Raw genomic sequence first — 57,550 nt, 5'->3', positions numbered from 1 at the left:
CCCGCCTCACCCCTCGTACCCGCAGCGGCTTCCCCGCGGCCCTCCCCTCGCGGCCGCGGCCGCTCCCGAGCGCCCCCGGCCTCCGTCGCCCCGTGCGCCCGCGTGCGGCTCCCCGGTGGCCTCCCCCCGTACCCGTCCCGTGGCCGCGCCCGCCTCACCCGCCCTCGGGGGCCTCCTGCCCGCGCTGCACGTCCACGTGCACGTGGTCCAGGTGGCGCAGGATCTCGTTGTCCGGGTCGGCCTCGTAGTCGCGCCACCCCAGCGACGGGAAGCTCGTGCTCCAGATCCGGTCGTCGAAGATGATCACGTCGATCTCGTAGTCCGGGGCGTGCGCGATCAGCCAGTGCGCCATCACCCAGCCCGCGCGGCGGTTGTCCTCGTTGACCGGCCGGTAGAAGACGTCGATCGCGCGGCCGTCGTAGTGCGCCGAGTCGTCGCCGTGGCCGGTGTCGAAGCCGCCCGGCTCGTAGCCGCCCAGGCTCAGACCGGAGAAGTGCTCCTCCATGCCCTCCAACAGGCGCTGGGCGCGCGGCTTCAGGCCCGAGGGCTCCAGCCCCTCCTGCACCTCCAGGTCGGGGTTCTTGGTGGAGCGGCAGGTCAGCGAGGGCCCGGCGTCCCCCTCGGGCCCCTCCTCCAGGAGCGTCATCACCGGCTCGGGGATGTCGCTGGTGTCGGGCGCCCCGATCGGGGCGCTGTCGCCCTGCACGGCGACGGCGGCCGCGGTGGTCGCCCGCCGGGCCTGGTCCCGGTCCAGGCGGACGTGCACCTCACCCGTCCACACCGAGCACTCCGGCCCCCAGGGCGTCGAGGCGGGGAACAGGTCGGTGTTGCGCGCCACCCAGCGCGCGCTCACGACGGCGGCGACGGCCAGCACCAACAGGACGGCCACGGCCATGAGCACGCCGGTCCACCGGCGTTCGGGCCGCGATCTGCTGTGTGTCATGCCCTGCTCCTCCGTGTTCGTGCCGGGCGGCGCTGTCGCCGCCGGCGCGTTTCCCAGAGAGTCAACTCCCGGGGGGACCCCCGGGTTTCCCGCACCGCGGACATTTTTCCCGTCGGGGCGGTTCTACCGCTCCCGGAGGCCGTCGCCGCGGGTCACCGGATCGACCACAGGACGAACAGGCCGCCCAGGACCAGGGTCAGCGCCCAGATCCGGTCCATGGTCACGCCGCGCCAGCGCAGCGCGTGCACCCCCAGGAAGTCGTGCGCGAGCAGCGCCGCGACCCCCGCCGCGACCAGCATCGCCAGCGTGTGCACGCCGGTCGCGGCCAGGCCGACCAGCGTCGCGTCCCAGAGGGTCCAGGCCCCCTCGGCCGCCGCCGCGCCCTCCGCCGCCGCGCCACCGCTTCCGGCCGTCTCCGCCACCGCGGCCGAGTCCGCCGCGGAGGCGCCGTGTCCGCCGTGCCCGACCCCGCCCGGGTGCGTGTGCGCGAGCTGGCCGGCCAGCACCGGCATCAGCATCAGCCCCGCGCCGTGCGCCGACGACATCAGGAACGACCACGCCGACAGCTGCCACAGCGGTAGCCGCACCTCGCGCCAGTGGAAGTGCCGACGCGTCAGCAGCATCACCAGCCCCACCAAGACGATCAGCGTGCCGCCCGCCACCGGAAAGAGCACCGACGCGCTGACCGAGCCGGTGGCGGTGATGGCCACGGCCGCCACCGCCACGCTCGCGGCGTGCCCGGCGGCGATGGCGGGCAGTGACCGCAGCACCTCGGCGCGACCGCCCTCCTGGAGGCCGCGGGTCACGGCCAGCAGCCAGCCCATGCCCGGGTGCAGGCCGTGGAAGGCGCCCAACGCGACGAGGGTCCAGATCTGCGCGGGGGTCACCGCGTCAGAGTCACACGGCGGTGAGCGACCCGCAACGGTCCGCGTCCGTCTGACCGACACCGGTCACGGGGGATTGCGCGCGGACCCCGCGGGGGAGCGGGGGCCGCGCACCGGGTTCAGCGCCCGGTCAGGGGCACAGGGCCTCCAGGTTGCTGGGCTCCTCGCCCACCTGGCGGCCCGGCTCGTCGGGCTCCTCCTCGTCGAGGCCGGTGTACTCCTGCCACTCGGTCAGCCCGTCCTCCTCCGGGGACCCGGTCGGCTCGGAGGGCTCGGCGGACTCCTCCTCGGCGGGGGCGTCGGAGGCCTGCGCGGTCACGTCGTCGCCCTCGGGGTCCCCTCCGGCGACGGCCTCGGCCACCAGGGCCTTGACCTGCTCCCAGTCCGGGTTGGCCGTGTTGACCTGGGGCGGCGAGAGCTGGAACGTGCTCATGCTCCCGCTGTCGGTGACCGTGTCGGCCAGGTCGACGAACGCGGGCACCTTGGCCTGGGGGATGTCCGTGCTCAGGGTGCGCTCCGTGGCGCCCGCGAGCCTGCGGTAGCTCGTCAGGACGGTCATCGGGTCGACCTGCTCGGCCACGTACTTGATCAGACAGCCCTGGCGGCCCATCCGGCCGTAGTCGTCGCTGTTGGTCCGCGAGCGGCCGTACCAGAGCGCGTCGTGGCCGTCGAGGCGGCGCAGGCCCGGCTCCAGCACCCCGCCGTGCACGCCGTAGGGGATCGGCTCCTCGATGAGCACCTCCACGCCGCCGATGGCGTCGATCAGGTCGCGGAAGCCCAACATGTCGACCATCGCGTAGTAGCCGATCTCCAGGTCGAGGTTGTACCCGATGACCTTCTTGAGGGTGTCGGCGGAGGGGTCGGCCGCGTCCGGGTTGAGCGCCAGCTCCTCGGGCTCCTCGGCCACCGTCTGGTACACGTCGTTGAGCAGCAGGTCGAAGCCGTAGGGCTCGGGGTAGCGCTCGGCCAGGGCGCTGTCCTCGGGGAAGTGCACGTTCTCCAGGTTGCGCGGCAGCCCCACCAGCACGGTGTCGCCGGTCCCGGTGTCCATGCTGGCCACCATCATGCTGTCGGTGCGCACCCCGTAGCGGTTGTCCGCCGAGTCCGAGCCGATCAGCAGCACGTTGACCCGCTCCTGGCCGTTCCAGGGGTCGGCCTCGTCGTGCGGGGGCATGAGGGGGTCCTCGTCGGCGTGGAAGACGCTGTTCAGCGTCTGGTACGCCGTGTAGCCGCCGTGCAGGGCCAGCGCCGAGGGCGCCGCGACGGTCAGGCACAGCAGCAGGACCACGGCCGCGCCGAGCACCCGCGAGCCCCGGGGCGCCCCCGCGGGCCGGGTGATCACCCAGGAGTGGACGATCACCGTCAGCCACAGCACCGCCACGACGAACACCACGCCCATGGCGCCCAGCAACCACCGGTCCTGCAGCGCCATGGTGGCCAGCCGCGTCATGGTGTTCGCCTCGTCGGCGCCCAGCCGCCACACCCACACGACCAGACCCAGGATCCCGGCCAGGTAGGCCCCCAGGATCACCGCGCCCGCGACCCTGCGGCGCATCCGCAGGTGGGCCAGCCCGGGAAGGGGAACCGACGCCGCGGTCCACAGCAGCGCCCGGCCCGTACCCGGGCGCGCGGGCGCCTCGTCCCGCTGATCGTCCTCCGCTGTCACCGGTGGTTCCTCTCCAGCCGCGGGGCGGACCGCCCCGTTGTCTTCGCCGTTCCCGCCGCGGTCGCCGTGCGGCGCCACGCCGCGGGCCCGGTCCCGTGTCCGAAACCCCTGTTGTGTACACGCCGGAGAAGGGTCACTTGTTCCCCTGAGAGTGGGGCCCGTGCTCTCCGGACGTACCGCGCGGGCCGTCCTCACTCCGGGCGTGGGGCCCGCGGGGTGCGTGTGCGGGCCCGACAGTTCAGTGTGGCGCTTTGCGCGAGTTTGTGCGCACCGCTACTCAGTCATGAGGGATGTTCTATACAAGTCTGTTATGTGCCTCGCATGCGGCTGATGGGGTATTGGCCGCCCCCTCCGGCGCGGCCAAAGGGGGAGATCAACCGATTTCTTTGGCGATCAGTAGTGCGCGCACGCCGCAGCTGCGATGATCTGGCCGCAGGAGGGGGCGTCGTCCGGGGGAAGGGCGGCGTCATGGGAATGAAAGGCAAGCCATCGTGCTCGATGCGGTTGACACCGCGCTCATGCGTGCGCTGCAAGGGGACGGCAGAGCGACGTTCCAGGCACTGGCCGACGGGGTCGGTCTGTCGAGGACCGCGGTACGCGCCAGAGTGCGCCAGCTCGTGCAGTCCGGGGCGATCAGGATCGTCGGGGTGCTGCACGCCGGAGTCGTGGGAATGGAGGTCCTCAGCCACGTGTCGTTCCGCGTCAGCGGGCCCGTGGGGCCGATGCTGGACGCGTTGGGGGAGAGGGAGGCGGTGACCTTCGCCGCGCACTCGGCCGGGCGGTTCCCGGCCGTGGCGCAGGTGCGGGTGGCCGACGACGCCGCCCTGACCAAGGAGCTCTCCGAGCTGCGCGCGCTGCCGGGGGTGGACGGTGCGGAGGTCTTCCGCGCCAACTCCGTGTTCAAGGACGCCCACAGCAGCGTCCGGGAGCTGCGCGACATCGAACTGGACGCCCTGGACTGGCGTCTGGTCCGGCAGCTGCTCCGGGACGGCAGGTCCTCCTACGCGGACCTCGCCCGCCAGGTGGGCCTGTCCCAGGCCGCGGCCCGCTCGCGGGTGGTGCGGCTGCTCGACTCCGGCGTGGTGCACGTGACCGCGCTGGTGGAGCCCACGGCGGTGGGGGCCAACGAGCGGCTGGGCTTCGGCCTGCGCTGCCGGGGCGACGCCGAGCTGCTGGGGGCCGCGCTGGCGAACATGCCCAGGATCTCCTTCCTGGCCAGCGGTTTCGGACGCTACGACGTCATCGGCACCCTCACCGCGCCCGACCGCTGCCAGCTGGTGGAGGCCCTGGAGGGGGTGCGCGCCACTCCGGGGGTCGGCTACGTGGAGTCCTGGGACCACCTGTCGGTGCGCAAGGAGCGCAAGGGGGGCGAGCGCCCCCTGGAGTGGGTCGCGCCCTAGGGGTCACCGGTCCGCGGCGCGGCGGAGGGAGAGGGGCGCGCCGCGGATGGCCGTCCGGGGCGGCGGGCACACTGGGTAGGCGCTGGCGGCTTCTCCGTCCGTATCTGTAACCAGCGGTAGCATTTTTACGTGTTTCCCGCGCGCATGGCTTGCGTCACGCTTAAGTTACCCATGAGTATGGGAAGGGGTCGGTCCGTACCGGCCGCACCGGGCGCGGGTGTAGTGGGAGGCTGACGTGGCACTGGCGGATACGTTGACGGCTGTGGGCACGGTGGCGCTCGCGCGGTGCGGCGGCAGGCCGTTCGGGACGCACCTGTTCTCCGTCTGGCCGGGGGCCGCCTTCGCGGCGACCGCCTTCCCGGTCCGCTGCACGCCGGGGGACAACCTCGCCATCCACGTCGCGGTGGCCCAGGCTCCTCCCGGCTCCGCCCTCGTGGTGGACGTCGCGGGGGAGGCCGAGTACGGCTACGTCGACGAGATCCTCGCCGTGGCGGCCAGCACCCGCGGGGTCACGGGCATCGTCCTGGACGGCTGCGTCCGCGACATCGCGGCCATCGCCCGGTGCGCGCTGCCGGTGTTCGGGGCCGGGGTCGCGGTGCGCGAGGCCGCGCACGAGGCCGGCGGCTCGGTGGGCCGCCAGATCAGCATGACGCCGGGCGGCCCCGCACCCCTGCCGGTGCGCCGGGGCGACTGGATCGTCGCCGACGACGACGGCGTGGTGTGCCTGCCCCGGGGGCAGGTCGGCTCCATCATCGCCGCGACCCTGGACAGCGTCTCGCGCGAACGCGAGATCATCGACGCCGTCTACGCGGGGGAGAGCACCCTGGACCTGCTCGGCCTGGACCCCTCACGGGTCGCGGGCTGGGAGGACCGCTCCGAGCACCGCTCCCGGCGCCCGGGGCGTTCGCGGGCCCTGGGCGCCCTCCGCGACACCGCCGCGCGCGGGGCCGAGGGGCACTCCCCGGCCCGTTCGCGGACCTCGCCGCGCTCCGCCGTGGGCGACCCCCGGGAGTGACCCCGAGGAGCCGTCCAGGGGCGGCCGGACCGGTGTCGGAGGGTGTTTCACCGTCTCCGGGGCCGCACGGCCGCGCGGCGTACCCGCCGGAGCCGCGCGGGCCCCTCCACGGCGGCTGGGGCCCGGCGTGTACCGGGTGCGGCTTGCGGCCCCCGAAACCCGTCCAGGCCCCTCCGCGGCCGTTGGAACCCGGTGTGCGCGCACCGGCCCGGGAACGCGTGGGAACGCTCCCAGACCGCTCGCGCGCCGCCTGGTCGGACCGGATCCGACGCGGGCCGCTCAGTCCTCGGTGAGCGAGAGCAGCTCGTCAATGTAGCAGGTGGCCTCCCGCGCGGCCCCGGTCGCGTCGGCGCCGCGGATCGCCTCGGTCAGCTTGGAGTGGTCCACGCCGTCGGTGGCCGAGGAGGGCCGGGCGGTGGCCTCGTCGCCCTGCTCGTAGGCCGTGTGCGCGATGCTCGCGTACACCACCTGCGCGATGTCGTCGTACAGGTCGATCAGCAGGGTGTTGTGCGTGGCGTTGACCACCGCGCGGTGGAACGTGAAGTCCGCCTCCACGAACGCGCCCATGTCGCGCTCGCGCCAGGCGGCCTCCCGCAGCGCCATGGCGCGGTCGATGTCGGCCATGTCCTCGTCGCTGTGGCGCAGCGCGGCCAGCCGGGCCGCCTCCACCTCCAGCGCGCGGCGCACCTCCAGGTTCTCCCTCAGGCGGGAGCGCTCCAGACGGCGCCGCAGGGCGCCGCCGAGCTCGCTGGAGGCCCGCACGAAGGTGCCCGCCCCCTGGCGGATCTCCAGCAGTCCGGCGTGGGCCAGGGCGCGGACCGCCTCGCGGACGGTGTTGCGGCCCACCTCAAGCTGGTCGGAGAGCTCCGACTCGGTGGGGATGCGGTCGCCCACGCCCCATTCGCCCGAGTCGATCTGTGCTCGTAGCTGACTGATGACCTGGTCGACGAGACCGGTCCGGCGTGTCGAGGCGAGGGGCACGCGTATACCTCCTAGGGGCGGGTCGCCGGATGACTGGGCCAGCGCACAGGTAAGGAACGGTTAAGGCCGGAGCTTAGACCAGTTGCGGGCGGGAATTGTCCTTGAACGGTAATGCGTTATCCTCATGAAGTACATCGGGTCATCCTATGAATTTCTGCGAGTCGTCTCCATGAGCGCCGGACCAGCCCCCCGCACCTCCGTGAAGAGCGGCCCCGCCGCAGGCCGGACCGCCCCGAGCCGTCCCCCGCGCGCGGTACTGCTGCTGCTCGCCGCCGGGATCGCCCTGGCGGCGCTGAACCTGCGCACCGCCATCACCAGCGTCGGCCCCGTGCTCGACGAGGTCACCACCGGACTGGGCATGACCGGGGTCGGCGCGGGGATCCTCACGACCCTGCCGGTGCTGTGCTTCGCGCTCTTCGGCGGCCTGACCCCCGCCCTGGCCCGCCGCCTGGGCGAGCACCACCTGCTGGTCTACGCGCTCACCGCCCTCACCATCGGCCTCGCCGCCCGGGCCGCGGCCCCCGAGCCGTGGATGTTCCTGGTCCTGAGCGTGGTGGCCCTGTCCGGTGGCGCGGTCGGCAACGTCATCCTGCCCGCCCTGGTCAAGGAGCACTTCCCCGACCGCGTGGGCCTCATGACCACCGTGTACACCACCGCCCTGGCACTGGGCACCACCATCGCCGCCGCGGCCACCGTGCCCCTGGAGCAGTCCACCGGAGAGTGGCGCGCGGCCCTGGGCGCCTACGCCCTCTTCGGCGTCGCGGCCGCCGTCCCCTGGCTGCTGGTGCTGCGCCACGAGCCCTCACGCGGCGACGCCTCCCAGGCCCTGGGCTTCGGCCAGGTGCTGCGCACCGGCCTGGGCTGGCAGTCCGTCCTCTACTTCGGCACCCAGTCCTCGGTCGCCTACATCATGTTCGGCTGGTACGCGCAGATGCTGCGCGACCAGGGAATGGACGCCCAGACCGCCGGCCTGGCGCTGTCCTACCTCACCGTCCTGGGCATCCCCATGTCCCTGGTGCTGCCCACGCTGCTGACCCGGACCAGCGACCAGCGCCCCTTCGTGCTGGCCTTCTCCGCCGCCTACCTCGCGGGCCTGGCCGGGCTGTGGTTCGCCCCGATGTCGGGGGTGTGGGCCTGGACCACGCTCGTGGGGATCGGCATGGGCAGCTTCGTCTTCGCCCTGACCGCCTTCGCGCTGCGCACCCGCACCGGGGCGGGGACGGCGGCGCTCTCAGCCGTCAGCCAGAGCCTGGGCTACCTCATGGGCGGCGCGGGCCCCTTCCTGTTCGGGCTGCTGCGCGAGCTCAGCGGCGGCTGGCACGCGCCCCTGCTCCTGCTGGCGGTGCTGGTCGTGGTCAACCTGGCCATGGGCCTGCTGCTGGGCCGCCCCCGCTACCTGGAGGACGCCATCGCCGCCCGCGGCCTCACGAGGGCAGCCAGTCCAGACGGCCGATGAGGTAGACCGAGCCGACGAAGGCCACGACGTCGATGACCGTGTGCGCCACCACCAGGGGCATCACGCGGCCGTGGCGCAGGTAGAACCAGCCGAAGACCAGCCCCATCACCAGGTTGCCGAAGAACATCCCCACGCCCTGGTAGAGGTGGTAGAAGGCGCGCAGCACCGAACTGGCCAGCACCGCCTTCCACGGCGTCCACCCCAGCTGCCCCAGCCGGTGCAGCAGGTAGCCGACCACGATCACCTCCTCCAGGACCCCGTTCTTGGCCGCCTGGAGCACCAGGACGGGCACGTCCCACCAGTTCCCGGCCAGGGTGCTGGGCTGGATCGTGACCGTCAGCCCCAGCTGCCAGGAGACCACGTACAGCGCCAGGCCGCTCAGGCCGATCAGCGCGGCCAGCAGGGCGCCGGTGCCCAGGTCGAAGCCGGGACGGCGCACGTCGAAGCCGATCGTGGCCGAGGAGTCGCCCGAGCGGCGCAGGAGGTAGGCCACCAGCAGCACCGGAACCAGGGCGTTGGCCAACGCGAACAGCTGCCAGGACAGGTCCAGCCACGGGCGTTCCTCATCGGCGCGGGGGCGTACCAGGCTGGCGGTCTGCTCGGCCAGGGACTGGGGCTCGGTGAGCACGCCGAGGAAGGAGATGGTCGCCGAGACCGCCGCGGCGCCCAGGGACAGGGCGAGCACGCACAGGATCTCCCAGCGCAGCAGTCCGCGTTCGGCGGGGGCGGAGGGGGCGGGCGGCGCCCCCTCGGGCAGTTCGGCGTCCGGGGTGTGGGTCTTGTCGGTCACGGGTTGCAATGTACGCGCTGTCGGCGGGGGCCGGTGACCTCGGGGGAGCCGGGCGGGGGCGGGCTCTCGGGCCGCGCCCCCGCCCGGCGGTGCCGCGGCCGGGGGCGGTCAGTCGTTGTCGTTGTTCTCCATGTCGCCCTCGCCGCCGTTGTCCTCGTTCCCGCCGTCGTCGTCCTCGCCGCCGTCCTGGTTGTTCTCCTGGCCGCCGTCGTCCTCGTCGCCCTGGTCGTCGCCCGGGGTGTCCACGGTCGGGGCGTCGGCCCCCTCGGGGTCCTCGCAGGCCGCGACGCCGAACACGGCCACGGCGGCGATCGCCGAGCCCGCCAGCGCCCGGCGCAGGGCGGTCAGGGTCTGCCTGCTGATGTCCTCGAACCTCATCGCTGACTCCCTCGGGTCGAGGCTCGTGCCGGGGGGCCGCCCGGGTCCGGGCGGCGGGCGCGAGCCGGATGTTATCCGTCCGTGACCCAGCCTAGGGCGTGTTCCTTGTCCGTGGCCAGGGAGGCGCGGAGAGTGACGGCTCCCGATGTGGCGGGGCGCGTCGTCCGACCCCGGGAGGGGGACCGGGACATGCGGGAGAGAGGGCGGGGGGAAGGGGGAGAGGGCCCGCACCGCCGCTCGGGGCGTGCCCGGCGGCGGCAGCGGGTCAGCGGGGCACGGGCTCAGTCGTCGCCGTCCTCGCCGTCCTCGCCGTCCTCGTCTCCGCCGTCGCCGCCGTCGCCGCCGTCGTCCCCGTCATCACCGCCGTCTTCGTCGTCCCCGCCGTCGTCTCCACCATCGTCATCGTCCTCGCCCTGCTCGACGCTCACGTTCGGCATGAGGTCGTCGCAGGCCGCTGTGCCCAGGACCACGACGGTGGCCAGGGCGCCCACGGCGAGCACCCGGCGCAGTGCGGCCAGGGCGGCGAGGAACGGTTCGAACATCTTCAAGCCGGGCCTCCGGTTCTCCGGGCGGGCCGCGGGGGCGCGGCCCGGTGCGGCTGTCAGCCTAGGTCCCGGCCGCGCGGGGGGCCAGTGCGTCCCCTTTCCTCCGGGGACCGAACCCGTGCCCGGGACGACCGAAAACGGACGCGGCGGGCACTTCCGGCACGGCACAGGACAAGCCGCCGGCCATGCGCGTGTGACACGGAGCGCGCATGGCCGACGGCTAGGGGGCGGAGGCCGCCCGCCCCGCCCCAGCCACGAAAGCGGGGAGGGACGGCCTCCTGGGAAGGAGAAGACCAGTGTCAGTGAGCCGCTGAGAACTGGTCTTCCTCGGTGGAGCCGGTGAGAGCCGTGGTGCTGGCCTCGGGGGAGATGGTCGTGCTGATGGAGTCGAAGTAGCCGGTGCCGACCTCGCGCTGGTGGCGGGTGGCGGTGTAGCCCTGGGACTCGGCCGCGAACTCGGCCTCCTGGAGCTCGACGTACGAGGTCATCCCGTTCTGGGCGTAGCCCTTGGCCAGGTTGAACATCGAGTGGTTGAGCGAGTGGAAGCCCGCCAGGGTGATGAACTGGAACTTGTAGCCCATGTGTCCCAGCTCACGCTGGAACTTGGCGATGGTCGCGTCGTCCAGGTGGCGCTTCCAGTTGAAGGACGGCGAGCAGTTGTAGGCCAGCATCTGGTCCGGGTACTCGGCCTTGATCCGCTCGGCGAAGTCGCGGGCGACCTCCAGGTCCGGGGTCGCGGTCTCCATCCACAGCAGGTCGGAGTGCGGGGCGTAGGCCAGGCCGCGCGCCACGCAGGCCTCGACGCCGTTGCGGAAGCGGTAGAAGCCCTCCGCGGTGCGCTCGCCCGTGATGAAGGGCTGGTCGCGCTCGTCGACGTCGCTGGTGATCAGGGTCGCGGCCTGGGCGTCGGTCCGCGCGATGACCAGGGACGGGACGCCGGCGACGTCCGCGGCCAGGCGGGCGGCGTTGAGCGTCTTGACGTGCTGCCCGGTGGGGATGAGGACCTTGCCGCCCAGGTGGCCGCACTTCTTCTCGGAGGCCAGCTGGTCCTCCCAGTGCACGCCCGCCGCGCCGGAGGCGATCATGCCCCGCATCAGCTCGTAGGCGTTGAGGACGCCGCCGAACCCGGCCTCGGCGTCGGCCACGATCGGGGCGAGCCACTCGGGCGCGCTGTCGTCGCCCTCGGCCCAGGTGATCTGGTCGGCGCGCATCAGCGCGTTGTTGATGCGGCGGACCACGGCCGGGACCGAGTTGGCCGGGTACAGGCTCTGGTCCGGGTAGGTGTTGCCCGAGAGGTTGGCGTCGGCCGCGACCTGCCAGCCGGAGAGGTAGATGGCCTTCAGCCCGGCGCGGACCTGCTGGACCGCCTGGTTGCCGGTGAGGGCGCCGAGGCTGTTGACGTAGTCCTCGGTGTGGAGCAGGTCCCACAGGCGCTCCGCGCCGCGGCGGGCCAGGGTGTGCTCCTCGGTGACCGAACCGCGGAGCTTGACCACGTCGTCGGCGGAGTAGGTGCGCTCGATACCGGCCCACCGGGGGTTGGTCTCCCAGTCGCGCTGGAGTTCGGCGCTGGCTTCCTGTCGTCGAGCGCTGGTGCCCATGTTCGATCCCGCCTTACGTGTAGTCCCCAAGTGTTCACACCGGTCGAGAAGGCCAGGTCAGAGCCAGGGGGCTGAGCCCTGAGCGGTAAGTTCCCCGCCGGTAACTAGATTCTTGGGGAAGTTCCGAGGCTTTTCCACTGGAAATCTCGCGAAGATCGTCGTTTCTTTCCGTACTATGAAGCCATGGCGTACTTTGGTGCTGAAGAAATACCGTCTTTGACAGGTGACCTGGATCTCGTCACCTTTGGCCAGCGGCTCCGCCATCTGCGGCGGGCGCGCGGCCTCACCCTCTCCGACCTGGGCGAACGCGTGGGCCGGGCCCCCTCCCAGCTCTCCCTGCTGGAGAACGGCAAGCGCGAGCCCAAGCTCTCCCTCCTCACCTCCCTGGCCTCCGCCCTGGGCGTCTCGGTGGAGGAACTCCTGTCCAAGCAGCCCCCGAGCCGCCGCGCGCAGCTGGAGATCGCGGTCGAGGAGGCCCAGCGCGACACGGTCTACCAGGACCTGAACCTGCCGCACCTGAGGATCGGCAAGCGGGTCCCCAACGACGTGCTCGAACACATCGTGGGCCTGTACGGGGAGCTCCGGCGGCGCAGCGCCAAGCCGACGGCCACCCCCGAGGAGGCGCGCCGGGCCAACGCCGACCTGCGCCGCCAGATGCGCGAGCGCGGCAACTACTTCGAGGGCATCGAGAAGGCGGCGGCCCAGACCCTCGACGCCGTCAACTACACCGCGGGGGCCCTGTCCCAGGGGCAGATCCTCGCCATCGCCACCCACCACGGGTTCTCCCTCAAGTACGTGCAGGACCTGCCCCGCTCGGTGCGCTCCCTCACCGACCACGTCAACCGGCGCATCTACCTCAAGCGCGAGACCACGCTGGGCATGCACAGCCCGCGCACGATCCTGCTCCAGACCCTGGGCCACGTCGTGCTGGGCCACGGCAGGCCGCGCGACTTCGGCGACTTCCTGCGCCAGCGGGTGGAGGCCAACTACTTCGCCGCCGCCGTCCTCATCCCCGAGTCCACCGCGGTGCGCTACCTCCAGGAGGCCAAGCAGGCCCGCGACCTGTCGGTGGAGGACCTGCGCGACGTGTACTCGGTCTCCTACGAGATGGCCGCGCACCGGTTCACCAACCTGGCCCACCGCCACCTGGACCTGGTCTGCCACTTCATCCGCAACGACGAGACCGGCATCATCTACAAGGCCTACGAGAACGACGGCCTCGTCTTCCCCACCGACGACACCGGGGCCATCGAGGGCCAGCGCATGTGCCGCCAGTGGTCGGGGCGCCAGGTCTTCGCCTCGCCGGACCGCTACTCGATCTACTACCAGTACACGGACAAGCCCAACGGCACCCACTGGTGCGTGGCGCACGTGGACCCCAGCCGCGAGCGCAACTTCGCCATCACCCTGGGCGTGCCCTACAAGGAGTCGCGCTGGTTCCGCGGGCGCGAGACCACCAACCGCACCAAGTCCAACTGCCCCAGCGGCGAGTGCTGCGTGCACCCGCCCGCGGACCTGGCCGCGCGCTGGGAGGGCAACGTGTGGCCGTCGGCCCGCGCGCACTCCCACGTGCTCTCGGCGCTGCCCTCGGGGACCTTCCCGGGCGTGGACGAGCACGACGTCTACACCTTCCTGGAGAAGCACAGCCTCGACTGAGCGGCGGGCCCGGAAGGAGCGTGCGATGGGGCCGGGGGCGGCGGGCGTCGACCCCGGCCCCCCGCACGTGCGGGTGCGGCGTTGTGGCGCGCGGAGCTGGCTGTTACCGTTGGTAACACGTACTGGCCCCCTCCCTCCCCGGAGGGCCCGACAAAGGATGTAAGCGCATGAGTGAGGCCACCGCGCCCGGCTTCAGCCTGGAACTGAGCGAGGACGTCCGCGAGGTCCGGGACTGGACCCACGGGTTCGCCGCCGACGTCATCCGCCCCGCCGCCGCCGAGTGGGACGAGCGGGAGGAGACCCCCTGGCCGATCATCCAGGAGGCCGCCAAGATCGGCCTGTACTCCCTCGACTTCTTCGCCAACCAGTGGCTGGAACCCAGCGGCGTCGGCATCCCCGTGGCCTTCGAGGAGCTGTACTGGGGCGACCCGGGCATCGCCCTGGCCATCACCGGCACCGGCCTGGCCGCGGTGTCCGTCGCCGCCAACGGGACCCAGGAACAGCTCTTCGAGTGGACGCCGCAGATGTTCGGCACCCCCGACGACATCAAGCTAGCCGCGTTCTGCTCCTCCGAGCCCGACGCGGGCAGCGACGTCTCGGCCATCCGGACCCGCGCCGTCTACGACCAGGCCAAGGACGAGTGGGTGCTCAACGGCACCAAGACCTGGGCCACCAACGGCGGTATCGCCGACATCCACGTCGTGGTCGCCTCGGTGGAGCCCGAGTTCGGCTCGCGCGGGCAGGCCACGTTCATCGTGCCGCCGAACACGCCCGGGCTCAGCCAGGGGCAGAAGTTCGCCAAGCACGGCATCCGCGCCTCGCACACCGCAGAGGTGGTCCTGGACGACGTGCGCGTGCCCGGCTCGTGCCTGCTGGGCGGCAAGGACAAGCTCGACGAGCGCCTGGCCCGCGCCCGCGAGGGCAGGCGGTCCAAGGGCCAGGCCGCCATGAAGACCTTCGAGGCCTCCCGGCCCACGGTCGGCGCGATGGCGGTGGGCTGCGCCCGCGCCGCCTACGAGTACGCCCGCGACTACTCCACCCAGCGCGAGCAGTTCGGCCGCCCGATCGGTGAGAACCAGGGCGTGGCCTTCACCCTGGCGGAGATGGCCACCCGCATCGACGCCGCCCGCCTGCTGGTGTGGCGCGCGGCGTGGATGGCGCGCAACGACAAGGACTTCGACAGCGCGCAGGGCTCGATGAGCAAGCTCTACGCCAGCGAGACCGCCACGTTCGTCACCCAGAACGCGGTGCGCATCCTCGGCGGGAACGGCTACACGCGGGACTACCCCGTGGAGCGCTGGCACCGCGACGCCACGATCTTCACGATCTTCGAGGGCGCCAGCGAGATCCAGAAGCTCATCATCGGCCGCGCCGTCACGGGCCTGCCGGTGCGCTGACGCCGGTGGGTTCGCGTGGTGAAGCGGTGACGGGGTGAGGTCGCCGCTTCTATGCTGACGCCATGAACCTCCCCCACCCGCGTCTTGCCGCGCTCGTACTGCCGCTCGCCGCCCTGACCGCCTGCTCCTCCCCGGACCAGCAGGAACAGGACGCCTCCCCCTCCGCCGAGACCCCGGCCGCCGCGTCGCCCTCCGCCCCGGCCTCCCCGAGCCCCTCGCCCTCCGCCTCCTCCGGCCCGCCCACCCTGGCGGACCTGCCGGAGGAAGGCCGGGACCTCGCCTCCTGTGAGGACGGACAGTGCCGGGTCACCGTCCAGCCCGGCGACCGGATCCCGGTTCCGGAGGAGGCGGGCGGCACGGAGATCGTGATCGGGTCGATCGCCGGGGGAGAGGTGACGTTCCAGCAGAACCGCTCCGATGGCGGCTCGACCACGGTCACGCTCAAAGAAGCCGGTCAGGGCAGCGGCATGCTCGCGGACGGGAACAGGTTCACCCTGGCCTTCCCCGAGATCGGCGACGGCGAGGCCGTCATGCAGGTCGACGTCTGACTCCGGCCCCGGCGGCGGGGGCTTCCCGGTCCACCCGTTCGCCACGCGGGCGCGACCTCTAACCTGGCTCGCATGGACACCACCGCGGGCAACGGCGCCCCCACCCTCACCATCCCCACCGGATACAACGGCCCCGACGGGTCGGGCAACGGCGGCTACACGGCGGGACTGCTCGCCGCGCGGCTCACCGCCGTCGGCGGGCCGGCCGTCCAGGTCACCCTGCGCACCCCGCCGCCCCTGGGCCGCCCGCTGACGGTGGAGGACGGCCCCGAGGGCGCCCTGCGCCTGACCGACCCCGGTGCGGAGGAGGGCGCCCGCCTGGTGGCCGAGGCGGTGACCGCCGGCCTCCCCGACGCCCCCGTCGTCCCCGGCGGCCCGGTCCCGGTGTCCGAGGCCCGAGAGGCCGAGCACCGCTACGCGGGGCTGGCCGCGCACCCCTTCCCGCGCTGCTACAGCTGCGGCCCCGAGCGCGCCGAGGGCGATGGCCTGCGCCTGTTCGCCGGTTCCGTGCGTCCGGGCACCGGCCCCGACGGGGTCGGCAACACCGTCGCCTGCACCTGGACACCGCACCCCTCCCTGGACGAGGGCTCCGGCACGGTCGGACCCGCCCAGGTGTGGGCCGCCCTGGACTGCCCCGGCGGCTGGTCCAGCGACGTCTCCGGCCGCCCCGCCGTCCTGGGCCGGATCACCGTCCGCGTCGACGAGGCTCCCCGGACCGGGGAGGTCCACGTGGTGATGGGACACCTGGAGGCGGTCGACGGCCGCAAGATCACCACCGGCAGCGCCCTCTACGACGGCACGGGCCGCGTCCTGGCCCTGGCCAGGGCCACATGGATCGCGCTCCGGACCTGATCCGAGGCCCCGCGAACCGCTACGGTGAACCCTTGTGGCCCTCCAACGTGCGCGGCAGACCGCGCTGACAGACAGCAGTGACGCCTCCGGCACGCCCGTGCCGGAGGCCCCCGCCCCGCGCGGGGGAAGGGGCGCGCGAGGACGCGACCCCGAGCGGCGCCGCGCCATCCTGGACGCGGCCGACCGGGTGATCCAGCGCGACGGCCCGGACGCGTCGATGGTGGCCATCGCGGCCGAGGCCGGGATCAGCAAGCCGATCCTGTACCGGCACTTCGGGGACAAGGGCGGCCTGTACCGGGCGCTCGCCCGGCGCCACGTGGACCCGCTTATCGAGCGCATCCGCGAGGAGCTGCACCAGCACACCGAGTTCGAGGTCCGCGCCCGTGCCACGGTCGGCGCCTACCTGTCGATGATCTCCCAGAACCTCAACCTCTACCGGTTCCTGATGGACCGGGCCACCTCCGAGGACTCCCGGACCCGCGGCGACCTGGGCATGATGGTCCGCCGCCTGGGGGAGGAGCTCGCCGACCAGCTCGTCGCCGAACAGCGCGTCGGCGACCGCCCGCGCTCCCAGATCGTCGCGCACGCCGTCGTGGGCATGGTGCAGGCGGCGGGGGAGTGGTGGCTGGAGCACCCCGAGGTCGGCGAGGAGGAGATCATCGACGACCTCACCGCGGCGGTGGTCGGCGCCATCCGCGCCAGCCGGACCTAGGGCTTTTCCGCCGACCCCCTTGACCTGGAGTGCGCTCCAGGTCCCATGCTTTCTCTTCATGAGGGACTACTACACGCCGGGCCAGGTCGCCGAGCGCTTCGACCTCACCCTGGACACCCTGCGCTACTACGAGAAGGCGGGGCTGCTCCGCCGGGTGGAGCGCGCTCCCAGCGGGCACCGCCGCTACCGGGCCGACGACGTCGAGCTGCTCAACATGATCCGGTGCCTGCGCGAGACCGACATGCCCATCGTCCGCCTGCGCGAGTTCGCCGAGCTCATCCGCGAGGGCGATCACACCGTTCCCGACCGGCTGGACCTGCTCCAGGGCCACCAGGAGCGGCTGGCCGAGCGCATGGAGGAGATGCGCCGGTGCCAGAAGGTGATCCAGCACAAGATCGACTACTACCGCGGCGTGCTCGCCGCGCACACCCCCGACCCCCTCAAGGAGACCTCCTGATGCGCTACACCACCATCGGCGACCGCCGCGTCAGCGCCCTGTGCCTGGGGGCGATGAAGTTCGGCAGCGAGACCGACGACGCCACCTCCGCCGCGCTGCTCGACCGCTTCGTGGCGGCCGGGGGCACCTTCGTGGACACCGCCGACTGCTACCAGTTCTGGGTGGAGGGCTTCGAGGGGCACGAGAGCGAGACCTTCCTGGGCCGGTGGCGGCGCGAGCGCGGCATCACCGACGAGGTGGTCATCGCCACCAAGCTCGGGGCGCAGCCCACCGTGCCCGGCACCGGTGCGGAGACCAAGGAGGGCCTGTCGGCGCGGGCCGTGGCGACGGCCGCCGAGCGCAGCCGCGAGCGTCTGGGCATGGACCGCCTGGACGTGCTCTACGCCCACAACGAGGACCCGAGGACCCCGCTCTCCGAGACCCTGGAGGCCTTCGCCGCGCTGGTCGGCGAGGGCTCCGTCTCCCACCTGGGGCTGAGCAACCACCGCACCTGGAAGCTGGAGAGGGCCCGCGCCGTCACCGAGGCCCGGGGCTGGCCGCGCCCCCGTGTGCTCCAGTACCGGTACAGCTACCTCCAGCCCCGCCTCGACCTGCCGCTGCGGTCCGCGGGCCACATGCACGCCACACCCGAACTCCTGGACTTCGTCCGTGCCGAGGCGGCCGAGGGCCGCGAGCACACGCTGGTCGCCTACACCTCCCTGCTGTGGGGCGCCTACACCCGTCCGGAGAAGGCCGCCGAGCTGGACCGGGCCTACGACCACCCGGGGACCCCCGCACGCCTGGCCGTCCTGGACGAGGTCGCCCGCGAGACCGGGGCCACCCGCAACCAGGTCGTGCTCGCCTGGCTGATGGGCGGCGACCCGAAGGTGGTGCCGCTGGTGGGGGTGAGCTCCCTGGAACAGCTGGACGAGGCGATCGAGGCGACCGACCTGGTACTCAGCGACGAGCAGTGGAGGCGCATGGCCGAGGCGGGGTAGTTCGGCGGCGGGCATGGCCGGGGCCGGTCACCAGTCCCGGACAAACCACGTGTAACACCTCATATGTATCCATGCGCGGTTTTCACCATCCTTTGACCGGATACCTTCCCTAGTGGCGGCGGAGCGGCCGCGCCGCCTCGGTCCGCGAACCCGTGGGAGGGGCGACTTGCCCGACAGCACGTACCACCAGATCCACTTCGCCTGGGCCGAACCCACCCTCCTCGGCCGGTTCGGCCCCGGACCGGCCGCCTCCTCCATCCCCGAGGCCGAGCAGCCCGTCCTGCGTTCCTGGCGCGACCGCCTCGTCCCCGCGCTCACCGCCGACTACCGCTCCGCGCTGCCCGACACCGACCCGGGGGAGTACCCCGAGACCCTCTGGGCGCGCGCCTACCCCGACGGGCAGGCCGCGCTGGTCTACCGCTGGCCCGGTGACGTCCGGTCCGCGCACGCCTGGGCGATCGTGGGGCCCGCGCACGGCCTGACCCTGCCGCGGCTGCTCTCCCTGCACGAGAACCCCCACACCCGCCCGGCCCCGCGCCGCCCTCCGGCGCCGGGCTGGGCGACCATGGACACCCTGCCCACGCCCGAACCCTGGGAGCGCACCGCCGCACCCGGGGCCGTGCGCACCCGCGACCGGCGCGCCGCCGAGACCACCGTCGAGGACGACCCCCTCCTGGTGGGCGCGGTGGCCGCCGCCCTGTACCGGCCCGACGTGCCGATCCACATCGCCCTGGCGCCCGAGCGGGCCGACCTGTGGCAGGCGGTGCAGCTGCGCTTCCTGTGGGGCTTGCACCGGGTGCTGCACGACGTGCTCACTCCGCCCCGCGCCATTCCCGCGGCCGGGTGGAGCTGGTCGTTCTCCACCTACGACCCGGTACTGGGCACCTCCGACGGCCAGCACCTGGCCTTCGGCCCGCCGGTCGCCGACGTGTCCGGGCCCTTCCTGGAACCCCCGGCCCCCGACTACCGCGCGGTCGCCGAGGGGCTCGTGTCCGTCCTGCGGGAGGAGGGCGGGGACGCGCTCGCCCGCCACCTGGCCGAGCGCGGCGTCCCCGAGGCCCCGACCTTCGCCGACCGGCGCGCGCTGCTGCGCGACTGGCTCGACCCGCGGCCCCGGAGGCTCGACGACGTCCCCGTCCCCGAACGGCTGCCGGACGAGGACGGCCCGGACGGCGGGGCGCCCCTGCCCGACCTGCCCGAGGTCGAGGCCCCGGGGGAGGAGGAGACCGGTCCGTTGCCGCTCTCCGGATCCCGCGTTCCGGTGGGCCGCCCGGGCCTGGAGGAGGACGGGGCCCCGGGCGGCGCCGTCCCGGGCGTGCCCGGCGGCCAGCGCTCCTTGAAGGGGATCACCGAGGAGGGCGTGGAGTCCTCCGCCGCCGGGACGGGGAGCGGCGGGCGGCGGCGCGGGGACGGGCGTGTGGATCCCGCCGCGCGTGGGACTGAGGGGACGCTCGGGGACGACGGGGAGCGCCGAGAGAGCCGGACGCACGGGGGAGGCGAGGCGGACGGGGACAACGAGGCGCTCTGGCCCGAGCCCGTGGCAGAACGCCTGCCGGAGGAACCGGGAACCGACGGCTCCGGTGACGCCCCGCGGCGCCCGGAACCGCGCATCGCACCCGCGCGGGGGCGGACGTCCGCAGCCCCGGAGAGCCCCTCCGCGCGGTCCGGCATCTTCGGGGCGCCCGAACCCCGCCGCAGGCCGCGTCTGGTCCCGGACACCGGCGACGAACGGGATTGCGCCCGCGCCTTCGAACACCGTGAGCACGCCTCCGGGACCGATGACGCGGAGCGGAGCGGTCTCCTGGCCGCTGACGCGCCGATGCCGTACGGGCCGGAGGCGCAACCGTCCGGAGAGGAGGGGCCGCGGACCTCCCGAGGCGGCCGGGAGACCTTCCGGTTCCTCGGCCGCGGCAGACGTGCCGCCCCGGAGGCGGACGAGTCCGAGGCCCAGGGCCAGGCGCCACGGGACGGAGCCGTGCCCGAGTTCGCGGACGAGGCGTCGGGGAACGGGGACGCGGAGGCGTCACCGGCCCCGGCCCAGGACACCTTCGGAACGGGCGGGACGGCAAGCCTCGCCCGCGGGTCCGCACCGCCACCCGAATCCCTCGAACACCAACAGCCGCACGCCCCCGCGGACGAGTGGACCATCGCCGCCTCCCCCGGAACGCAGGGCCCCCCGTCGGACCGAAGGACCGCGGACCCCGACCCGGCCCCGGGCCCCGGCCTCACGGACGGCCCCGAGGACCGGGCCCCCGCCGACGCGCCGCCCCTGCCGGTGGTCCCCGACGCGGAGGCCGACCTCCCGCGCCGGGCGCCGCTCGACTACGCGGCCGAGACCGAACCCGATCCGGAGCAGTTCCCCGACGAGGAGGCCTCCGAGGACAACTGGCCCACCCAGTACGTGGACCTCCCCCTGACCCGGCTGGAGCGCTGGCACCACCGGCACGGACCCGAGGGCGCCCGGATCGACGTGGTCGACGCCCGCGCCGCCGTCCGCGCCGAACGCGCCGAGCTCCAGCGGGTCCGCGAGGAGCGCGACCACTACCACGCGGAGGTCCAGGACCTGCGCCGCGAGGTCGCCCGCCTGGACCGGCCCTGGCTGGACCGGGCGGACGGGGAGGAGGACGTCCCCGAGGCGCCCCGTCCCCGCCGCTGGCCCTCCCGCGTCCTGGTCCTGGTCCTCCTGGCGGCCTTCCTGGCCACCGGGCTGGAGGCGGGCGCCCGCTTCGGCCTGGGCGCCGTGGACCTGTTCGGACTGCTGGGAGCCGCGATCACCGGCGGCTCCTGACGGCCCCTCTGAGCGGTGGTTCCTCTGAGCAGGCCCCTCTGGCAGCGGGACCGGGGCCCGGCCGCCGGCCGGGCCCCTTCCGTGCCCGCCACCGCGCGCGCTCCGCCCCGTCCCACGGCTCCGCGGACCGGGCACCCCCGTCCGCACCCACCCCGGCCGTCCGCCCCGAGCCCGTCGGCCTCACCCCTCGGCGGCCCCGGCCAGGCGCTCCAGCACCCGCGGCAGCTCCCCGGTGTGCGCCACCGCCAGCCGCCGCGTGGCCCGGGTGACCGCCACGTACAGGTCGTTGCCGCCGCGCGGCTGCGCCAGCACCGCCTCCGGTTCCACGACCACCACCGCGTCGAACTCCAACCCCTTGGACTCGGTCGCGGTCAGCACCACCACCGCCTCCTCCAGGGAGTCGCGGACCCGCCCCGAGGGCGTCGTCCCCGGCCGCGCGGCCTCCGGCAGCGCCGCAGCCACCGCGTCCGCGTGCCGGTCCGAGGTGATCACCGCGATCCGGCCCTCACCGATCGCGGCCGCCTCCTCCGCCACCAGCGCGGGCAGGTCCGCCGCCAGCGACGCCAGCCGCACCGCACGCGGCCGGTCGCCCTCCTCGCGCACCGACTCCGGGACCTCCTCGCCCGGAGCGGCCACCCGCAGCACGTCGGCGGCCACCGCCATGATCGGCTCCGGCGTCCGGTAGTTCACCCGCAGCCGCTCCACGTGCACCTTGCCGGGCGCGTAGGGTTCCAGCGCCTCCAGCCACGAACGCGTCCCCGACGCGCTGCCGGTCTGCGCCACGTCCCCCACCACGGTCAACGACCGGGTCGGCACGCGCCGCATCACCGTGCGCCAGGCCATCGGCGACAGCTCCTGGGCCTCGTCCACGATCACGTGCCCGTAGGTCCACTCCCGGTCCGCGCCCGCACGGTCCGCGGTGGTGCGCGCGGCCCCGGCGTCCCGATGACGCTCCGCCAGCGCGGCCGCGTCCATCATCCGGTCCTCGAACAGGCCCGTGAACTCCAGCACCCCCTGCGCGTAGCGCTCCTCCTCGGCCCGCTCGGCGTCCTCACGGCGTTCCCGCGCCCGAGCGGCACCGCCGTCCTCCCCGAGCAGTTCCGCGGCCTCGTCCAGCAGCGGCACGTCCTCCACGGTCCACGGCTCCCCGGCGGAGCGCGCCAGGAGCGCGCACGCGTCCCCGCCGAGCCCGGCCCGCGCCCCCACCCGCTCCAGCGCCTCGGAGTCGGCGAACAGCTCCCGCAGCAGCCGCTGCGGGGTCAGGTGCGGCCACAGGGCGTCCAGCGCCTCCCGCACCGGCTCCTCCGACCACAGCCGTGCGCCCGCGAACTCCAGGTCCTCCTCGTCCGCGGGCCGCCCGAGCAGCCGCGACTCGGCCCGGGCCAGCTCCGTGAGCAGGGACCTGACCACGTACACGCGCGCGGTGTTGTGGGGCAGGCGCAGCCCCCGCGCGGTCCGCAGCACGCGCTCGCACAGCGCGCCCTGCACGGTGAGCGCGCCCGCGTCGGTCTCCACGACCAGGTCCGCGCCGCCGAACGCCTCCAGCGGCGCGCGCTGGCGGTCGGCCACGGCCGCGTGCACCAGGTCGGCCATCGCCAGGCAGCCCTTCACCGCCGCCGTGCCGTGCGCGTCGCGGCGTGAGGCCGCCACCCCCGGGAACAGCTCCCCGACCGTGCGCATCACCGCGTCGGTCTCCCCCAGGGAGGGCAGCACGTCGCCCACGTAGCGCAGGAACGCCGGGTTGGGCCCCACGACCAGCACCCCGCGCCGCTCCAGCACGGCGCGGTGGGTGTAGAGCAGGTAGGCGGCGCGGTGCAGCGCGGCCACGGTCTTACCGGTGCCGGGCCCGCCCTGGACCACGAGCACCCCGGCCAGCCGGGCGCGGATGACACGGTCCTGTTCGGCCTGGATGGTGGCGACGATGTCGCCCATCCGCCCGGTCCGGCCCCGGTGCAGCGACGCCAGGAGCGCGGCCTCCCCGACCAGCTGGCGGCGGTCGGTGTCGGTCAGCCCGTCGGGGTCGAACACCTCGTCGTCGAGCCCGAGCACCCGGCGGCGGCGCACCCGCAGGTGGCGGCGGCGGGTGACCCCGTGCGGGTCGCCGGGGGTGGCGGCGTAGAAGGGGCGGGCGGCCGGGGCCCGCCAGTCCACCAGGATGGTCTCGTACCCGGCGTCGCGCAGGCCGATCCGGCCCACGTACCGGGTCTCGGGTTCGTCGTCCCCGTGTGAGAGGTCGACGCGGCCGAAGCACAGGCCCTCCTCGACCGCCCCCAGTTGGGCGCGGCGGCGCGCCTGTTCGTAGGAGCGGGTCTCGCGTTCCACGAGGGCCGCGTACCCTCCGCGCTCCTGGAGGTGGGCGGAGGCGAGCTGTTCGGAGGCCTGGGCGCGCAGGGCGTCCAGGCGCTCGTACATCGCGCTGATCCTGGCCTGTTCCGCGGACAGGGCCGACGCGGCACCTTCGTCGGCGCCAGCTTGACAGAACTCCATCGTCTTGCTATGCTCCGTATGTTGGGTTTTTTGTGAGTGAGCTCAAATAGCGACAGTGGGTTCCGTACCCTAGCACAGCGCCGCGCGCCTCCGCGAGAGCGCTTTCGCACCCCTCCCTTCTCCGCGCCGCCGCGCAGTTCTCCCCCTGCTCCGGGCCAGTCCCGTGTGCCGTCCGCGTCGTGACCGGACCGGAAAACCTCCGCGTCGGGCTCCCCAGCGCACACCGCACCCGCTACACTCGTGCCCATGCGACAGACGACCACCCAGGCTCAGTGGTGGCGCCGCCCCTAGGCGGTGCTCCGAGTTCGCATACCCATGCAGCGACCGCCCCGGACCGGCGGTCGTTTCGTGTTCTCACGGCCCCGGACGGTGCGGCCCATCCGACCGCGCAGCCAAAAGGACCGGCCGTGAACCCCAGCGACGCACAGACCAGCACGTATCTCACCGAGGGCGGCGTCACCGTCCACCGCAGCGCCACCCCCTGCGATCCCGAGATCCTCACCGAGCTCGTCCGGTCGGTCGAGCGGCGCCGCGGCGGCGTGCTCTCCTCCGGTATGGAGTACCCGGGCCGCTACGACCGCTGGCACCTGGGCTACGTCGACCCGTGCCTGGAGATCACCACGCGCGGGCGCCGCGTCGCCGCCACCGCCCTCAACGCCCGCGGCCGCGTGCTGCTGCCCGTCCTGGCCGCGGCCCTGTACTCCGTCGGCCTCCCCGACCCCGACAGCACCCTGGCCGACCTCGAACACGGCAGCGTCGCCGTCACCGTCCCCGAACCCGACCCGGGGGAGTTCTTCTCCGAGGAGGAGCGCAGCCGCCGCCCCAGCGTCTTCACCGCGCTGCGCGCCGTCATGGCCGCCCTGCGCAGCCCCGAGGACGCCAACCTGGGCCTGTACGGCGCCTTCGGCTACGACCTGGCCTTCCAGTTCGAGCCCATCGAGCGCCACATCGACCGCGACCCCGACGACCGCGACCTGGTCCTGCACCTGCCCGACGCCGTCATCGTCCGCGACCGCAAGCGCGAGACCTGTGTGCGCTACACCTACGACTTCACCGTCCCCGCGGACGGCGACCGCGCCGAGGCCACCACGCGCGGCCTGCCGCGCGAGACCGGGCCCACCCCGCCCGTCGTCGCCGCCGAGGTGCCCGAGGGCCCCCTGCCCGGCTCCTACGCGCACGTCGTGGCCAAGGCCAAGGAGAAGTTCCGCCGCGGCGACCTGTTCGAGGTCGTCCCGGGGCACCGCACCTACGCCCGCTGCTCCTCGCCCGCCCGCTTCTACGAGCTGCTGCGCGAGCGCAACCCCGCCCCCTACGAGTTCTTCTTCAACCTCGGCGAGAGCGAGTACCTGGTCGGCGCCTCCCCGGAGATGTTCGTCCGCGTCACCGGAGAGCCCGGCACCGGCCAGCGCGTGGAGACCTGCCCCATCTCGGGCACCATCCGCCGCGGCGAGGACGCCCTGGGCGACGCCGAGAACATCCAGGAACTGCTCTCCTCGGTCAAGGAGAAGTCCGAGCTCACCATGTGCACGGACGTGGACCGCAACGACAAGTCGCGCGTGTGCGAGCCGGGCAGCGTCCGCGTGATCGGCCGCCGCCAGATCGAGATGTACTCGCGCCTCATCCACACCGTCGACCACATCGAGGGCACCCTGCGCCGCGACTTCGACGCCCTGGACGCCTTCCTCACCCACATGTGGGCGGTCACCGTCACCGGCGCGCCCAAGACCTGGGCGATGCGGTTCATCGAGCAGAACGAGACCAGCCCCCGCCGCTGGTACGGCGGCGCCGTCGGCGTGCTCAACTTCGACGGCTCCATGAACACCGGCCTCACCCTGCGCACCGCGCACATCCGCGACGGCGTGGCCGCCGTGCGCGTGGGCGCCACCCTGCTCTACGACTCCGACCCCGAGGCCGAGGAGCGCGAGACCTTCCTCAAGGCGCGCGCCCTGCTGGAGACCCTGGCCCTGGGCGAGCGGGAGGACGCCCCGGCCGAGGCGGGCGGCGCGGCCGCCGCCGAACCCGCCGAACTCCCGGGGGAGGGCATGCGGGTGCTGCTCGTCGACCACGAGGACTCCTTCGTCAACACCCTCGCCGACTACGTGCGCCGCCACGGGGCCGAGGTGACCACGGTCCGCTACGGGTTCGACCCCTCCCTGCTCGACCGGCTCGCCCCCGACCTGGTCGTGCTCTCGCCCGGCCCCGGCCTGCCCGCCGACTTCGGGATGTCTGCCCTGCTGGACGCGCTCGCCGCCCGCAACCTGCCGGTGCTCGGGGTGTGCCTGGGACTCCAGGGGATGGTGGAGCACGCCGGGGGAGAGCTGCGCACCCTGGACGAACCGGTGCACGGCAAGCCCGGCCGCGTGCGGGTCTCCGGTGGGCGGCTCCTCGCCGGCTTGGGCGAGGACGACGCCTTCCCGGCCGCCCGCTACCACTCCACCTACACCCTCCCCGAGCTGGTCAAGCGCTTCGAGGTCACCGCCGTCCTGGAGGGCGGGGAGGGCGGGGAGCCCGTCGTCATGGCCGTCGAGGACCCGGTCGCGCGGTGGTACGGGGTCCAGTTCCACCCCGAGTCGATCCTCACCGCGACGGTCGGCGAGGGCATCGTGGCGCGGGCCCTGCGCCTGGCCCGCGACTGAGACCCGTCACGTGGCCCCGGAGGCCGCCCCGGGGCCGCGGCCCCGGGGCGGAAGGCGTGTGCGGAGGGTCACGCGGGTGTTTCGAGGAGTGCGGTGGTACCCGGCACACGGTGCCTACCTGCACCAAGGCGCCTTTCCCGAATCACATCCAACCAAAAAGTTTGATCAACCTGTTACGGGACAGTGGTTGTGTATGGGTATTCTACTGACGATCCTCGGAGTCATTCTCATCATCGCCGGTGTTCTCGGGGTGCTGCGCGGGCAGCTCCTGTGGGGCATCATCGCCATCGTCGTCGGGCTCTTCGTGGCCCCCGGCTACTTCTACGGCTTCTAGCGGGTTGCCCCTCCTCCGCGTAGCGGGACAGCACGACCGGGAAGCACGCACAGCACCGTCGCGGGCCGGGTGCCGGGCCGGGGAGACCCGGCGGGCACCCGGCCCGCACGCTGTCCCCGGCCGACCCCCGCCGACCCCGTGTACCCTCGGGGAGGGCTGGTCAGCCCCCGCCCCCGTCACGCCTCCCGCCCCGCGCCGCCCGTCGGTCGCGGTGCTCAGGCGTGCGTTCGGGGAGTCGGGAACACGAACGGGAGGCATGCTGTGAAGAGGGTCGAGCCGCAGGTCCGTCTGGTGGCGCGTCCGCAGGTGGACTACGACGCCATCGCCGACTACCTCAAGGAGGTCGGCGGGGAGGCGTGGCTGGAGCGGTTCGACCGCGGTGAGCTCGACGCCCACCTCAACGACCCCCAGAACCTCGCCGAGTTCGCCGGGCGGCTGTGCTACCGCTCCTGGGAACCGGGCCTGAACCCCAACGTGACCCGGGTGCGCACCGACCAGGACGCCTACCTCGGCAACATCCTGGCCAGCATGCACGGCTCCGTCCTGGAGCACATCAGCTTCAGCTTCGTCCTGCACAACGTCTCGCGCGTGCTCACCCACGAGCTCATCCGCCACCGCCCGGGCGTGGCCGTCTCCCAGGAGTCCCTGCGCTTCGTGCGCCTCTCCGACCTGCCGTTCTGGTTCCCCGACTGGGCCGAGGACGACCCCGAGCTGATGGAGCGCGCCACCGCGATGCTCCGCCAGATGGAGGAGTTCCAGCTCTGGATGGCCGACCACTTCGGCCTGGACGACGACGGCGTCAAGTTCGCCGAGAAGAAGCACAAGACCTCCTTCATGCGCCGCTTCGCCCCCGAGGGCGTGGCCACCGGCCTGGTGTGGACCGCCAACGTGCGCACCCTGCGCCACACCCTGGAGGCGCGTACCGCCCCCGGCGCGGAGGAGGAGATCCGCCTGCTGTTCGACCTCATCGGGCGGACCCTCCAGGAGGAGGCCCCGGCGCTCTTCGGCGACTACGAGGTCCAGGACGGCGCCTGGGTGCCGAAGTACCGCAAGGTCTGAGCGCCTCCGGACCGCTTCCGGACACGGCCCGCCCCTCGGGGCGGGCTTTTTCGTGCGCGCAGGAAACCGGGGCTTCTCCTCCCCCCCGCGGGTGCGCGGCTCACGGCGTTCGGCGCGGCCGCCCCGGGGCGGCGCCGCCGACGGAGGCGTTGGGGCGAGCGGGTCCCACATGCGATTCGCCGTAACGGGGAGCACTCCGGCCCCTCGCGGCTCCTGCGCTCCGGGGAAACCCGTCCGTTCCGGACCCCTCCCCTCCGGTGCGCGCGCCTTTTTCCGGCGATAACACCACCTAACGCGCGATCGGCGCATCTCTTGGTGAAGAGTTGGAAAGCATACTTTTCTGCATTTCCTTCCCCTGGTGCTTTCCCTTTGGTCCGGTTCCGGGTAGCGGCTGCCCGAAATCCTCCGTGGAACCAAACCGGGCCTGGTCTTTGCGGTGACGGCGGGTCAGGATGTCCGGGGCGGCTTCGCCGTATCGGTGATATGTGCGGGCCGATCCTTCGGAAAAAGTGTGGAACGAAAATGGAGGCAATCGGAATGAGGGCTCTCGTGTCCGCCGCGGCGGCACTCGCGTTCGCTGTGGGCGGGACCGCGGCGGGTGCCGCTCCGGCCTACGCCGCGACCGGTGAGGTCGTCGTCTTCACGACCGAGTTCGAGGAGCTGCGGCGCTACCCCGAACCCCCGTCGGGGACCTGTCAGCGGCTCCCCGAGACCGCGCACGTCCTGGTCAACCTCACCGATGCGGACGTGCGTATGCACGCCGGCGCGAACTGCTTCGGGCCGTCGGTCGTGGTCGCGCCGGACCACGGCTGGCACGCTCCGCCCAGCGGGCTGTTCAGCTTCTCGGTGGCCTGACCCCGACCGGTCCCGCGACCGCCGCCCGGCGGTCACGGGACCGCACGGCGGCCGTGCGGCGCTCCGGCCGCGCCACGGCCGCAGGGGAGAAAACACCACGAAAGGGCGCATTACCTTCTTGTCTTGCGGGTGGCAACATGCCCGTTTCCGAGTTTTCGGACCCAGGAACATGTTCTCTTCTTTGACGCTTTCGGCGCGATGTCCGAGTGTGGTGGAGAAGCGTGTATCCGCTGCGTTCCAGGGTTTGGCAGCGCACCGCCGTGAAAGAGGAAGGGAAAGGTGCCCGTACGTTATGCTCCACACCCTCATCGTCGGCCTGGGCAGATCGGGAGAAGGGCTGCACCTGCCGTCGCTGGCCAAGGCGCGGGCCCAGGCCCCCGCCCTGTTCGCCCCGGGGCCGGTGGTGGGGTTCGACCCGTTCCGGAGCCCCGTCGAGGGGATCCTCACGGTCGACTCCCTCGAGGAGGCGGCCCGCTGCGCGCCGCCCCCGCGCACCGTGGTCCACCTGTGCACGCCGCCGCACCTGCGCTCCGGGCCGCTGGAGCACCTGGCCCGCCTCGGCTACCGCATGGTCGTCGTGGAGAAGCCGCTGGCACTGGACCTGGTGGACCTGGCCGCCGTCGCCCGGCTGCGTCGGCGCTGGGACCTGGACCTGACCGTCACCACCCAGTGGCTGGACAGCGCGCTCACGCGGCGGCTGCGCGCCGCGGTGCGGGGCCGCGTCTTCGGCGGCCTGCGCGCCATCACGGTCCTGCAGAACAAGCCCCGCTTCACCCGCACAGCCGAGGCGCCGGGCCACCCCACCGCCTTCGACGTGGAGGTCCCGCACGCGCTGGCCGTGGTGATCAGCCTGGCCGGGGGAGCGGACGTCGCCGCGGCCTCCCTGGAGGACATGGTCACCGACCAGGTCCGGCTGCCCGGACTGGGCCGTGCCCGCCTCGACCTGGCGCACCACGGCGGGGTGCGCAGCCGGATCGACTCGGACCTGACCTCCCCCGTCCGCGAGCGCCGCATCGCGCTGGAGTTCGACCGCGCCGTGCTCACCGGCCACTACCCGTGCAGCGCGGCCGACCACACCGCCCAGCTGTCGGTGGACGCCACCGGACACCGGGCCTCCCACTCGGTCTTCACCGACGACGCCCTCCCCGCCTTCCTCCGCGCCGCCTACGCCCGCTACGCCCGCTCCTTCCGCGGCCCCGGCACGCTCCCGGTCCAGGTCGAGGCGGTCCGGCTGCTCACCGAGGCCAAGGGGCTGTGCGCGGCCGACGGCCGCAGGCAGGAGGTGGGCAGTGCCGTCAGCGCCTGAACACACCCCTCCGCCGCTCGCCGGCATCGGCGACGAGGCCGCACCCGACCTCGGCGGGCAGCTCGCCGCCCTCGCCGAACTCGGCTGGAAGCGCCTGGAACTGCGCACCGTCGACGGGACCGCGGTGGCCGCCCTGGACGAGCGGACCTTCGACCGCGCCGCCGGACGGATCCGCGAGGCCGGGACCGACGTGGTCGCCGTCGCCTCCCGCATCGCCGACTGGTCCAGGCCCGCCACCGGGGACTTCGCCCCCGACCTGGCCGAACTGGACGTCCTGGCCCGGCGTTGCGCGGCGCTGGACACCCGGCTGGTCCGGATCATGTCCTACCCCCGGGACGGGCTCCCCGAGGCCGAGTGGGGACGGCGCGTCCGCGCCCGCCTGCGCGAACTGGCCCGCCGGGCCGAGGACGCGGGCCTGGTGCTGGTGCACGAGAACTGCGCGGGCTGGGCCGGGGACCGCGCCGACCGCGCCCTGGAGCTGCTGGCCGAGGTGGACAGCCCGGCCCTGCGGCTGCTGTTCGACACCGGAAACGGCGTCGCCCACGGCTACCGCGCCCCGGAGATGCTGCGCGACCTCCTCGACCACGTGGCGCACGTCCACGTCAAGGACGCCGTCACCGCACCCGACGGCGGGGTCGACTACGTCCTGCCCGGGCACGGGGAGGCCGGAACCGCCGAGTGCCTGCGGCTGCTGGCCGCGCACGGCTACGCCGGGACGCTGTCCATCGAGCCCCACCTGCACCTGCGCCCGCACCTGCGGGCCTCGGGCGCCGACCCCGGCCGCGGCGACCGCTCCGCCTTCGTCGCCTACGGGCATGCCCTGGAGGACCTCGTGGCCCGCACCTGGCACACCGGTGGGCGGATCCGGCGCCCCGGGGGCGCGGCTCGCCATGCCGAGGACGACGCCCACCGCGCCGGGGACGGGGTCCCCCGTGCCGGAGACGGCGTCCGCCGCGCCGAGGGGGTCCGGTGACCGCCGCACTCACCCCCGCCGACCGCGACCTGCTGCTGCGGCTGCTCGAACTGCCCACCGCGGGCCCGCTGGAGACCGGACCCGACGGGCCCCCGCCGCTCCTGCGCGAGGCCCAGCTCCTCTACGCCCGCGCCGCCGCCGGAGCCGGGTTCGGCGTCGTGCGCCACGCCCCGGCCGACCCCTCCGACATGGACCGACCGGACGTCCCGGCCCCGGTCCGCGAGGCCCTGACCCGCCCCGGCTTCCTCGACTGCCAGCCCAGCCTCGTGCTGCGGCTGGGCCCCGATCTGCCCGCCGAGCGCACCGTGATGTTCAACGTGCACCTGGACACGGTCGCCGGGCGGCAGCCGGTCGGCTTCGACGGCGAACGCTTCCACGGGCGCGGCGCCATCGACGCCAAGGGCCCGGCGGTGGCACTGCTGGCCGGGGTGCGCGCCGCACGCGAGCGCGACCCGGCCGTCGGCCGCGACGTCGCGGTGCTCGTCCAGGCCGTGGCCGGGGAGGAGGGCGGCGCCATGGGCACCCTCGGCACCCGGCCGCTGGTCGAACGCGGCCACACCGGCCGCCTCAACGTCTTCTGCGAGCCCACCCGGATGCGGTTCCTGCCACGCAGCACGGCGGCGATGACCGCCCGGATCTCGGTCCGCGGGGACGACGCGATCGACGACCGCCCGCACACCGGGCACAACGCCTCCGTCCTGCTGGGCTACCTGGCCCAGCACCTGGGCCGCGCCCTGGACGCGCACGCACGCTCCGGCGCGGTGTGCCTGGCCGGGCTGCACACCGGCACCCTGCACAACAGGGTCTACGGCAGCGGGTCGCTGCTGTTCAACCTCTCCTACGGCGACGCCGCCGCCGGACGCGTCCTGGAACGCGCCCTGACCGACGCTCTCGACGGGGGACTGGACGCCTTCGCCAAGGACTTCGCCGACACCGCGCTGTTCGCCCGCACCGCCGCCGACGCGCGCGCCCTCACCCGCCTGGAGTGGACCAAACGCGGCCTGCCCGCGCTGGACGACCGCGCCCCCTGGGGGCACGCCCTGCTGCGCCGCGCCGGAATCGCCCCGTGGCCCGCGGACGAACCCGCCTTCACCTGTGACGCGATCTGGATGTCCGGGGTCGCCGGAGCCCACACCGTGGTGCTGGGCCCCGGCGACCTCGCCGCCAACAACGCGCACGCCGACGGCGAGTTCGCGCGCGTCGACGAACTCGACGGGTTCGCCGACGCCGTGGCCCGCGTCCTGGCGGCCTTCACCGACCAGGCCCTGCGCCGGGACTGAGCCCCGGCACCGCACACGAGACCCGCAGAGCCCCACCCCCGCACGAGACCGAAGAGGAAGGCGACGAGGACATGCGCGCACGCTCCACCCCTCCGCACCCCCGGGAGGCCCGGTGAACAACGCGGCCCCCACCCAGGCCCCGCCGCGACACGGGACCGTGCGGGTGCGCCACGACGACCTGGTCGCGTTCGCCGCCGGGGTGTTCGCCGACCGCGGCCTGCCCCCCGGCCGGGCGGCCGAGGCGGCGCGCGCGCTGTGCCACGGCGACCTCACCGGGCCGCGCTCGCACGGCCTGGCCAACCTGACCCGCCTCTACCTGCCGCTCCTCGACGAGGGCAGGGCCGACCCCGCCGCCGAGCCCGGCGTCCTCGCCGACCTCGGCGCCGCCGTGCTCTGGGACTCCCGGCGGGCCCTGGGCCTGTGGGCGGCGAGCGAGGCCATGGACCTGGCCGCCGAGCGCGCCGCGCGCCACGGCATCGGACTGGTGTCCGTGCGCGGCGCCACCCACCTGGGCTGCGCCGGGTACCACGCGCTGCGCGCGGCCGAACGCGGCATGGTGGGCCTGGTGGCCAGCAACTGCGGACGCCAGCGCATCGCCCGCCCGCCCGGCGGCGCGGTCGCGATGCTGGGCACCAACCCGCTCAGCGTCGCCGCTCCGGCGGGTGGGCACCCCCCGTTCCTGCTCGACATGAGCACCACGGCCGCGCCCACCGGCCGGGTCCGCCAGGCGGCCCGGGAGGGCCTCACCCTGCCCGAGGGCCTGCTGTGCGACGACACCGGGGCGCCCGTCACCGACCCCGCCGCCTTCGACGCCGGGCGCGCGCACCTGATGTGGCTGGGCGGCGACGCGGGACGCTACAAGGGCTTCGGCCTCGGACTCATGGTCGAGGTGCTCTCCGCGCTGGTCCCGGGAGCGGGGACGGGCCCGCACCCCGACGCCCTCGACGGGGACGGCGGCCCGAGCGGACGCGACGACGACATCGGCTTCTTCGTCGCCGCGATCGCGCCCGACGCCCTGCGGGAGGGGGCCGCCGACGACGCGCGGGAGCTGTTCGGCGCGCTGCTGGACTGCCCGCCCACCGACCCGGACGCGCCGGTGCGCTACCCCGGCTGGCACGAGTACCACCGGGCGCGCGAACTGCGCCTGGCGGGCGTGCCGCTGGAGGCGGCGCTGTACGCCGAACTGGCGGAGCTGGCCGACCGGACCGGCCTGCCCTTCGAGGCGATGCGGGAGGAGACGCGATGAGCGCCCCGCTGCGCACCGGGCTGGTCGGCCTCGGCGTGATCTCCCGCTTCTACCTGGAGGCCCTGCGCACCGCGCCCGGCCTGGACCTGGTCGCGGTGTGCGACCGCGACCCCGGAGTGCTCGCCACCCACCCGGTCGGTGCGCGCGGCTACACCGACCACGTCCGGATGCTGGACGAGGCCGGGCTGGAGGCGCTGGTGGTCACCGCGCCCAACGACGCCCACGCCCCGATCTGCGCCGACGCGCTGCGGCGCGGGGTGGCCGTGTGCGTGGAGAAGCCGCTCGCACTGGACGCCGTCCAGGGGGAGGTGCTGGCCGGGCTCGCCCGGGACCGCGACACGGTGCTGTTCACCGCCTTCCACCGCCGGTACAACTCCGCGCTCGCGCGGCTGCGCCGGGACCTGGCCGGGCGGCGGGTGGAGGAGCTGACCGTGCGCTACCTGGAGCGGATCGAGGAGCACGCCGGGACCGACACCTGGTACCTGGACCCGGACCGCTGCGGCGGCGGGTGCGTCGCCGACAACGGACCCAACGCCTTCGACCTGGTGGAGTGGCTGCTCGGCCCCGCCGAGGCGGTGTCGGCGCACGTCACGCGCGACGCCGCGGGCACCGACCGCCGGGCCGAGGTCGTGCTGCGCGCCGCGGGGGCGCGCGCCCGCGTCCTGCTCGACTGGTCCCACCCCGGCGAGCGCAAGGACGTCGAGGTGCGCATCGACGGGGCGGTGCTCGCGGCGGACATGCTGGAGGGCCACCCCGGGTTCAAGGACTCCCTGTGGCACGAGTACGTGGGCGTGCTCGCCGAGTTCGAGCGGCGGGTGCGCGGCGGCGTGGTCGAGGACCCGGGCGGGCCGTCCGCGCTGCGGCTGGTCGGGGAGGCCTACCGCCTGGCGGAGGCCGCGGAGCCGGTGGGGGAGGGAGCGCGATGAACCCCCGTGAGGACGGTCCCAAACGGGACGTCACCGCGACGCTGGTCAAGGTCCTGGTGCACCGCAGGAGCGAGCGGGGCATGCGGCTCGAACCCCACGCCAGCCGGTGCGTGCGCGCGGGGGAGGTGCACGAGCTGGTCGCGACCGACCACACCGAGACCGCCCCGGGGGCCCGGATCGACCGGGTGGGCTTCCTCGGGTTCGCCGAGATCACCGGCGCCGGGGTGGTGGACCGGGGCGACGAGGTGTGGATCGGCCCGCGCCGGGTGGGGACGGTGCTCGGCTTCGACGGCTGCCACCTGCCCAACCACTACAACGTGCTCATCCGCGCCGACCCGCTGCCGACCGGGCGGGACCTGGGGCTGGCCGCGGGCGAGGGCCTGGTGTTCCGCCAGGGGGCGCCGGTCACCGCGGACCCGGTCGCCGAAACGCTTTCCGAGGAATCTGGTATTTGCCGAAAAATGTCCGATATAAAAAATACATAGCACTCCCTTATTCTCCTGAACCCCTTTTGTGGTGCTCACTCGCAGGCTAATATTCTGGGTGTGGGGAGAGTTCGGCCGGACTCGGTCGGAGGGTCCTTTCCTCTGCTCGAAGAGAGCATCGTACGTCTGTTTTTCCATATGGATCGAGAGGGAAAATCAATGACGACCGCAACCAAGGCCAACAGCCGCCTCGAAGAGCGTTTCCGCCTCTGGGACGCCAACGGCAACGGCTCCATCGAGCGCTCGGACTTCGAGGCCGAGGCGAACGACATCGTCTCGCGCCTGGGAGCCGAGGGCACCGCCCAGGGCAACGAGCTCAAGGCCGCCTACCTGGCCATGTTCGACCACCTGGCCTCCGCCGCCGGCACCCAGCAGATGAGCCGGGAGCAGTTCGTCCAGGCCGCCGAGCAGGAGATCATCAGCAAGGGCGACGCCGGCTTCGCCTCGGTCGTCCAGCCGACCATCCAGGCCATCGTCAACGTGCTCGACGTCAGCGGTGACGGCGAGATCAGCCCGTCCGAGATGCAGAAGTGGTTCGCCGCGATCGGTCTCCAGGGCGCCGAGGCCGACCGTGCCTTCGCCGAGCTGGACACCGACGGCAGCGGCAAGCTGTCCACCACCGAGCTGGTCGACGCGGTCCGCGACTACCACCTCGGCCGCAACGACATCCCCCTCCTCGGGAGCTGAGCCCCCCGTCCCGGCCGCGGCAGGCCGCCGCGGCCGGGACCATCCCCCGCGCCCCCCCTTCCGCAGCGTAGAAACGTGGAGAAGTGAAGAGAACGCTCGCGCCCCCCGAAGCGGCGCCCTCGGGGAGAACGCGATTTCCCGTACCCTTTTTCGACCAGTCCCAGAGCTTCGGAGAACTGTGGCCGAACATTCGTGACAACTGCCTCCGGGTCATGGACCGGGGAAAGTTCTCGCACGGGGCCATGGTCGCCGAATTCGAGGACGCGCTGGCCCGCTGGACCGGCGCCCGGCACGTGGTCGGCGTCAACTCCGGAACCGACGCCCTGGTCATCCTGCTGCGCGCCGCCGGACTGCGCCCCGGCGACGAGGTGATCGTCCCCGCCTACTCCTTCGTCGCCACCGCCAGCTCCGTCGTGCTCGCCGGAGGCGTCCCGGTCTTCGCCGACATCGAGGAGCACGGGTACGGCGTCGACCCGGCCTCGGTGGACGCGGTGGCCACCCACCGCACCCGGATGGTCATGCCGGTCCACCTGTTCGACCGCCTGGCAGACATGGAGGGCGTGCGCGAGGTCGCCCGGCGCCGCGGCCTGACCGTGCTGGAGGACAGCGCCGAGGCCATCGGCATGCGGCTGCACGGCGTGCACGCCGGACTGCTCGGCACCGGCGGCGTGCTGTCCTTCTTCCCCTCCAAGACCCTCGGCGCCATCGGCGACGCGGGCGCGCTGCTCACCGACGACGACGACGTCGCCGAGACCGCGCGGGCGCTGCGCCACCACGGCCGCTCCGGGCACACCCTGGACGACTTCCCCGGCATCGCCAACCCGACGGTCGTCGCGGGCTGCAACAGCAAGATGGACGACCTCCAGGCCGCCGTGCTGCTGGCCAAGCTCTCCCGGCTCGACGCCGACATCGCCCGCCGGGCCGAGCTGTCCGCGCGCTACGACGCCCGCCTGCGCGACCTGCCAGGGATACGCGCCGTGCCCGGCGCCGTCGCGCCCCACCCCGGCGGCAACCGGGTGGTCTACGTCCACCTCGTCGAGGCCCGGGACCGCGACGCCCTGGTCGCCCACCTGGCCGAGGCCGGGATCGGCACCGAGACCTACTATCCGATCCCGCTGCACCTCCAGCCCTGCTTCGCCCACCTGGGACACGCGCCGGGCGACTTCCCGCGCGCCGAGGCGGCCTGCGAGGCGGCGGTGGCCCTCCCGCTCTACCCCGACCTGACCGACGCCCAGGCGGACCGGGTCTGCGAGGAGATCGAGGACTTCTGCGTTCGGAGGCACGGATGACCACGGCGGCCGCGCACCGCATCCCCTTCTTCGCCCCCGACCTGTTCGACGACGACCGCGACGTCCTGCTGGAGGCCGTCCACGCGACCGGCACCGGCAGCGCGCAGAAGTTCATCCTCGGCGAGCGCACCGCCCGCCTCGAACGCCAGCTGCGCGACCGCCTCGCCGCCGCCGACGTCGTCGCCTGCTCCAGCGGTACCTCCGCGCTCACCCTGGTCCTGGCCGCCATGGAGGTCGGCCCCGGCGACGAGGTGGTGGTACCGGCCTTCGGCTGCGCGCCGCTAGCCAGCACCGTCATCGAACGCGGCGCGCGCCCGGTCTTCGCCGACGTCGACCCGGTCTCCCTGACCCTGGACCCGGACGCGGCCGAGGCCGCCCTCACCGCGCGGACCAGGGCGCTCATGCCCGCGCACGTGTTCTCGATGATGGCCGCCATGCCCCGGTTCCGGGAGCTGGCCGACCACTACGGGCTGCGCCTGGTCGAGGACTCCGCGCTGGCCCAGGGCGGAACCCTCGGCGGCCGCCCCGCCGGGCTGTGGGGGGACGCCGGGGTCTACTCCTTCGTCCAGGTCAAGACCTTCGGCATGCCCGGAGAGGGCGGCGTGGTGGTCACCGGCGACGCCGAACTCGCCGTACGCGTGCGGATGCTGCGCAACCACGGCCAGGACGGCACGCACCGCTTCCTGCACCACCGGATCGGCCACAACAGCCGCTTCGACGAGGTGATGGCCGGGTTCCAGCTGCACCGGCTGGACGGGCTGGAGGCCCGGCTCGCGCGCCGGGCCGAGATCTCCACCTACTACTCCACCCGGTTCGCGCAGCTGGCCGGAGCCGGGATCACGGCGCCGCCCACGGGCGGCGACGGGCGCTGCCACTACGTCTACACGCTCCTGACCGAGCGGCGCGACGAGCTGCGCACCCACCTGGCCGCGCACGGGGTCGACACCCACGTGTACTACCCGCGCGCCCTGCCCGCCCAGCCCGCGTTCGCCCCGCACACCCGGGCCGCGGCCCGCTGGCCCAACGCGGAGTCGGCGGCCCGGCGCAACATCTCCCTGCCGCTGTACCCGCACCTGGACGACGCCCAGGTGGAGCACATCGCCGACACCGTGTGCGCGTTCGCCGACCGTTCCCGGAGAACCAGATGACCGACCACACCGCCGCGCCCCCCGCCGGACCGCCGACCGCGGCCGCGCCGCCCCGGGGCACCCCGGCCGCCTACGCGCGGCTGGCCAAGCTCGACATCTACGACTACTACATCGGCCTGCCCCTGGTCCTGGTCATGCTCGCGCCCGCGCTGCGCTGGGAGCCGGACACGCTGGGGCTGCTCCTGCTCATCCTGCTCGCCGAGGTGGCCGTGGTGGCCGCCATGGTCGCCTTCGACGACGTCACCGGCTACCGGGACGGCAGCGACGCGGCCAACTACGGCTCGGACGCGGCCCGCCGCCGGCTGGCCCGCAAACCCCTCGTCGCCGGGACGCTCACCGAACCGCAGGCGCTGCGCTTCGCCTGGGCGGCGACCGCGGTGAGCGCCCTGCTCTGGGGACTGGTCGTCCTGGTCGCCCCGCACCAGCCCGCCTGGGCGGTCGGTCTGGCCGCCCTGTGCGTGGTCGCCTCGGTCCAGTACTCCTGGGGCCTCAAGATCAGCTACCGGGGCTTCCAGGAGGTCTTCCTCATCGGCCTGGGCGTGGGCTGGGTGCTGGTGCCCTACGGACTGCTCACCGGCGAGCTGAACGGCTTCGTCGTGGTCCAGGCCCTGCTGTTCGGCTTCGGCCCGATGCTTTTCGGCCTGTACTCCAACACCAACGACGCCGCGGGCGACCGCGCCGCCGGGCGGATCACCGTGGCCGCGCTGGTGCCCAGGCGCCTCAACGCCGCCTTCATCGTCGCGGCGACCGCGGCCGAGAGCGCGCTCATCACCGGCTCCACCCTGGCCGGGATCTCCCCGTGGTGGTTCCCGCTCGTCCTGGCCCCCGTCCTCCTGATGCGGGTGGCCCAGCTGTTCATCGGGTTCGTCCGGGGCGACATCCTGCGCGCCCGCCGCCTGGCCATCCACACCCACCGGGTCACCGTGGTCCTGCTCATCGCCGCCCACCTGCTGGCCCCCGTGCTGCTGGGAGCCGCCGTATGAGCGAGGGGCTCGACGTCGCCGTGGTCGGAGCGGGCCCCGCCGGGCTGGCCACCGCCCACGCACTGGCCCGCGCTGGGCGCTCGGTACGCGTCCTGGAGGCCGACGAGGCCGTGGGCGGGCGGATGCGCACCCTGCGCGAGCACGGCTGCCTCATCGACACAGGCGCGGAGATGCTGCCCCCGGCCAAGGCCTACCCGGCCACCTGGCGGCTGATCCGCGAGGTCGGCCTGGACGCCGACCGCGGCGCGGTGCCCCGCATCCGCGGCGCCCTGGCGTCCTGGCGCGAGGGCCGGGCCCGACCGCACGTGGGACGCCCCCTGGGCCTGCTCACCGGCGCCGGGCTGTCCCCGCGCGCACGGGCCGACCTGCTGCGCCTCCAGACCCGGCTGGCCCGCCTCGGACTGGACCCCGAACACCCCGAGCGCTCCCCGCTGGGTGCGCGCACCCTCGCCGAACTGCTCCGCCCCTACCACCCCGAGCTGCGCTACCGGCTGATCGGCGCCCTGGCCGCCGGGTTCTTCGGCTGGGACCCCGAGCACACGGCGGCCGCGCCCTTCGCCGCGCACCTGGTCTCCGCGGGCAGCAGCGCCCGCTGGCGCACCTACCGCGACGGCATGGACACCCTCGCCCGGTTCCTGGCCGACCGGCTCGACGTGGTCACCGGCCATCCCGTGACCGGTGTGTCCGCGGGCCCCGACGGGGTCAGGCTGGACTCCCCGGCGGGCGCGGTCACCGCCCGCGCGGCCGTGCTGGCGGTGCCCGCCCCTGTCGCGGTGGGGCTCCACCCCGGCGCGTCCGGCGTCGAGCGCGCCTACCTGGAGGCCTGCGAGTACGCGCCCATGCTCCGCGTCTCCCTGGTCCTGGACCGCCCGATGGAACCGCCCGGGGCGCGCGGCGGCTTCGCCACCCTGGTGCCCGCCCTGGAGGACCCGCTGCTCAACGTGGTCACCGCCGACCACAACAAGCACCCGGGCCGGGTGCCGGCCGGACGGGGCCTGGTCTCGCTGGTCGCCTCGCCGCGCGGCGCCGCCGAACTCCTCGACGCCTCCGACGCACTGGTGGCGGAGCGGCTCACCGCCCGCGCCGAACACCTGCTGCCCGGCCTGTCCCGGCACGTCGAGACCGTCCGCGTGCACCGCTTCCGCCACGGCCTGCCAGCCGCGGGGCCGCGCGCGCTGCGCGAACGCTCCGCCTTCGTCGTCCGCCCGCCCGCCGCCGTGGACTACGCCGGGGACTGGATCTCGCTGCGCCCGTGCAGCGAGGGCGCGGTCTCCTCCGCGGCCACGGCCGCCGCGCGGGTCCTGGCCTTCCTCGCCTCGACGGCCCAGACCCCCGTTCCCACCTCCAGTGAGGACCGACGACCATGACGCTGTTCACCCGATCCCTCCACCTGGGCACCCTCTTCGACGACCTGGCCGCGCGCGGCTCCGCGACCGCCGTGCACCTGAGCAGGCCGCTGGACATCGCCCCCGGCCTGGGCACCGAGCTGGACGTGCCCCGGGTGGCCGAACTGGTGCGCGAGGCGGCCGGATGGCTCGCCGCGGCCGGTGTGCGGCCCGGCGACCGCGTCGCGATCGCCAAGCGCAACCACTGGGACTACGTACTGCTGAACTGCGCCGCGGCCCGGCTGGGCGCGGTGCCCGCCTCACTGTCGGCGCACCTGGAGCCGGACGCTCTGGAGGTCCTGCTCAAGCGGCTGGACCCGGCGCTGCTGGTCACCGACGCCGCCCTGCTCGCGGCGTCCCGGGAGGCGGGGGCCGACCCCGCCGTGCACGCGGCCCGCACCCTGGTCGTCGACGGCCCGGCGGGAGCCGAGGGTCCGGCCGGGGACAGGGCTCCGGTCGGGGGCACGGGCCCGGCCGGAAGCGTCGTGCACCTCGACGACGTGCGCGGCACCGACGCCCCGCCGCCGCGCAGGCCGCACCTGGACGCGCCCCTGGCGATCATGCACACCTCCGGCACCACGGGCGTGCCCAAGCTGGTCCCGCACTCCACCCGCACGATCATGCGCCGCCTGGCCGGGTTCGAGGCGCACCGCTGGCCCGTGCTGGGCAGCCGCCCCGACGACACGGTGACCGGCGCCTACTCCTTCGCGCACGGGCGCGCCCTCGCCTGGACCGCCAGCGTGCTGTGGCTGTCCCCGGGCGCGCTGTCCGTCGTCACCGGCGCCGACTGGGCCGAGGCCGGGCCGCTGCTGGAGCGGTACCGCCCCACCACCCTGGAGGCCGCCCCCGCGGTCTTCGCGCGCTGGCAGGGCCGGGCCGAGCGGGAGGGCGCCCCGTTCGACCGGGTGCGGCTCTACGTCAGCACCTTCGACGCCGTGCACCCGCCGACCGTGCGCGCCTTCCTGGGCGCCACCGGCCACCGGCGCCCGGTGTGGATGCAGGGCTGGGGCCAGAGCGAGACCGGGCCGCTGACCTTCCGGTTCCTCACCCGGCGGGCGCTGGCCGCGGAGAACGAGCGCCACCCGACCACCCGCGACCTGGGCCGTCCCGTCCCCACCCGCACCAGACTGCGCGCGGTCGACCCGCGCACCATGCGCCCCGTCCCGGCCGGGACGCCCGGCCTGATCTTCTGCCGCACCGAGGCCCTGTGCCTGGGCTACGTCGGCGAGGAGGGCCGGTGGCGGTCCAAGCTGGTGGGCGAGTGGTGGAACACCGGCGACATCGGTGTCCTCAGCCGCACCGGCGCGCTGCGGCTGGTGGACCGCGAGGTGGACGCCCTGCGCGAGGGCGGCTGCCTGGAGGTGGAGGACGTCGTGGACGACCGCCTGCCCGAGGTGCTGGAGTGCGTCGTCCTGAGCGTTCCGGACGGGCCCCCGGTACCGGTGGTGGCCACCGAGAGCGGGGGGCTGGACATCGTGGCCTGGCGCGGCGCCGTCGCCGACCTGCCCGAACTCGCCGACCCGGTGGCGGTGACCTGGGACGAGCTGCCGCGCACCGGCACCGGCAAGGTTCGCCGCTCCGTGCTGCGCGACCACCTGGGCCTGCGCCCCGACACCTGCGGGACGGGGAAGTGGACGTGACCGTGGCACCGGTGGACGCGGCCGTGCTCCCGCTGACCGGAGCCGCCGCGCGGGCGGTGGGCGACTCGGTCGCGCTGCGGATCGCGGCTGCCCGCCTGGAGGCGCTCGGCTGCGCGGTCTCCCGGGTCGGCGGGTCCCCGCCCAGGCAGGCGCCGGCCGGGTGGATCGGCCTGGTGGCCGTCCCCGGTGAGTGGGGTCCGGGCGGGAACGGCCTCGGCGGGGGAGGCCTGGCCGGGGGCGGCTCCGGCGGTGGGGACCGGCGGGGAGGGAACCCGGGCGGAGAGGGAACCCGGGTGCTGCCGGTACCGGTCGGCTGCGCCATCGGCTGGTCCGGGCCTGTCGCGGTCCCCATGGCGGGGGAGCGCGGCGTCCAGGCCGCCTGCGGGCTGGCGCACCTGCACGGCCGGGCCCACGGGGCGCCCAGGTTCCTGGGTGTGGACTACGCGTCGGTGTGCGCGGGGGTGCTGGCCGCGCAGGCGGTGGCGGCCTGCGCGCTGGCCCTGGCGCGCGGCGGTCCGGCGCTGTCCGCGTCGGTCTCCGCGGCCCAGGCCGCCCTGCTCGCGGCGGGACCCTACGTCGCCGCGGCCACCGCGCCGGAGCGGGGGGTTTCGGCGGGCGGTGCGGGGCCGTTCGGTCGGGAGGTCCCCGACGCGCGCGACTCCGTGCCCGCGACCGTCCCGCCGTTCCGCTCCGCCGACGGAGCGCGCTTCGAGATCGAGACCCTGGACGCCGAGGTCTGGCTGCGGTTCTGGACCGGTCTGGGCGCCGCCCCGTCCGCGATCGCCGCAGGGTGGCCGCCCTTCCAGCGGCGCTTCGCCACCGCGGTGTGCCCGCTGCCGCCCGAACTGCCCGCCGCGATCGCGGCCGTGGACCTCGCCCGGGTCCGCCTGGCCGCCCGGCACGCGGGCATGAGCCTGGCCCTCGTCCGCGACGTCCGGGACGCCGAGGAGCCCGCCCCGGCCTCGGAGTGGCGGCTGCGAGCGCAGGACGACGCCGACGTCCCGGTTTCCGCCCTGGCGCCGCTCGGACCCGAGGCCGCCGCGCCCCTGGCCGGACTGCGGGTGGTGGAGGCCACCAACCGCGTGCAGGGCCCGCTCGCCGGACTGCTGCTCGCCATGCTCGGCGCCGAGGTGGTGCGGGTCGAACCCCCGGGCGGCGACCCCATGCGCGGGGTGGCGCCGATGGCGGGGGACCGCTCCGCCCGGTTCCTGGCCCTGAACCGGGGCAAGGGCGCGGTAGAGATCGACCTCAAGACCGCCGCCGGGCGCCGGACCGCCCGGGACCTGGCCGCCACGGCCGACGTCCTGCTCTACAACTGGCCGCCCGGCCGCGCCGAGGGGTTCGGTCTGGGCCCCGACGACCTTGCAGGCCCCGCCCCCGGCCTGGTCCACGTGCACGCGGACGGGTGGGGCGGCCGGGCCCCCGAACCCGGCGCGCTGGCCACCGACTACCTGGTCCAGGCGCACGGCGGGGTGGCCGACCTCCTGGCCGGGCCCGGCCAGGAGCCCGCGCCGTCCCTGCTCACCCTCACCGACGTGCTCGGCGGGATCCTCGCCGCCGAGGGTGCGCTGGCCGCGCTGCTATTGCGCACCCGCACCGGGGCCGGGGTCCGAGCCCGGACCGCCCTGTCGGACGCCGCCCGGCTGCTGCGCCGCGCCGGACGCGGCACCGCGCCCGGGGACCGGAGCTCCACCGCGCCGGAGCGGGGGAGCGGCACCGCGCCCGAGCGGTGGGGCGGCACCGCGTCCGGAGGCCGGGGTGGTCCCGTCCCCGTGGAGGACCTGGCGGCGATGGCCGCCGCACCGGCGTTCGCGGCGGCCTTCGACACGGTCGGCGGCGCGTCCTGCGTCCGGGCCCCGTGGGGTTTCGCGCCCGCCGCCGACGCGGAGGGCCCACATGACGGTGCCATACGCCGGGGCGCGCCCGTCCGGGATGATCTTGCTCCCAGCGTCACTGTCGGCGCCCACAGTGGCACTAGTAGCAAGATCACCGGCGAAGAGACCCCACGCGCCACACCGTCAACGTCTCCGGACGGCGCCGTGGCCGTCCACACGCCTGCGGAGAACCGATGACCTGGACCTCGTCCAACGGGCTGGAGCTGCGTGACCTCGTCCCGGCCGGCCTGCGCGCCCGGTGGACCGCGCGCGGCTGGTGCCCGAACCGGGACCTGTACACCCTCTTCCACGCGCACGCGCTCGCGCACCCCGGACGCGACGCCGTCATCGACGACCGCGGCACGCTCGACTACGCCGGGCTGGACGCCGCCGTGCGCCGCGCCGCCGCCGCGCTGGCCGCCGGCGGAACGGGGGAGCGGGACGTCGTCGGCGTCCTGCTGCCCAACGGACGCGAGGCCGTCGTCGCCGAACTCGCCGTCGCCGCAGTCGGCGCGGTCGCGCTGCCCGTCCCCGACGGCCGCTCCCCGGCCGACGTGCGCAGCCTGCTGGCCCGATCCCGGGCCGCCGACCTCGTCACCACCCCGGAGCGGGCCGAACGGATCCGCCGCACGGACCTGCCGCGCCTGCGCCGGGTGTGGTCGTTCGGCCCGGCCCGCCCCGGGACGCGCAGCCTGGACCGGCCCGACGCCGGGACGGTCCGGGACTGGCGTCCCGCGCGGCCCGACCCCGAGTCCCCGGCCCGGATCCTGGTCTCCTCCGGCTCGGAGGGCGAACCCGGCATGGTCGCCTACAGCCACAACGCCATGGCGGGCGGCCGGGGCAACTACGTGGCGGCCCTGCACACCGGACCCGGTCCCATGCGCAACCTGGTCCTGGTCTCGCTGGCCTCCTCGTTCGGTTCCTGCGGGGTGCCGGTGACCCTGGCCCGGCTCGGCGCGACACTGGTGGTCCTGCCCCGCTTCGACCCGGCCGCCGCGCTGCGCGCGATCGAGCGGCACCGCCCCACCCACCTGATCGGGGTGCCCACCATGCTGCGGCGGATCGCCGCGCTGCCCGAGCGGGCCGACACCTCGTCCCTGCGCGCGGTGGTGGCCAGCGGCGCCCCGCTGCACCAGGAGGTCCGCGACGCCTGCGCCGCCCGCTTCGCGCGGCCCGTGGTCAACGTCTACGGCTCCACCGACGGGGTCAACTGCCACACCGGCCGTCGCCCCGAGGCGTGGGAGCCCGGCCTGGCCGGGCACCCCGCCCCCGACGTGGCCGAGGTGAGCATCCGCGATCCGCGTGGACTCCCGGTCGCGGAGGGGGAGACCGGCGAGATCTGGGCCCTGGGCCCGATGACACCGCTGTGCCGTGTCGCCGCGCCCGAGCTGGACGCCGAACGGCGGGCCCCGGGCGGGTGGGTGCGTACCGGCGACCTGGGCCGGCTGGACCCCGACGGCGCGCTGCGGGTGGTGGACCGCCTGCGCCGGACGGTGATCCGGGGCGGCGTCAACATCTTCCCGGCCGAGGTGGAACGCGAACTCGGCGCCCACCCCGCCCTCGCCGAGGCCCACTGCGTCCCCGTCCCCGACCCCGACCTGGGCGAGCGCGTGTGCGCCTGCGTGTCCCCCGCCGAGGGGTCCGCCGCGCCATCCCCTCAGGAGCTGATCGCCTTCCTGCGCGACGAACGCGGCCTGGACGTCCGTGCGCTGCCCGAACACGTGGTCGTGCTGCCCGAACTGCCGCTCGGTCCGACCGGGAAGGTGTGCACGGCCACCCTGACCCGCGTCGCGGCCGAGGCCGTCGCCGAGCACCGCCCGCCGTCCCGACCCGCCGGACCGACCCGGCCGGCCCCGACGATCCGACCGACCGACCCGACACCGAAGGGGGAACCGGTGACCGACACCGCCGCCGAGGACCAGCGCTACGTCTTCGACAACCACAGCGAACACGCCTTCGACCAGCACCGCTTCCTGGCCGCCGCCTACGACCCGATGACCACCGAACGCCTGGAACAGACCGGTGTCGGGCCGGGGTGGAACTGCCTGGAGGTGGGGGCCGGGGGCGGCAGCGTCGCGCTCTGGCTGGCCGACCGGGTCGCCCCGGGGGGGAGCGTGCTGGCCACCGACATCAAGCCCGAGCGCATCCCCGCCGCCGAGGGCCTGGAGGTCGTCCGGCACGACGTGGTCCGCGACCCGCTGCCCGAGGCCGCCTTCGACCTCATCCACTCACGGCTGGTGCTGCTGCACATCCCGGAGCGGATCGCGGTCCTGGACCGCCTGGTGCGCGCCCTCAAGCCCGGCGGCGTGCTCCAGCTCGACGAGTTCGACATCACCTACGGCCCGGCGCTGCTCATGCCCGACGCCGGGTCCCAGAAACTCTACGAGGAGTTCCAGGAGGCCAAGACCAGGCTGATGATCCGCGCCGGAGCCGACCCGGCCTGGGGCCGCAACGCCGCCGAGGCGATGCGCCGCGCGGGCCTGGTCGACGTCGACCCCCGGCCCCGGCTGGAGCTGTGGGAGGCCGGATCGCCCGGCGTGCACCTGATCGCGCACCACACGCGTCATCTGCGCGACGCCTTCGTGGACGAGGGGATGACCGACGAGCGGCTCGCCCAGGTGCGCGCGCTCCTGGCCGACCCGTCCTTCCGGGCCTGCTCCTGCGCGATCTACTCGGTCCAGGGCCGCCGTCCCCGTTAGCGGGCTGGCCGCGCGCGTGTGGCGGACCCGGGACCGTCCGGCACCGGCGCCCCGCACCCTCCCGGAGCTGGCCGTACGTGTGAGGGGTCCGGTTCGGGAGGCCCCCGTCGTGCTGCCCCTGGCGCGTCCGCCAGCGGGTGTCGGATGTGGACCGGCCGGAAACGTTGCTGATGTGGCACGAGTGCTCTGAACTGCGATGGTCTTGTACTTATGGCGAGTCCGGAGCACCGAACCTCGCTATAAGCACAAGATCACGCGTGCATCCGGGCCGGGCCGGGCTGGGGCGCACACCGCCTGTCGGCGGTGGCGGCTAGGTTGCCCGTGTACGGAAACACGGGTTCGAGGAGGGGCGGCCATGGCCAGAACACCGGGGCGAGCCGACCGCGGGAGCAGGACCGTCCGAGCCTCGGCGGCGGCGGTCTACGCGGCGATGACCGAACCGGACGCCCTCGCGGCCTGGCTGCCGCCGGAGGGCATGACCGGCCGGGTCGACCGCTTCGAGCCGTGGCCCGGAGGCGGTTACCGCATGGTGCTGACCTACCTCGACCCGGAGTCGGGGCACGGCAAGACCTCGGAGACGGAGGACGTCACCGAGGTCGCCTTCGCCGAACTGGTGCCCGGGGAGCGGGTCGTGCAGCGGATCGACTTCGAGTCCCAGGACCCCGACTTCGCCGGGACGATGACGATGACCTGGACCCTCACCACGGCCCCGGAGGGCACCCTGGTCACCGTCGAGGCCGCCGACGTGCCCCGGGGCATCGACCAGGCCGTCCACGAGGAGGCCCTCGCCTCGTCCCTGGCCAACCTCGCGGCCCACGTGGAGCGGTGAGGCACCCGCTGCGGCGGGCGCCGTGAACCCTCAGCCGTCGCTGGTGAGACGGTCCAGGCGCTCCTCCACCTCCCGCGCGCGGGGGTCGCCGTGGTCGCGCAGGTACTCCAGGGCCGCGTTCCACACCTCGCGAGCTGCGGCGGCGTCGCCCAGTTCGGCCCGGGCGTCGCCCAGACCCAGCAGCGCGACCGCCCGGCTGTCCCGGTCGTCTCGCTCCTCGAAGACCCGGACGGCCGCCTGGTACTCCGCGACGGCCTCGGCGGCACGCCCCGAACCGGTCAGGCTCCGGCCCAGCGTGCACCGTGCCCACGCCACGCTCCAGTCGGCGCCGATGGCCTCGAACGCCTCGATCGCCGCTCGGCCGTGGCTGAGAGCCTCGTCGAACCGGCCCAGGTCCGTGCCGAAATCGGCCAGGCTGAGCAGCCCCATCGCCTCGCCGCGCCGCTCGCCCGCCTCGCGGAAGACCGCGATGGCCCGCTCGACGTGTTCGGCGGCGGTTCCGTCGCGCTCGCCGCGCTGCCAGGCCACCACTCCCAGCTGACGCAGTGCGAAGCCCTCCACCCACGGGTCACCGGCCTCCCGGTTGGCCTCCAGAGCGGACCCGTAGTGCCGCACGGCCGCGTCGAGGTCGCCCAGCAGCCACTGGGCGTCGCCCATGCCCAGGTGGTTGCGGGCGAGCCCGAAGGAGGAGCCCGCGCTCCCGGCTGCCTGGAGACCGACCGCGTGCAGGTCGCGCCACTCGTGCCAGTGCCGGTGCAGTTCGAACAGCCCGTACACGCTCGCGGGCAGCCGCCAGGCGGTGTCGTGGCGGCCGTGGTCCAGGGCGGCCCGCACCACGGCCAGGAGGTTCGTGCGCTCGGTCTCGAACCAGGCCAGTGCCTCACCCACCGAGCCGAAACCGGGTAGCTCCTCGGGCTGCCCATCGCCCGGCACGGCGGGGAAGTTGGGGTGTTCCACGAGCTGCGCCCGTGCGGCGGCGTGCGTGTACCACCGGGCCACCCGTCCGACGGCCTCACCCGCCGCCCCCGGTTCCTCCTCGGCGCGGACCCGCTCGACCGCGTAGAGCCGCATCAGGTCGTGCAGCCGGTAGCGGTCCGCGCGCGGCCGTTCCACGAGGTTCGCCCGGACGAGGCGCTCCAGGAGCCTTCGGGCTTCGGCTCGCGGGGTGCCGGTGAGTGCGGCGGCGGCTCCGGGGGAGAACTCCGGTCCCGGGTGCAGGCCCAGGCGCCGGAAGAAGCGGGCGGTGTCGTCGTCCAGGGCCTGGTAGGAAGCCGTCATCACGGCGCGCAGGTCAGTCAACTCGTCCTCCTCGGCGAGGGCGTCCAGACGGGACTCCTCGGCGGCCAGTTCGTTCACCAGGTCGCTCAGCGCCGCGTCCGGCCGGTCGAGCAGCCGCTCGGCCGCCACCCGCAGGGCCAGGGGGAGGCGCGCGCAGTGCTCAGCCAGCTCGTGAGCCGCACGCGGTTCGGAGTCCACCCGCGTTCCGACTGTGTTCCGCAACAGGGCCACCGAGTCGACCACGGGGAGGACGTCCAGGGCCAGACGTCGGGCACCCTCGCGTGCGATCAGACCAGGCAGGGTGCTTCGGCTGGTGACCACGACCATGCAGCCAGGCGAGGCGGGAAGCAGGGGGCGGACCTGTGCTGGGTTGAGTACGTCGTCGATGACGACCAGGAGACGCTTGCCATCGACCTCGGACCGGTAGAGGGCTGAGCGGCCGTCCAGGTCCAGGGGAATGCGTTCGGGAGGAACGCCGAGCGCTCGCAGAATCGCATCGAGTGCTTGTGAGGCTTCGGCACGTGGACCGGGAGCGTGCCCGTGCACGCTGGTGTACAGATCCCCGTCGGGGAAGAGGTGCCGCGCTCCGTGCGCCCAGTGGACGGCCAGCGCGGTCTTGCCAACGCCCGGTGGTCCGGCCAGCACCGCGACTGAGACGCCTGTCGCTGACTCCCGTGCCAATGTGTCCAGTTGCTGTAGGTGCGCGGTGCGGTCCACGAAGCCGGTGACCGCCAGTGGCAGCTGGCGCGGTAGGGAGATGGGCCTGGCAGGCCCGGAGACGATGTGGACGTCGCCGTGCACGACGCCCGCCTGCACCAGCGCTTCAGGGCTGCCGTGCACGGTGTTCGTGGCCTGGTGGTGATCAGTGTCTGTCACAGGGGGCGCATGTCTGCGTCGAAACGTTTTTCGTACTCAGGAAAGGGGGTGGACAGGTGCAGGGCCCGGTCACGTACCGCGTTGGCCCGAACGATCTGCTCGGGATCGGTCACCAGTTCGGGGGTGAGCATGGTTCCGTCGGGCGCGTAGTGCATCTTCACCAGTTGCTCGGAGTCGAACAGCCAGTAGTCGGACCGGGGAATGTCCTCTGGCCAGGAATCCTCGCTTACGGGCAGGATGTTGACGTCCTCTCCTGCATTGACGTTGGAGCGGTAGCCCCATACACACTCGAACCGCAGGTAGTCCGTCAGAGGTTCGACGACGACGTGGACACGGCGGAACCGTCGTCCGCTGCCGACGATGCGGGCCCAGTCACCATCAGATTTGGTAGCGATGGCTGCTCCGTCGTCCACGAAGCGACGAAACGCCTCCTGCTCGTAGCCGACGTCGTAGACCTGGAGGGTTTCCAGCCGGAAGGCCGTGTAGCGGCATTCCTCGAAGAAGCGGTCGAACTCCTCCTCGCCGACGGGCCGGGAACCCCTGCTCTCAGGGGTCATACACCCCTCCGCTGGTAGCGTTCGACGGCAGCGAGGACGATCTCGGGAGAGATCCGAACAGCAGTTTCACCCGGTAGGGGGTTGGCCAACTTCGCGAAGTCGGCATCGTCGAGGCCAGCACCCTGAACGACGAAATCGCCCGTGTCGCTGATGTAGACGGAGGGGCATCCCTTGTCGGCTGACTTGTCGTCCTTGGCGAGCAGTTCCAGTTCCATGGCTCTCCGTTCGGGCCTCCCAGGAGCGTTCCTCGGGCCTCGAAGCTAACACGGAAGCCCTGCCTCGTAGGGCTTGTGGCCATTCTTGGCCTAACCACCCACGTACCTTCTCCGTATCTGCTCCACTTCGTCCCCGTCGCCCTCACGAGATGCGCGCACGAGTCGTTTGATGTCCGCTACGGCGAGCGCGTCGAGCAGGGCTTGAACCTCTTCCCCCGAGACGGTGTGTTCGTTGCTCTCGTCCTCGTTCACGGTTTCCGCTCCATCACGTCAGCCTGTTCCCTCCATGGTGGTTCCTGCCCATCGCGGAGGAAAGCCTGCCGGTTGGGGCCGTTGTTCGTGTAACGGGGCGCCGCGACCGTCCGCCGGTCGCGGCGCCCCGAGGGTCAGGGGTTCCGGCGGAACCCGGGGAAGGGCGAGGTGCCCGGTGCTCCTGTGACGACGGCGACCGAGTGGATCAGTTCCTCGGGAGTGTCGGCGCAGACCAGCCGCATGCGGCCGGTGTGCGCGGCCCAGTACTGGCGGGTGCGCTGGCCGAACCAGACCGTCCAGCCGTGGTGGCGCAGCGCCGCGAGCCCGTCTTCGGGGACACCGCCTGGGCCGGGCCTGGGCGGTGGAGGCCAGGGACCGCGCCCGGGTCCCGGGCGGGCGATGGTGCTGGACCACCTGGGAAAGGCCTCCGGCCGCCGGGCCTCTGCCACGGCGGTCACCGGGCGCTCTTCCGCTGCGGAGACGGATGCGGAGACAGAGCCAGGGCCCGGCGCAGGGCCGCCGGGTCGCTGGCGGTGACCAGGTCGGCCGGACAGGGGCAGCACCGGCGGGCCAGTGTGGCGACGAGGACCGGGCGTCCCGACTCGTCGTGGAGTTCGCAGATCAGGTGGTCGGGGAAGTCGCTGCGCAGTCGGCGGATCTCCGGGCCGGGATAGAGGCCGTAGCCGGGCACGGTTCACCACCCGCTCTGGTTCCGCAGGGCCGTGCGGGGCGCTGGCACCGTGGGTGACTGCTGGTGCGTCTGGGACTGCGCGGTCCGCTGTTGGGGCAATCGGACCGACCAGGCCGCATCCATCGGCTGGTCAGGCTGGCCTGGGCCCCACTCCAGGGTGAAGAAGACGGCCGGTCCATACGGGGTGCGCTCGACACCCCAGGTGTCGGCCAGGGCGTTGACGAGGAGGAGGCCGCGCCCGTGTTCGGATTCGGGGCCGGCCGGAACCGCCTGGAGGGTGGGAACGCGGGTGTCGTCGCAGCCGCGCACGGAGATGCGAAGGCAGTGGGCGGAGACGAACACCGAGACGAGGAACGCCCCGCCGCGCGCTCCGGCGGGGGAGTGCAGCAGGGCGTTCGTTGCGAGTTCGCTCAGGATCAGGAGGGCGTCCTGGGCGGGGGAGCCGGGGGTCTGTGCCAGCTCCAGGCGCCGGGACAGCCAGTCGCGCGCGTCCTTGACGGCGGGCAGCGCGCCGGGGAAGCGCCCGAGGTAGCGCCGAAGCTCGGGCCGCCGAGGGGGTTCGGGCATGGGAGTACTACGGTTGTCCAAGGTCCTCACCTGCTTCTACAGGTTGTGGGCTCAGGCCCTGGCCGGGTGTGTCCGCACCCGACCAGGGCCGTTTTCATGCCACGGAGATCGCACTCGGTAACCAACAGAGTGCACAGCGCTGTCGCACAGTCATAGTCCATCATGGCCAGGCCATGTGCAAGGTGCATATCAAAAAAAGCTGATGGAAGATGAAGGGGTCCGCTACGCTCTCGGCATGAAGAGTCCAACGGTGGGGCGCTGGCAGTTGGCCCAGGAGCTGGGGAAGCTGCGAGGAGAGAGACCGCGCGATCGGGTGGCCAAGGCCATCGACGTGGCCCCGAGCAGTATCACCAGATGGGAAGACCCCAGCGGAGCGATTCCGCGGCGCCGAGACCTGCATGCGCTGCTGGAGTACTACGAGGTACCAGACGAGGAGATCGGCCGCTATCTGGAGCTACGCGAACGTGCGCGCGAGTCCGGGTGGTGGCAGCGATACGGCGTCAAGGGCGGCTACGGCACCTACATCGGCCTGGAGAGTGACGCACGGAAGATTCAGCGCTACGACGCCATCCACATCCCTGGCCTGTTCCAGACCGAGGGCTACCAGAGAGCCTTGATAGCGGGTAGCGGGGCTGCGATCAGCCAAGAAGAGGTGGATCGTCGGATTCAGGTTCGCAGGGAGCGACAGCGGGTCTGGATGAGCAGCTGTCCGCAAACCTGGGCCATCATCGACGAAGCTGCCGTTCACCGCATGGTTGGTGGAGCCGAGGTGATGCGTGCCCAGCTTGACCATGTCATCGCTTTGATGGATGAACCGCACGTCACCGTCCAACTTTTGCCCTACGAGGTCGGGGCTCACGCTGCTATGGAGATGGGCTCGTTCACGGTCCTTGAAGTCGGAGTACTCAGCGTCGTGCACACCGAGCAACGCAGGAGTGTCCTCTTTCAGGACGACTCCTCGGAGGTTGAGGAGCATCTTCGTGTGCTCGATAGGCTGCGCATGGAAGCATACGGAGACGCCAAGACCAAGACTGGTCTGCGTAGCGCACACTGAGGTGGAACTTGAGAGAGCAGTGGTACAAGAGCAGTTACTCCACCGCGAGTGGAGAGTGTGTGGAAGCTGCTCACTTCGTCTCAGGAGAACACGGTATGCGTGACTCCAAGCAGCCTGAGTTGGGCCACCTGTCCTTCCCCTCAGTCGAGTGGCACCCCTTCGTCTCCTCGCTGAAGGCACCGGGCGCCACCTCCTGACATCCCCACCCCTCACGTACCCCCACAACGTCGAGCCCCGGAAGCACCACTGCTTCCGGGGCTTCGTAGTACCCGGCCTCTCTCGGCCCTGAGCTAAGCAGGTCGCCTGGTGCGCGCAGAAGACTGTGCGGGTTCTCCACCCCTCCAACCTCCGGAACTCCGTCCCTTCCCGACCGTAGTCGCACGGCTACCGTAAAAACGTTTTTCGTGTTAACTTCCCGTTGCATGGGAGCGCTCCCTAACCCCCCACTCCTTCCGGACACCGCCGTCCGGAGTTCGCACAGAGGAGCAGCAGTGCCCATCAACCCCCCACGCCCCGGTCCCTCCGGCGCGCCCCGGACCGCGCCGTCGTCCTCCCCGCCCTCCCGCAGGCCCCTCACGCGCCTGTCGCGCCTGCGAAGGTTCCTGTACTCCGCCCTGGCCGTCGTGCTCTGCACGAGCGGCCTCTCCGCCGCCGCCGTCACCCCCGCCCAGGCCGCCGACATCGACACAGGCGCCTACTACGTCCTGCGCAACCAGCACAGCGGCCTGGTCGCCGACGTCGAGAGCGCCGGAACCCAGGACGGCGCCCGGATCATCCAGTGGGAACGCACCGACCGCCCCTGGCAGCAGTTCCGCTTCGTGTCGTCCGGTGACGGCTACTACCGCCTCGTCAACCGCAACAGCGGCAAGGCCATCGACGTCTGGGAGCACTCCACCGCCAACGGCGCCGAGATCCGCCAGTTCACCGACACCGGCAGCGCCAACCAGCAGTGGCGCCCCGTCGACACCGGCAGCGGCGTCCAACTGATCAACCGCCTCAGCGGCAAGGCCCTGGAGGCCTGGGAGTGGAGCACCACCCCGGGCGACCGCCTGTCGCAGTACGACTCCCTCGACGGCGCCAACCAGGTCTGGGACCTGGTCCGCGTGGACGACACCGGCGGCGGAGGCGGGGGAGACGGTGACTGCGGCAGCGGCTCCCACCACGCCGAGGCCGTCCAGAACGGCTCCACCTGGACCGCCCGCAACGGCGGCAGCACCGTCTACACCGGCGGCGACATGCTCGCCGCCATGCGCGCTGCCGTCGGCAGCCTCGACTCCGGCCGCACCTCCCAGCAACGCGTGGTGGTGCGCGGTTCCGGCTCGATGCCCGCCAACACCTCACTCGACCTGCCCAGCCACACCTCACTGGAGGTCTGCGGCACGATCAACGTCACCGGATCGGTGGGCGCCGACCACGCCGCCGTCCGGATCCGGAACGCCCAGAACGTCTCCGTCCCCCACCTGTCGGTGACCGGCGCGCCGTACTTCGGCGTCTTCGTGCGCGGCTCGCAGAACGTCCACTTCGGCCAGATCGACCTGCGCCTGTCCAACGGCCTGGGCATGCGTATCGACAGCCGGGGCAGCGACGCCAACCGCACCACGCGTGACATCAGCATCGACGACGTGTACGTGTCGGGCACCGACAACCACGGCGTGGAGACCTACAGCGTGGACGGGCTGGACATCGGCACCGTCACGGCCCGCGACACCGGTTACTCGGGCCTGCTGCTCAACAACACCGTCAACGCCACGGTCGACCTGGTCGACGCAGAGGGGGCCGGAACCGGAACCGGCTACGCGGCCTTCCGCATGGCCAACCGCAACGGGCGGATCGGCAACGACCACCCGACCAACATCCGGGTCGGCGAGGTCCGCGCCCGCGGTGGCGGCCGGGGGGTCTTCTGCGTCTCCGAGAGCGGCGGCGCGGTCATCGACCGCGTGGACATCGCCCAGACCGGCAACAACGCGGTGCTCGTGGAGAACTGCCACAACGTCACCATCTCCGGGGGCACGATCGCGGGCCCGGGCAGCGTCCGGATCGCGGCCCGCTCGGAGTTCGCCAACACCTCCGACATCACGTTCCAGAACCTGACGCTGGCCAACACCTCGCTCGTGGAGAACCCGTGCTCGGTCAACCTGACCGTCCGCAACGTCACCTTCCAGAACAGCAGCGACCAGACCTGCTGACCGCGGTCTGAGCCGCTGACCACGGCCTGACCACACGTGACGCCGGGGCCCGACCCCCTGGGGCCCCGGCGTCGCCCGCCTCCGGAGCGATCCGGACCGGTCCGGAGCTCGGCCGCGCGCGGCGGCCAGGCGCTCCGCCAGCCAGGCGGGGACATGCTCCCGTGAACGCGGGTAGTACGTCTGGTCCAGGGCGTGGTCGAAGTCCAGCGGGGCCATGTCGAAGGCGGGCTCGGAGTCGTGGTCGGCCTCCACCCGGCTTCGGTCCCGGTCCACGGTGCACCGGAGGCCGAACCAGGTGCCCCGGTCCGGTCGGTACATGCCCTCCCGAAGGGTCCGCACCAGGTCGGGGAGCCGGTAGTGCCCGCGCCCCTCGCGCACGGTCCCGTCCTCCAGGACCACCCTCACCCGCAGCCGTTCGTAGCCCACCAGGAACCGGGCGTCCAGCACGGCCTCCCGCCAGTCTTCCGGCCGCGGCAGGAACCCCGCGATCCTCCCGAGCAGCTCACGCTGCCCCTCCTCGTCCAGGACGGCGACCGGCCTCCCACGGCACCCGACGGTGGCGTCGACGCGGTGTGCGGCCCCTTTCCCGTCGCGCTCTCGCCGCCTATCCTTCGGGCAGCGGCAGCCACCACGGCGGTGGGCCGCCGCGACCGCCGGACCCCGCGACCGCCGCCCGTTTCCCGGCGGACCCACCTGAGGACCGAACCCGTGCAGATCCTCGAACCCGTCGCCCCCGACGCCGTCCTCCGGCGCTTCCGCGCCACCCACCCGGGGAAGGACGAGGTCTCCCGTGCCACCAACAGGTACGCCGAGAGCGCCCTGACCCTGGCCACCCGCCAACTCGGCGGGACGTGGCACCGGGTCGCCCTGGACCGCGCGGACGTCCTGTCCGTGCTCCTGCCCTGGCACACGGGCGAGTACGGGGAACGCGAACTGGTCCCCCCGGCCGGGGCGACCGTCGCCGAGGCCCTGAGCACGCTCACCGCCTGGCGCCGGGAGTACCCCGCCACCAACCCGGTGTGCTGGAACAAGCTGGAGTGGCACACCGGAGCGGCCCGCGCGCCGCTGTTCCTGAGCTCGCGCGCCCTCGACCACCCCTTCTACGAGCGGTTCGAACGCACCGACGCGGTGACCCACCTGGACGGCCTGCACCGCATGCTCGCCTGGGCGCTGGCGGACCGGCTTCCCGCGGAACCCGTCCTGGAGGCGTACCTGGCCGGTCCCGTGCCCGACCTCCGCGTCCCGGAGGCCCCCGCCACGGGCCGCTCCCACGCCGACCTCCCCGCGGGGGACACCCCAGCCGGGGCGCGCCCTCCACGGCCCGCCGCTCCCGCGCGGTCCCAGCCGGGGCCACCGCTGACACCAAGGACGCTTGACCCCGAGGGGCCCAACCTCCCGTGCGCGTCAATTCCCGGCCGCCCCGGGCAAGGAGGAGGCCAACACTCTCCCCGGACTCGTTAGCGGCTTGGGTGAGCCGTTAGTCCGCGCAGCTCATGGCGGGTAGGGGGTAGGCGGACAGCGTTGGGGCACCCGCCCCTCGACCACGCGAACCACTAGGGGGACATCGTGGCACGCGATCGCACACCCGCAGACCTGATCGGGCACCACGTCCTCGATCGGGAGGGCCAGAACGTCGGCAAGATCAACCAGGTCTACCTCGACGACAACACCGACCAGCCGAGCTGGGTGTCCGTGCACACCGGCCTGTTCGGCAGGCACGAGACCCTCGTTCCGCTCCAGGGCTCCCAGCCGGTGGAGGAGGACATCCGGGTTCCCTACGAGAAGTCCGTCGTCAAGGACGCCCCGCACATCGACGCCGACCGGCACATCTCCCCCGAGGAGGAGCAGACGGTCCGCCAGTACTACGCGCAGCACGGCGGCCCCCCGATGCGGGGTGAGGAGACCGCGATGGGCCGGGGCCCCGGCCCGCAGACCACCGGCCGGGAGGGCATGGCCGGAGGCGTGGCGGGGGGTGCGGCCGGTGACGCCGCCGCGCGCGACCGGGACGCCGCCATGGCGGACGAGCGCGACGACATCTCGATGACGCGTTCGGAGGAGCGCGTGGACATCGGCGTGGAGCGGCGCGAGGCCGGACACGCCCGCATGCACAAGTACGTGGAGACCGAGCAGTTCGACGAGACGGTCCCGCTGCACCACGACGAGCTCCAGGTCGAGCGGCGTCCGGTGGACGACCCCTCCGCGGTGCGCGAGCCCCGGGAGATGGGCGAGGACGAGGAGACCTTCACGCTCTACGAGGAGCGCCCGGTCGTCTCCAAGGAGCAGGTGCCCGTCGAGGAGGTCCACGTCCGCAAGCGTGACGTGACCCGAGACGAGCACGTCCAGGGCCAGCGCCGCCGTGAGCGGGTCGAGTTGGAGGACGACGAGGGGGAGCCGCCCGCCAACGCCTGACCCGGCAACCCGGCCGGGTCCGGCCGGGGTCGGAGTCGTCCCCGGACACACGGTCCGGGGACGACCCGTGCGCACCGCTGTCGTGCGCCGACACGGAGGGGGAGGTACATGACTGAGCCGGGGGACGTCAGCGAGGAGACCATCGGGGACGGGGGAGCGGAGGAGGAGCCCACGACGTCCCCGCCGCGCGGGCGCGAGGCCGAACCCGGGCGCGGGCACACCATCGTCGTGGGCGCGGGCATCGCCGGGCTGGCCGCCGCGGACCGGCTCGCCGAGGAGGGTGAGCGGGTCACCGTCGTGG

At 73.6% G+C, this 57,550-nt stretch carries 52 protein-coding genes (1 of these 52 running past the window's edge); 36 read left to right on the top strand and 16 right to left on the bottom strand.

Going from position 1 to position 57,550, the window contains the following annotated elements:
• Positions 1 to 154 precede the first annotated feature (154 nt).
• The 3 genes from HGB44_RS17025 to HGB44_RS17015 all read right to left on the bottom strand — a co-directional run bounded on the left by HGB44_RS17025 (position 155) and on the right by HGB44_RS17015 (position 3,493).
• Positions 155 to 943: a hypothetical protein gene (locus HGB44_RS17025; RefSeq protein WP_061079068.1), complete on the bottom strand. Its 789-nt coding sequence runs from the start codon at positions 941 to 943 to the stop codon at positions 155 to 157.
• Between the two features lie 152 nt (positions 944 to 1,095).
• On the bottom strand, positions 1,096 to 1,830 hold the full coding sequence (locus tag HGB44_RS17020; protein WP_061079069.1) for a hypothetical protein: 735 nt from the start codon (positions 1,828 to 1,830) through the stop codon (positions 1,096 to 1,098).
• A gap of 127 nt (positions 1,831 to 1,957) precedes the next feature.
• Positions 1,958 to 3,493, bottom strand: a complete 1,536-nt coding sequence (locus tag HGB44_RS17015; protein ID WP_061079070.1) for an LCP family protein — start codon at positions 3,491 to 3,493, stop codon at positions 1,958 to 1,960.
• A 491-nt stretch (positions 3,494 to 3,984) separates the two neighbouring features.
• On the opposite strand from HGB44_RS17015, the gene HGB44_RS17010 reads away from it, so the two are divergent.
• On the top strand, positions 3,985 to 4,893 hold the full coding sequence (locus tag HGB44_RS17010; protein WP_061079071.1) for an Lrp/AsnC family transcriptional regulator: 909 nt from the start codon (positions 3,985 to 3,987) through the stop codon (positions 4,891 to 4,893).
• Between the two features lie 262 nt (positions 4,894 to 5,155).
• Positions 5,156 to 5,908, top strand: coding sequence for an RraA family protein (locus HGB44_RS17005; RefSeq protein WP_061079072.1), 753 nt, complete (start codon positions 5,156 to 5,158; stop codon positions 5,906 to 5,908).
• A gap of 279 nt (positions 5,909 to 6,187) precedes the next feature.
• On the opposite strand, the gene HGB44_RS17000 is transcribed toward HGB44_RS17005, so the two are convergent.
• Positions 6,188 to 6,889, bottom strand: a complete 702-nt coding sequence (locus tag HGB44_RS17000) for a FadR/GntR family transcriptional regulator (protein ID WP_061079073.1) — start codon at positions 6,887 to 6,889, stop codon at positions 6,188 to 6,190.
• 169 nt (positions 6,890 to 7,058) lie between these two features.
• On the opposite strand from HGB44_RS17000, the gene HGB44_RS16995 reads away from it, so the two are divergent.
• A complete protein-coding gene (locus tag HGB44_RS16995) occupies positions 7,059 to 8,345 on the top strand; it encodes a CynX/NimT family MFS transporter (protein ID WP_210751775.1) in 1,287 nt (428 codons plus the stop codon).
• On the opposite strand, the gene HGB44_RS16990 is transcribed toward HGB44_RS16995, so the two are convergent.
• The 4 genes from HGB44_RS16990 to aceA form a co-directional block, all read right to left on the bottom strand.
• Positions 8,314 to 9,135, bottom strand: a complete 822-nt coding sequence (locus HGB44_RS16990) for a CPBP family intramembrane glutamic endopeptidase (RefSeq protein WP_061079075.1) — start codon at positions 9,133 to 9,135, stop codon at positions 8,314 to 8,316. The two genes, HGB44_RS16995 and HGB44_RS16990, sit on opposite strands and share 32 nt — an antisense overlap.
• A gap of 108 nt (positions 9,136 to 9,243) precedes the next feature.
• On the bottom strand, positions 9,244 to 9,513 hold the full coding sequence (locus HGB44_RS16985; protein WP_061079081.1) for a hypothetical protein: 270 nt from the start codon (positions 9,511 to 9,513) through the stop codon (positions 9,244 to 9,246).
• 281 nt (positions 9,514 to 9,794) lie between these two features.
• Complete coding sequence (locus HGB44_RS16980; protein ID WP_325096991.1) at positions 9,795 to 10,055, bottom strand: DNA primase; 261 nt, start codon at positions 10,053 to 10,055, stop codon at positions 9,795 to 9,797.
• Positions 10,056 to 10,357: 302 nt separating this feature from the next.
• Positions 10,358 to 11,656 carry an isocitrate lyase gene (aceA, locus tag HGB44_RS16975; protein ID WP_061079083.1) on the bottom strand — a complete coding sequence of 433 codons (1,299 nt, stop codon included), beginning with the start codon at positions 11,654 to 11,656 and terminating at the stop codon, positions 10,358 to 10,360.
• A 216-nt stretch (positions 11,657 to 11,872) separates the two neighbouring features.
• On the opposite strand from aceA, the gene HGB44_RS16970 reads away from it, so the two are divergent.
• The 8 genes from HGB44_RS16970 (at position 11,873) to HGB44_RS16935 (ending at position 21,043) form a co-directional block, all read left to right on the top strand.
• On the top strand, positions 11,873 to 13,312 hold the full coding sequence (locus HGB44_RS16970) for a helix-turn-helix domain-containing protein (RefSeq protein WP_061079084.1): 1,440 nt from the start codon (positions 11,873 to 11,875) through the stop codon (positions 13,310 to 13,312).
• A 167-nt stretch (positions 13,313 to 13,479) separates the two neighbouring features.
• Positions 13,480 to 14,709, top strand: a complete 1,230-nt coding sequence (locus HGB44_RS16965) for an acyl-CoA dehydrogenase family protein (RefSeq protein WP_061079085.1) — start codon at positions 13,480 to 13,482, stop codon at positions 14,707 to 14,709.
• 62 nt (positions 14,710 to 14,771) lie between these two features.
• Positions 14,772 to 15,257: a hypothetical protein gene (locus tag HGB44_RS16960; protein ID WP_061079086.1), complete on the top strand. Its 486-nt coding sequence runs from the start codon at positions 14,772 to 14,774 to the stop codon at positions 15,255 to 15,257.
• A 72-nt stretch (positions 15,258 to 15,329) separates the two neighbouring features.
• On the top strand, positions 15,330 to 16,109 hold the full coding sequence (locus HGB44_RS16955; protein WP_061079087.1) for a hypothetical protein: 780 nt from the start codon (positions 15,330 to 15,332) through the stop codon (positions 16,107 to 16,109).
• A gap of 34 nt (positions 16,110 to 16,143) precedes the next feature.
• Positions 16,144 to 16,821 (top strand): TetR/AcrR family transcriptional regulator, encoded by a 678-nt coding sequence (locus HGB44_RS16950; RefSeq protein ID WP_061079088.1) that lies wholly within the window; start codon positions 16,144 to 16,146, stop codon positions 16,819 to 16,821.
• A gap of 58 nt (positions 16,822 to 16,879) precedes the next feature.
• Positions 16,880 to 17,278, top strand: coding sequence for a MerR family transcriptional regulator (locus HGB44_RS16945; RefSeq protein ID WP_061079089.1), 399 nt, complete (start codon positions 16,880 to 16,882; stop codon positions 17,276 to 17,278).
• Complete coding sequence (locus tag HGB44_RS16940) at positions 17,278 to 18,255, top strand: aldo/keto reductase (protein ID WP_061079090.1); 978 nt, start codon at positions 17,278 to 17,280, stop codon at positions 18,253 to 18,255. The genes HGB44_RS16945 and HGB44_RS16940 overlap by 1 nt, the downstream gene beginning before the upstream one ends.
• A 166-nt stretch (positions 18,256 to 18,421) precedes the next feature.
• On the top strand, positions 18,422 to 21,043 hold the full coding sequence (locus HGB44_RS16935; protein ID WP_061079091.1) for a hypothetical protein: 2,622 nt from the start codon (positions 18,422 to 18,424) through the stop codon (positions 21,041 to 21,043).
• Positions 21,044 to 21,223: 180 nt separating this feature from the next.
• Here HGB44_RS16935 and HGB44_RS16930 read toward each other — a convergent pair whose 3' ends face one another.
• Entirely contained in the window at positions 21,224 to 23,530 is a 2,307-nt protein-coding gene (locus HGB44_RS16930; RefSeq protein ID WP_061079092.1) for a HelD family protein, read from the bottom strand.
• A gap of 407 nt (positions 23,531 to 23,937) precedes the next feature.
• Here HGB44_RS16930 and HGB44_RS16925 point away from each other — a divergent pair, with 407 nt between their 5' ends.
• The 19 genes from HGB44_RS16925 to HGB44_RS16835 all read left to right on the top strand — a co-directional run bounded on the left by HGB44_RS16925 (position 23,938) and on the right by HGB44_RS16835 (position 47,164).
• Positions 23,938 to 26,166, top strand: coding sequence for an anthranilate synthase component I (locus tag HGB44_RS16925; RefSeq protein WP_061079093.1), 2,229 nt, complete (start codon positions 23,938 to 23,940; stop codon positions 26,164 to 26,166).
• 193 nt (positions 26,167 to 26,359) lie between these two features.
• Positions 26,360 to 26,500: a GPGG-motif small membrane protein gene (locus tag HGB44_RS16920; protein WP_168444040.1), complete on the top strand. Its 141-nt coding sequence runs from the start codon at positions 26,360 to 26,362 to the stop codon at positions 26,498 to 26,500.
• Between the two features lie 261 nt (positions 26,501 to 26,761).
• Positions 26,762 to 27,559 (top strand): FAD-dependent thymidylate synthase, encoded by a 798-nt coding sequence (gene thyX, locus HGB44_RS16915; RefSeq protein WP_061079094.1) that lies wholly within the window; start codon positions 26,762 to 26,764, stop codon positions 27,557 to 27,559.
• Between the two features lie 537 nt (positions 27,560 to 28,096).
• Complete coding sequence (locus HGB44_RS16910; RefSeq protein WP_061079095.1) at positions 28,097 to 28,414, top strand: hypothetical protein; 318 nt, start codon at positions 28,097 to 28,099, stop codon at positions 28,412 to 28,414.
• A 292-nt stretch (positions 28,415 to 28,706) separates the two neighbouring features.
• A complete protein-coding gene (locus HGB44_RS16905) occupies positions 28,707 to 29,720 on the top strand; it encodes a Gfo/Idh/MocA family oxidoreductase (protein ID WP_061079096.1) in 1,014 nt (337 codons plus the stop codon).
• On the top strand, positions 29,704 to 30,693 hold the full coding sequence (locus HGB44_RS16900) for a sugar phosphate isomerase/epimerase family protein (protein WP_061079097.1): 990 nt from the start codon (positions 29,704 to 29,706) through the stop codon (positions 30,691 to 30,693). Before HGB44_RS16905 ends, HGB44_RS16900 begins: the two co-directional genes overlap by 17 nt.
• The gene (locus HGB44_RS16895; protein WP_061079098.1) at positions 30,690 to 31,973 is read left to right on the top strand and encodes a M20/M25/M40 family metallo-hydrolase; all 1,284 of its coding nucleotides are present in this window, start codon (positions 30,690 to 30,692) and stop codon (positions 31,971 to 31,973) included. The genes HGB44_RS16900 and HGB44_RS16895 overlap by 4 nt, the downstream gene beginning before the upstream one ends.
• A 112-nt stretch (positions 31,974 to 32,085) precedes the next feature.
• Positions 32,086 to 33,219: an Ldh family oxidoreductase gene (locus tag HGB44_RS16890; protein ID WP_061079099.1), complete on the top strand. Its 1,134-nt coding sequence runs from the start codon at positions 32,086 to 32,088 to the stop codon at positions 33,217 to 33,219.
• Positions 33,216 to 34,145 carry a Gfo/Idh/MocA family protein gene (locus HGB44_RS16885; protein ID WP_061079100.1) on the top strand — a complete coding sequence of 310 codons (930 nt, stop codon included), beginning with the start codon at positions 33,216 to 33,218 and terminating at the stop codon, positions 34,143 to 34,145. The genes HGB44_RS16890 and HGB44_RS16885 overlap by 4 nt, the downstream gene beginning before the upstream one ends.
• Positions 34,142 to 34,630: a DUF6917 domain-containing protein gene (locus HGB44_RS16880; protein ID WP_061079101.1), complete on the top strand. Its 489-nt coding sequence runs from the start codon at positions 34,142 to 34,144 to the stop codon at positions 34,628 to 34,630. Before HGB44_RS16885 ends, HGB44_RS16880 begins: the two co-directional genes overlap by 4 nt.
• Positions 34,631 to 34,789: 159 nt before the next feature.
• The gene (locus HGB44_RS16875; RefSeq protein ID WP_061079102.1) at positions 34,790 to 35,317 is read left to right on the top strand and encodes an EF-hand domain-containing protein; all 528 of its coding nucleotides are present in this window, start codon (positions 34,790 to 34,792) and stop codon (positions 35,315 to 35,317) included.
• Between the two features lie 83 nt (positions 35,318 to 35,400).
• Positions 35,401 to 36,606: a DegT/DnrJ/EryC1/StrS family aminotransferase gene (locus HGB44_RS16870; protein WP_061079103.1), complete on the top strand. Its 1,206-nt coding sequence runs from the start codon at positions 35,401 to 35,403 to the stop codon at positions 36,604 to 36,606.
• Positions 36,603 to 37,754, top strand: coding sequence for a DegT/DnrJ/EryC1/StrS family aminotransferase (locus HGB44_RS16865; protein ID WP_061079104.1), 1,152 nt, complete (start codon positions 36,603 to 36,605; stop codon positions 37,752 to 37,754). Before HGB44_RS16870 ends, HGB44_RS16865 begins: the two co-directional genes overlap by 4 nt.
• Positions 37,751 to 38,737: a UbiA family prenyltransferase gene (locus HGB44_RS16860; protein WP_061079105.1), complete on the top strand. Its 987-nt coding sequence runs from the start codon at positions 37,751 to 37,753 to the stop codon at positions 38,735 to 38,737. The genes HGB44_RS16865 and HGB44_RS16860 overlap by 4 nt, the downstream gene beginning before the upstream one ends.
• The gene (locus HGB44_RS16855; RefSeq protein ID WP_061079106.1) at positions 38,734 to 40,104 is read left to right on the top strand and encodes a protoporphyrinogen/coproporphyrinogen oxidase; all 1,371 of its coding nucleotides are present in this window, start codon (positions 38,734 to 38,736) and stop codon (positions 40,102 to 40,104) included. The genes HGB44_RS16860 and HGB44_RS16855 overlap by 4 nt, the downstream gene beginning before the upstream one ends.
• Positions 40,101 to 41,762 (top strand): class I adenylate-forming enzyme family protein, encoded by a 1,662-nt coding sequence (locus HGB44_RS16850; protein ID WP_061079107.1) that lies wholly within the window; start codon positions 40,101 to 40,103, stop codon positions 41,760 to 41,762. Before HGB44_RS16855 ends, HGB44_RS16850 begins: the two co-directional genes overlap by 4 nt.
• A complete protein-coding gene (locus tag HGB44_RS32475) occupies positions 41,759 to 43,834 on the top strand; it encodes a CoA transferase (protein ID WP_269458460.1) in 2,076 nt (691 codons plus the stop codon). The genes HGB44_RS16850 and HGB44_RS32475 overlap by 4 nt, the downstream gene beginning before the upstream one ends.
• Positions 43,831 to 46,335, top strand: coding sequence for an AMP-binding protein (locus tag HGB44_RS16840; RefSeq protein ID WP_061079108.1), 2,505 nt, complete (start codon positions 43,831 to 43,833; stop codon positions 46,333 to 46,335). The genes HGB44_RS32475 and HGB44_RS16840 overlap by 4 nt, the downstream gene beginning before the upstream one ends.
• Before the next feature lie 355 nt (positions 46,336 to 46,690).
• Positions 46,691 to 47,164, top strand: coding sequence for an SRPBCC domain-containing protein (locus HGB44_RS16835; RefSeq protein WP_082768229.1), 474 nt, complete (start codon positions 46,691 to 46,693; stop codon positions 47,162 to 47,164).
• Between the two features lie 30 nt (positions 47,165 to 47,194).
• Here the strand turns inward: HGB44_RS16835 and HGB44_RS16830 are convergent, their stop codons facing one another.
• The 7 genes from HGB44_RS16830 to HGB44_RS16800 form a co-directional block, all read right to left on the bottom strand.
• A complete protein-coding gene (locus HGB44_RS16830; RefSeq protein ID WP_231972278.1) occupies positions 47,195 to 49,318 on the bottom strand; it encodes an ATP-binding protein in 2,124 nt (707 codons plus the stop codon).
• Complete coding sequence (locus HGB44_RS16825) at positions 49,315 to 49,875, bottom strand: DUF6879 family protein (protein ID WP_061079110.1); 561 nt, start codon at positions 49,873 to 49,875, stop codon at positions 49,315 to 49,317. Before HGB44_RS16825 ends, HGB44_RS16830 begins: the two co-directional genes overlap by 4 nt.
• Positions 49,872 to 50,090: a hypothetical protein gene (locus tag HGB44_RS16820; protein ID WP_061079111.1), complete on the bottom strand. Its 219-nt coding sequence runs from the start codon at positions 50,088 to 50,090 to the stop codon at positions 49,872 to 49,874. The genes HGB44_RS16825 and HGB44_RS16820 overlap by 4 nt, the downstream gene beginning before the upstream one ends.
• Before the next feature lie 90 nt (positions 50,091 to 50,180).
• On the bottom strand, positions 50,181 to 50,342 hold the full coding sequence (locus tag HGB44_RS16815; protein ID WP_168444039.1) for a hypothetical protein: 162 nt from the start codon (positions 50,340 to 50,342) through the stop codon (positions 50,181 to 50,183).
• A gap of 134 nt (positions 50,343 to 50,476) precedes the next feature.
• Positions 50,477 to 50,800, bottom strand: coding sequence for a hypothetical protein (locus tag HGB44_RS16810; protein WP_061079112.1), 324 nt, complete (start codon positions 50,798 to 50,800; stop codon positions 50,477 to 50,479).
• Positions 50,797 to 51,033 (bottom strand): hypothetical protein, encoded by a 237-nt coding sequence (locus HGB44_RS16805; protein WP_061079113.1) that lies wholly within the window; start codon positions 51,031 to 51,033, stop codon positions 50,797 to 50,799. Before HGB44_RS16805 ends, HGB44_RS16810 begins: the two co-directional genes overlap by 4 nt.
• Positions 51,034 to 51,036: 3 nt before the next feature.
• Positions 51,037 to 51,600 carry an ATP-binding protein gene (locus HGB44_RS16800; RefSeq protein ID WP_061079114.1) on the bottom strand — a complete coding sequence of 188 codons (564 nt, stop codon included), beginning with the start codon at positions 51,598 to 51,600 and terminating at the stop codon, positions 51,037 to 51,039.
• 202 nt (positions 51,601 to 51,802) lie between these two features.
• Here HGB44_RS16800 and HGB44_RS16795 point away from each other — a divergent pair, with 202 nt between their 5' ends.
• The 6 genes from HGB44_RS16795 to HGB44_RS16770 form a co-directional block, all read left to right on the top strand.
• Positions 51,803 to 52,654: a helix-turn-helix domain-containing protein gene (locus tag HGB44_RS16795; protein WP_231972279.1), complete on the top strand. Its 852-nt coding sequence runs from the start codon at positions 51,803 to 51,805 to the stop codon at positions 52,652 to 52,654.
• An 8-nt stretch (positions 52,655 to 52,662) separates the two neighbouring features.
• Positions 52,663 to 52,851 carry a DUF397 domain-containing protein gene (locus HGB44_RS16790; RefSeq protein ID WP_061079115.1) on the top strand — a complete coding sequence of 63 codons (189 nt, stop codon included), beginning with the start codon at positions 52,663 to 52,665 and terminating at the stop codon, positions 52,849 to 52,851.
• A 294-nt stretch (positions 52,852 to 53,145) separates the two neighbouring features.
• Complete coding sequence (locus tag HGB44_RS16785) at positions 53,146 to 54,840, top strand: RICIN domain-containing protein (RefSeq protein WP_061079116.1); 1,695 nt, start codon at positions 53,146 to 53,148, stop codon at positions 54,838 to 54,840.
• A 708-nt stretch (positions 54,841 to 55,548) separates the two neighbouring features.
• On the top strand, positions 55,549 to 56,301 hold the full coding sequence (locus HGB44_RS16780; RefSeq protein WP_231972280.1) for a DUF6309 family protein: 753 nt from the start codon (positions 55,549 to 55,551) through the stop codon (positions 56,299 to 56,301).
• Positions 56,302 to 56,406: 105 nt separating this feature from the next.
• Positions 56,407 to 57,249 (top strand): PRC and DUF2382 domain-containing protein, encoded by an 843-nt coding sequence (locus HGB44_RS16775; protein ID WP_061079117.1) that lies wholly within the window; start codon positions 56,407 to 56,409, stop codon positions 57,247 to 57,249.
• A gap of 108 nt (positions 57,250 to 57,357) precedes the next feature.
• A protein-coding gene (locus HGB44_RS16770) for a flavin monoamine oxidase family protein (RefSeq protein WP_061079118.1) crosses the window boundary here: on the top strand, positions 57,358 to 57,550 show its start. Its footprint extends 1,196 nt past the window's final position; the window shows 193 of its 1,389 coding nt (coding positions 1–193); its start codon is at positions 57,358 to 57,360; its stop codon lies off the right edge, out of view.

The sequence above is a fragment of the Nocardiopsis alborubida genome (assembly GCF_012396365.1).
Lineage (GTDB): Bacteria > Actinomycetota > Actinomycetes > Streptosporangiales > Streptosporangiaceae > Nocardiopsis > Nocardiopsis alborubida.
This window is presented reverse-complemented; position numbering and strand designations above follow the sequence as displayed.

Bases quoted from the DNA above. Each gene is read 5' to 3' on its own strand.
- HGB44_RS17025 (WP_061079068.1), bottom strand. From the start codon at position 943: ATGACACACAGCAGATCGCGGCCCGAACGCCGGTGGACCGGCGTGCTC.
- HGB44_RS16995 (WP_210751775.1), top strand. From the start codon at position 7,059: ATGAGCGCCGGACCAGCCCCCCGCACCTCCGTGAAGAGCGGCCCCGCC.
- HGB44_RS16985 (WP_061079081.1), bottom strand. From the start codon at position 9,513: ATGAGGTTCGAGGACATCAGCAGGCAGACCCTGACCGCCCTGCGCCGG.
- HGB44_RS16980 (WP_325096991.1), bottom strand. From the start codon at position 10,055: ATGTTCGAACCGTTCCTCGCCGCCCTGGCCGCACTGCGCCGGGTGCTC.
- aceA (WP_061079083.1), bottom strand. From the start codon at position 11,656: ATGGGCACCAGCGCTCGACGACAGGAAGCCAGCGCCGAACTCCAGCGC.
- HGB44_RS16965 (WP_061079085.1), top strand. From the start codon at position 13,480: ATGAGTGAGGCCACCGCGCCCGGCTTCAGCCTGGAACTGAGCGAGGAC.
- HGB44_RS16960 (WP_061079086.1), top strand. From the start codon at position 14,772: ATGAACCTCCCCCACCCGCGTCTTGCCGCGCTCGTACTGCCGCTCGCC.
- HGB44_RS16955 (WP_061079087.1), top strand. From the start codon at position 15,330: ATGGACACCACCGCGGGCAACGGCGCCCCCACCCTCACCATCCCCACC.
- HGB44_RS16945 (WP_061079089.1), top strand. From the start codon at position 16,880: ATGAGGGACTACTACACGCCGGGCCAGGTCGCCGAGCGCTTCGACCTC.
- HGB44_RS16940 (WP_061079090.1), top strand. From the start codon at position 17,278: ATGCGCTACACCACCATCGGCGACCGCCGCGTCAGCGCCCTGTGCCTG.
- HGB44_RS16930 (WP_061079092.1), bottom strand. From the start codon at position 23,530: ATGGAGTTCTGTCAAGCTGGCGCCGACGAAGGTGCCGCGTCGGCCCTG.
- HGB44_RS16920 (WP_168444040.1), top strand. From the start codon at position 26,360: ATGGGTATTCTACTGACGATCCTCGGAGTCATTCTCATCATCGCCGGT.
- HGB44_RS16910 (WP_061079095.1), top strand. From the start codon at position 28,097: ATGAGGGCTCTCGTGTCCGCCGCGGCGGCACTCGCGTTCGCTGTGGGC.
- HGB44_RS16905 (WP_061079096.1), top strand. From the start codon at position 28,707: ATGCTCCACACCCTCATCGTCGGCCTGGGCAGATCGGGAGAAGGGCTG.
- HGB44_RS16885 (WP_061079100.1), top strand. From the start codon at position 33,216: ATGAGCGCCCCGCTGCGCACCGGGCTGGTCGGCCTCGGCGTGATCTCC.
- HGB44_RS16880 (WP_061079101.1), top strand. From the start codon at position 34,142: ATGAACCCCCGTGAGGACGGTCCCAAACGGGACGTCACCGCGACGCTG.
- HGB44_RS16875 (WP_061079102.1), top strand. From the start codon at position 34,790: ATGACGACCGCAACCAAGGCCAACAGCCGCCTCGAAGAGCGTTTCCGC.
- HGB44_RS16865 (WP_061079104.1), top strand. From the start codon at position 36,603: ATGACCACGGCGGCCGCGCACCGCATCCCCTTCTTCGCCCCCGACCTG.
- HGB44_RS16860 (WP_061079105.1), top strand. From the start codon at position 37,751: ATGACCGACCACACCGCCGCGCCCCCCGCCGGACCGCCGACCGCGGCC.
- HGB44_RS16855 (WP_061079106.1), top strand. From the start codon at position 38,734: ATGAGCGAGGGGCTCGACGTCGCCGTGGTCGGAGCGGGCCCCGCCGGG.
- HGB44_RS16850 (WP_061079107.1), top strand. From the start codon at position 40,101: ATGACGCTGTTCACCCGATCCCTCCACCTGGGCACCCTCTTCGACGAC.
- HGB44_RS16840 (WP_061079108.1), top strand. From the start codon at position 43,831: ATGACCTGGACCTCGTCCAACGGGCTGGAGCTGCGTGACCTCGTCCCG.
- HGB44_RS16835 (WP_082768229.1), top strand. From the start codon at position 46,691: ATGGCCAGAACACCGGGGCGAGCCGACCGCGGGAGCAGGACCGTCCGA.
- HGB44_RS16825 (WP_061079110.1), bottom strand. From the start codon at position 49,875: ATGACCCCTGAGAGCAGGGGTTCCCGGCCCGTCGGCGAGGAGGAGTTC.
- HGB44_RS16820 (WP_061079111.1), bottom strand. From the start codon at position 50,090: ATGGAACTGGAACTGCTCGCCAAGGACGACAAGTCAGCCGACAAGGGA.
- HGB44_RS16800 (WP_061079114.1), bottom strand. From the start codon at position 51,600: ATGCCCGAACCCCCTCGGCGGCCCGAGCTTCGGCGCTACCTCGGGCGC.
- HGB44_RS16795 (WP_231972279.1), top strand. From the start codon at position 51,803: ATGGAAGATGAAGGGGTCCGCTACGCTCTCGGCATGAAGAGTCCAACG.